Here is a 57,461-nt window from a genome sequence, read left to right as displayed (position 1 = left end):
AGCATGCCCGCGAGCCGACGGGCCTCGGCGATGCGGCCGGCGCGGTCGGCGTCGAACTGCGCCCCCATCCAGCCGAGGTCGCCGCCGGCGCAGAAGGTCCGCCCGGCCCCCGCGAGCACCACCGCGCGCACCGCCGGATCGGCGCCGAGCCGCCGCGCCGCCGCGGCGATCTCGTCGCACATCTCGCCCGACATGGCGTTGTGCTTCTCCGCGCGGTCGAGGCGCAGCGTGGCGACGCCCCGCCCGTCGATCTCGCTCGCCACGAGGCTCATGCCGCGCTCCTCAGGCTGCGCGCGAACGCCGCCGCCTCGGCGAGCCTGTCCGCGTCCACGCCGGTCTCGTGGCCGAGCGCGTGGAGCCGGGCGACCAGCGCCTCGGTCGCGACGTTGCCGGCGGCCCCGGGGGCGTAGGGGCAGCCGCCGAGCCCGCCGGCGGCGGCGTCGAAGACCGCAAGGCCGAAGCCGATCGCCGTCTCGACGTTGTCGAGGGCGCGGCCGCCGGTGTCGTGGAAATGCCCGGCCAGCCGGTCGGCGGGCGCGATGGCGCGCACCGCGTCGAGCATGGCCGCGACGGTCTCCGGCGTGCCCCGGCCGAGCGTCTCGCCGAGCGCGACCTCGCGGCAGCCGAGCGCGAGCAGGCGGGCGGTCACGTCGGCGACGGCGGCGGGGGCGACCGGCCCCTCGTAGGGGCAGTCGGTCACGCAGGAGACGTAGCCGCGGAGCGCGATCCCCGCCGCCGACGCCGCCTCGGCCACCGGGGCGAAGCGCGCGAGGCTCTCGGGAATCGTCGCGTTGATGTTCTTGCGGCTGAACGTCTCGGACGCGGCGGCGAAGACCGCCACCTCGCCGGCCCCCGCCGCCTGCGCCGCCTCGAAGCCCTTCAGGTTCGGCGTCAGCGCGGCGTAGACCACGCCCGGGGCGCGGGCGATCCCGGCCATCACCTCGGCCGCGTCGGCCATCTGCGGCACCCAGCGCGGCGAGACGAAGCTCGTCACCTCGATGCGGCGCAGGCCCGCGGCGGTCAGCAGGTCGACCAGCCGGATCTTGTCCGCCGTGGCGATGCTGCGGGCCTCGTTCTGCAGCCCGTCGCGCGGGCCGACCTCGTAGACGGTGATCTCAGCCACGGGGCGCCTCGTAGAAGTCGCGGAGATAGACCTCGGCCGGGCCGTCCGCCGCCAGCGCGGCGCGATATGCGGGGCGCGCCTCGATCCGCGCCAGCCAGGCCGCGAGCCCCGGCAGCGCGTCGAGCCGCACGAAGCGCCGGCCGTGAAGCGCCCCGTAGCCGACGGCGACATCGACCGCCGAGAAGCCGGACGGCAGCAGCCAGTCGCGGCCCGTCACCACGCGGTCGACGACCTCCAGCGTCTTCTCCAGCCGCCGCGCCTCCAGCTTCATCACCACGGCCGAGCGCATGTGGTCCTCCCTCAGCACGATGTGCTGCTGCGTCAGGTTCGCCACATGCTGCCCGATCGTCTCGGCGAAGTGCAGCCATTCCAGCCAGTCGACGCGCTCCGGGTCGCCGGGGGCGCGGCCGAGCGCCGGGGCGCGGCTCTCGCACAGGTATTCGGTGATCGCGCCGGATTCGAAGATGACGCGCCCGTCGATCTCCAGCGCCGGCACCCGTCCGGCAGGCGACAGCGCGAGGTAGTCGGGGCGGCGCATCGAGCCGTCGAACATCGAGTGCCGCGCCACCTCGGGCGGCGTCCCCATCTCGTGCAGCAGCCACAGGATGCGGAAGGACCGCGCCTGCGCGACGTGGTGGAGCCGGATCGCGGTCACGGCCTCATTCCTCGGGCTCCAGCAGCACCAGCACCGCGCCGGCCTCGACCTGGGCGCCCTCGGGGACGGGGGCTTCCCTCACCGCGCCGTCGCGGGGGGCGAGGAGCGAATGCTCCATCTTCATCGCCTCGAGCACGACCAGCACGTCGCCGCGGGCGACCTTCTGCCCCGGCGCGGCGGCGAGGCGCTTCACGAGCCCCGGCATCGGCGCGCGCAGGTCGTCGCCGCCGGCCTCCTCGGCCCCGACGGCGAGCGGGTCGGGGACGCGCGCCACGAAGGCTTCGGCCCCGTCGAAGATCGTCACCGCGCCCGCCGCGACGACGACGCCGAAGCGGCGGTTCTCGCCGTCGATGCGCAGGTCGAGATCGGCCCCGTCCCAGCGCCGCACCTCCACCTCGCGCCCGTCGAAGACGAAGCGCCCGGCCCCGAGCGCCGCCAGCGTGTGCGCGGCGTCCTCCTCGCCGATGCGGAGCCGCGCCAGCCGCAGCAGCGGCGCCCAGAGCGTGAAGCCGACGAGCGGCCCCGCCGCATCCAGCAGTCCGAGCGCCGCCAGCGTCGCCGCCGCCCGCGCCGCGAGGTCGGGCTCCCGCGGCGTGGTCAGCGCCGCGAGGTCGCGCTCGATCAGCCCGGTGTCCACACGCCCGGCGGCGAAGTCCGCCTGTCGCGCCAGCCGGGCGAGGAAGGCGAGGTTGGTGGTCGAGCCCGCCACCCGGGTCGCCTCCAGCCCGCGCGCCAGCCGCTGCAGCGCCGCCGCCCGGTCCGGCCCGTGGACGATCACCTTGGCGATCATCGGGTCGTACCATGGCGTGATGACGTCGCCCGCCCGCACGCCGGTATCGGCCCGCACCCCCTCGGGGAAGGTAAGGTGCGTCAGCCGTCCGGTCGCCGGCAGGAAGCCCTTGGTCGCGTCCTCGGCATAGAGCCGCGCCTCGAAGGCATGGCCGTGGATGGCGAGCTCGCCTTGCGTCTTCGGCAGCGGCTCGCCGGCGGCGACGCGCAGCTGCCACTCGACCAGATCCTCGCCGGTGATCGCCTCGGTGACGGGGTGCTCGACCTGGAGCCGGGTGTTCATCTCCATGAACCAGAACCCGTCCGGGCGCAGGCCCTCCGAGCCGTCGACGATGAACTCGATCGTCCCCGCGCCCGCATAGCCGATCGCCTTCGCCGCATCGACCGCCGCCTGCCCCATCGCGGCGCGCATCTCCGCCGTCATCCCCGGCGCCGGCGCCTCCTCGATCACCTTCTGGTGCCGCCGCTGCAACGAGCAGTCGCGCTCGAAGAGATGCACCGCGGCGCCGTGCTTGTCGCCGAACACCTGCACCTCGATATGGCGCGGCGCGGTGACGTATTTCTCGATCAGCACCGCGTCGTTGCCGAAGGCCGAGCGCGCCTCGCCCCGCGCCGCGGCGAGCGCCGCGGCGAAGTCCGCCGCCCGCTCGACCTTGCGCATCCCCTTGCCGCCGCCGCCCGCCACCGCCTTGATCAGCGCCGGATAGCCGATCCGTTCCGCCTCGGCCGCGAGCGCCGCGTCGTCCTGGTCGGCCCCGTGGTACCCCGGAACCACCGGAACCCCGGCCCTCTCCATCAGCGCCTTGGCCGCGTCCTTCAGCCCCATCGCCCGGATCGCCGCCGCCGAGGGCCCGATGAACACCAGCCCCGCCGCCTCGACCGCCTCGACGAAGTCCGGGTTCTCCGACAGGAAGCCATACCCCGGATGCACCGCCTGCGCGCCCGTCGCCAGCGCCGCCGCCACGATGGCGTCGCCACGCAGGTAGCTCTCAGCCACCGGCGCCGGCCCGATCCGCACCGCCATGTCGGCCACCGCCACATGCCGCGCGCCCGCGTCGGCGTCGGAATAGACCGCCACGGTCTCGATCCCCATCCGCCGGCAGGTCGCCGCCACCCGGCAGGCGATCTCGCCGCGGTTGGCGATCAGGATGCGATCGAACATCGGTTACCCTCCCTCAGCACCATCCGCCGCGCAGCCCGCCGAGATAGCGTCGTCCATGCCCCTCGGCGGTCATCCACGTCGCCACTCGCTCGCCGCCAACTCGCATGTCGACCAGCGTCCGCCCGTATCTGTCCGTCCCGAGATAGGCGATTTCCAGCAATCCTTCCTGCCCCACCATCACCCCGGCCTCCATCAGCCACTTCGCGAACGCAGCCTGCGCGCTGATGGCCGCGTCCTCCTCAGAAGGGCAATCCGGCGAGAATTTTTCCGGCGTGTCGTATCCGACGATCCGGGCGGAAAACGCGTGCCCATCCGGCCACCGCTCGCCCCTGCAGCCGATTTCGACCGTATCGCCGTCAATCACCCGAGTTACCCGGCAATCCTTCTCCATGTCGCGCAGGCTTGATCTGTAGTCATCCACGATCGGAGCAAGGAGGCCATACCCGGTGATGACGACCGCAAATATGACGACCCATGCAACGACGCCTCGGCTGAAAGTTCGGCCCGCGGGACGACGCGGAGGTCTTCTTCCGTGCGGGGTCTTGCGAGGCCGCGCAAACGGAACAACGACGTCCCGCCGGGCACCTTTGCGTCTCACATCCGGAACACGCCGAAGCGCGTCTCCCCCACGGGCGCGTTCAGCGCCGCCTCCAGCGACAGCGCCAGCACCGCGCGCGTCCGCCTCGGGTCGATCACCCCGTCGTCCCAGAGCCGCGCGCTCGCGTAGAGCGGATGGCTCTGCCGGGCGAACATCTCCAGCGTCGGCCGCTTGAACGCCGCCTCCTCGTCGAGGCTCCACACGCCCCCCCGCCGCTCGATCCCCTCGCGCCGCACCGTGGCCAGCACCCCCGCCGCCTGCTCGCCGCCCATCACCGAGATGCGGCTGTTCGGCCAGGTCCACAGGAACCGCGGCTGGTAAGCCCTTCCCGCCATGCCGTAATTCCCCGCCCCGAACGACCCGCCGACCAGCACCGTCACCTTCGGAACCGAGGTCGTCGCCACCGCGGTCACCAGCTTCGCGCCGTGCCGCGCGATCCCCTCGTTCTCGTAGCGCCGCCCGACCATGAACCCGGTGATGTTCTGCAGGAACACCACCGGGACGCCGCGCTGGCTGCACAGCTCGACGAAATGCGCGCCCTTCACCGCGCTCTCCGAGAACAGCACCCCGTTGTTGGCGATGATCCCGACCGGGATCCCCATCACATGCGCGAACCCGCAGACCAGCGTCGCCCCGAACCGCGCCTTGAACTCGTCGAGCCGCGACCCGTCCACCACCCGCACGATCACCTCGCGGATGTCGTAGGGCGTCGACAGCGACGCCGGCACCACCCCGAGGATCTCCTCCGGATCGTAGCGCGGCTCCTCGATCGCCTGCCGCACCGGCCCCGCCGGCCGGGCGCGGTTCAGCGCCGCCACCGCGTCCCGCGCCAGCGCCAGCGCATGGGCGTCGTCCTCGGCGAGATAATCCGCCACCCCCGACAGCCGCGTATGCACGTCGCCCCCGCCCAGATCCTCGGCGCTCACCTCCTCGCCCGTCGCCGCCTTCACCAGCGGCGGCCCGGCGAGGAAGATCGTCCCCTGGTTCCTCACGATGATCGACACGTCCGCCATCGCCGGCACATAGGCCCCGCCGGCGGTGCAGGAGCCCATCACCACGGCGATCTGCCCCACCCCCTCGGCGCTCATCCGCGCCTGGTTGTAGAAGATGCGCCCGAAATGGTCGCGATCGGGAAAGACCTCGTCCTGGTTCGGCAGGTTCGCGCCCCCGCTGTCCACCAGATAGACGCAGGGCAACCGGCACTCCGCGGCGATCTCCTGCGCCCGCAGGTGCTTCTTGACCGTCATCGGGTAGTAGGTGCCGCCCTTCACGGTGGCGTCGTTGGCGACGACCATGACGTCCTGGCCCCGGACCTTGCCGACGCCGGCGACCAGCCCGGCGCAGGGCGCGTCGCCGTCGTACATGCCATGCGCCGCCGTCGCCCCGATCTCGAGGAACGGCGCGCCGGCGTCGAGCAGGTTCGCCACCCGCGCCCGCGGCGGCATCTTGCCGCGCGCGACATGACGGGCCAGCGCCTCGCGCCCGCCGCCCTCCGCCGCCGCCTGCGCCGCCTCGGCCGCCTCGGCGAGCGCGGCGAGATGCGCGGCCCGGTTGGCGCGAAAGGCCTCCGAGGCCAGAGCCGCCTGCGAGGCGAGGATCATCGGTCGACCTCCCGTTTGCGCGTCGCCCGGTTCCGCCCGGGCGACTTTCTCGTCTCAGGTCCGGCGCACGCCGCCCGACCCTCCTTCCGTCGGGCGCTCCGTCGCCCGCCGCCTCCGCGGGCCGGGGGCTTCCCCGACCCGCCCCCGGTCACGGGCTCTCCATCGCCCGCCGCCGCGCCAGCAGCGCCAGCGCCCGCTCCGCGCTGCGGTCCAGCCGGCATTCCGCCACCACGCCGTCCTGCGCCGCCCCGGGCTCCGCCAGCGCGGCGAGCTGCGCGCAATCGGCGTCGCGGAACTCCGCCCAGGCGCGCTGCGCCCGCGCCACCAGCGCCGCCTGCCCGCCCTGCCCCTCGCCGCCGACGCCGAGCCCCTCCGCCATGGCGACGAGCGCCCCGGCCGTCGAGGCCGCCAGCATCCGCCAGCCCTCGGCCTCCGCCGCCGTGCAGGAAGCCGCGACCTCCGGCGTCGCCTCGGCGGCCGCGTCGAGGCAGGCCGCCGCCCCCTGCCCCACGCAGGCCCGCTCCGCCGCCGGGTCGCGGTTCGCCTCGACCACGCAGGCCTCGGCCGCCGCCGCCATCGCCGCCGGATCGGGCGCGGCCGCCGCGCCTTGCGCCGCCGCCGGCCCGGCCAGCACGGCCATGAGCGCCGCGAGGATCACGGCGCGTCCCCGTCGAGCTCGCGCATCTCCCTGATCTCGCGCCCGAGGAAGAAGCTGATCGCCGAGCGGATCGCCACCAGCGCGGCGAGCACGCCCAGCGCCTCCAGCGTCGGCGAGATCACCGTCCGCACGATGTCCGAGACGATGAACACCTCGAGCCCCGCGAGGATATACCGCGACAGATCCACCCGCCCGCGGTTCAGCCGCGCCGCGCTCGCCTTGGGGTCGCGCGACGCCACCTCCGCCGCGACATAGGAAACCACGAAGCGCAGGAGCCCGTTCAGCAGCACCACGATGGCGAAGAGCTCGATCCCGGTCGCCACCGTCTCCAGCGCCGCCGCGAGCGGCGCGAACTCCCCGGCGATAGACGGAACAGCAGCGGTCGTCGCCCCCTCCATCGCGGCTCACCGGATGATCTCGACGTCGACGCCCAGATCGAGCGTCTTCCACGCCCGGTCCGCGGTCGCCACCGGCAGCGCCTCGCGCAGCGCCAGCGCGAGGCAGGCCCGGTCGCCGAAGGACAGGCCCGCCCCCCGGGTCGCCGCCCGGAGCCGCCCGGCGGCATAGGCTTCCGCCGCGCCGAACCCGGCGAGCTCGAGCGGAAGGGCCTCGAGCGTCCGCTCGACCTCGTCGTCGTCGAGCCCGCGCTCGTTCATCTTCGCCGCCGCCTCGGACAGGTTGACCGTGCTGACCACCCCGCGCTCGATCAGATCGACCACGCGATCCCCGCCCGGCTCGCCGAAGACGATGGCGAGCACGGCGGAGGCGTCGAGCACCACCCGGTCGTCGGGGCGCTCACTCAAGCTCGGCCTCCCGCCGCTTCTCGGCGATGAACTCGTCCACCACCGCCATCCCCTCGGGCGCCACATCCCGCGCCGCCTTGCGCAGCCGCCGCAACGCGACCCGGGGCGACATCAGCCGCAACTCGCCGTCCTCCAGCCGCGCCGTGACCCGGCCGTCCGGCCCGAGCTCCATCCCGACGAGCGCCTCCGCCGGGATCGTCAGCCGCCCGGACGGGTCGACATTCAGCTTCAGCGCCTGGTCCCCCTGCGGCCGCGGCGCGGCCGAGCCGCGCTTGAAGTGGTTCTGGTAGGCCTTCTTCCAGTGGGAGTACTGCGTGAACGCCGTCCCCTCGTTGCCCCCTTCGGCGACATAGAGATCCACGACCTCGCGCCCGCCCGGCAGGCTGCCGCGCCGACGCAACAGGTCGTCGGCGATCTCCCAGACCCGCGCCGTGGCCGAACCCGGCAGCGGCCGCTTTCTCATCGTGACACTCGACATATCCGCTCTCCATATCGCAGCATATCGAACTTTATCACTCAGATGATAAATTGCCAACCGGCATACCACTCATGGTAAACGGCCTATCCCGTCGCCTTCATCAGCTCGCGCCCGATCAGCATCCGGCGGATCTCGCTCGTGCCGGCGCCGATCTCCATCAGCTTGGCGTCGCGCATGATCCGGGCGAGCGGGCTGTCGTTCAGGAAGCCCGCGCCGCCCATCGCCTGCACGCCCTGCACCGCCTGCTCCATCGCCTTCTCGCTCGCGTAGAGCACGCAGGCGGCGGCGTCCTGGCGGGTCACCTCGTCGCGGTCGCAGGCCTGCGCCACCGCGTAGACATAGGCCCGCGCCGTGTTCATCGCGGTGTACATGTCGGCGACCTTGCCCTGCATCAGCTGGAAATCGCCGATGCTCCGGCCGAATTGCCGGCGCTCGTGGAGGTAGGGCATCAGGTGGTCGAGGATCGCGTGCATCAACCCGACGCCGATGCCGGACAGCACCACCCGCTCGAAGTCGAGCCCCGACATCAGCACGTTGACGCCCTTGCCCTCCTGCCCGAGCACGTTCTCGAACGGCACCTCGACGTCGTCGAAGACGAGCTCCGCGGTGTTCGAGCCGCGCATCCCGAGCTTGTCGAAATGCGGGCTGGCGGAGAAGCCCTTCATCGTCCTCTCGACCAGGAACGCGGTGATCCCCTTCGGCCCGGCCTCCGGGTCGGTCTTGGCGTAGACGACCAGCGTGTCGGCGTCGGGCCCGTTGGTGATCCAGTACTTCGTGCCGTTGAGCACGTAGCGGTCGTTCCGCTTCACGGCGCGGAGCTTCATCCCCACCACGTCCGATCCCGCCCCCGCCTCCGACATGGCGAGCGCGCCCACCTTCTCGCCGCTGACCAGCGGCGGCAGGTACTTCGCCTTCTGCTCGACCGTGCCGTTGAGCTTGATCTGGTTGACGCAGAGGTTCGAATGCGCGCCGTAGGAGAGCGACACCGAGGCGGAGGCCCGGGCGATCTCCTCGACCGCGACGCAATGGGCGAGATAGCCCATGCCGGCGCCGCCGTATTCCTCCGGCACGGTGATTCCGAGGATGCCGAGCTCGCCCATCTCGCGCCAGAGCGCGTTCGGGAAGGCGTTGGCGCGGTCGATCTCCGCCGCCATCGGCGCGACCCGCTCCTGCGCCCAGGACTGCACCAGCTCGCGCAGCGCGTCGACGTCCTCCCCGAGGGGAAACTTCAGGCTGGCGGTGAACATCGGCGATTCCCCCCTGGTTTTGCCGGTAACTGAACACACGTTCATTTCAAAAGCAAGCGCGACGCGCCCGCCGGGGCACGCCATCGTCGCCTCCGGCCCAACACGGGGACTCAGTTCGAGCCGAAGAGGCCCTTGACCACGCTGTTGAAGACCGAGCGCACCACATTGTCGACCGCGGCGACCGGGTTGGGCACGCCGGCGCCCTGCCCCCGCCCGTCGCCGCTCGCCACCACGGTCGTCGCGGCGCGCCGCTCCGGCGGACGGATCGGCAGCGGCCTTGGCGGCACGCCCTCGTTGACGCGCACCATCACCTCGCGCCAGATCTCCGCCGGCAGCCCGCCGCCCGTCACCCCGGTCAGCGGCGTGTTGTCGTCGTAGCCCATCCAGACGCCCACGACATAGTCGGCGGTGAAGCCGATGAACCAGGCGTCGCGCGCCGCCGAGGTCGTGCCGGTCTTGCCGGCGGCCTGCCGGTCCGGCAGCCGCGCCCGCCCGCCGGTGCCGGTCTCGATCACCTGGGTCATCATCCAGATCAGGTCGTTGTCGACCCGCTCGTCCAGCACCTGCACCGGCGCGCCGGGACCGCCCTTCATCAGCGTCTGCCCGTCGGCGCGCAGCTTCAGCGCCCGCATCCCGTAGGGCCGCACCCGCTGGCCGGCGTTCAGGATGCCGGCATAGGCCCCCGTCATCTCCACGAGCGTCGCCTCCGACGCGCCGAGCGCGATCGCCGGCCCCTCGGCGATCGGCGCCGTCACGCCCAGATCCTGCGCCACCGCCCGCACCCGCGCCCGCCCGGCGGCCTCGGCCACCCGCACCGCGGAGGTGTTGATCGAATGCGCATAGGCGGTGACGAGGTCGATCTGCCCCTTGTGCTCGCGCGTGTAGTTCTGCGGCGACCACGGCCCCGAGCCCGGCACGTTGATCGTCAGCGGCGCGTCCAGCACCGGATCGAACGGGCTCGCCCCCTGCTCCAGCGCCGCCGCATAGACGAAGGTCTTGAAGAGCGAGCCCGTCTGCCGCAGCGCCTGCGTCGCCCGGTTGAAGCTGCCGTCCGCGCCAGCCACGTCGCGCCCGCCGATCATCGCCCGCACGGCGCCGTCCGGCGCCATCACCACCACCGCGGCCTGGGCGTTCGAGCCCTCCTTGATCTTGGTCTCGAACACCGACCGCAGCCCCGCCTCGGCGGCGCGCTGCACCCGCGGGTCGAAGGTCGTCTCCACCACCACGTCCTCGGTGGTGCTCCGCGTCAGGAAGTCCGGCCCCGACGACATCACCCAGTCGGCGAAGGCCGCCCCCGCCCGCGCCGCCGCCGCGGCCGAGAGCTTCGCCGGATGCGCCCGCGCCTCGTCGGCCTGCGCCACGGTCAGATAGCCCTGCGCCTCCATCAGCCCGACGATCGTCGTCGCCCGCTCCTGCGCCCTCGCGAGGTCGTTGGTCGGCGCGAACCGCGACGGCGCCCGCAACAGCCCCGCCAGCATCGCCGCCTCGGCCGGCGTCACCTCCGCCGCCGACTTGCCGAAATACCGCTGGCTCGCCGCCTCGAAGCCGGTCGCCCCGGCGCCGAGATAGGCGCGGTTGAGATAGATCGACAGGATCTCGGCCTTGGAGAACTTCCACTCCAGCGCCAGCGCCGCCGGGATCTCCTTGATCTTGCGCTCCAGCGTCCGGGTGTTGTCGAACCACAGGAGCTTCGCCACCTGCTGGGTCAGCGACGAGCCGCCCTGCACCGTCGTCCCCGAGCGCAGGTTGACCAGCGCCGCGCGCGCCGTGCCGCGCAGGTCGACGCCGAAATGCCAGTAGAACCGCCGGTCCTCGGTGGCGATGATCGCGTTGATCAGGTGCGGGCTGACCGCGTCGGCCTGCATCACCCCGTGCTGCTCGCCGCGCCAGGCGAAGACCTCGCCGCTCGCGTCGGTCAGCGTCACCGAGCCGCCCTCGCGGCCGTCGAGCAGCTCCTCGAGCGGCGGCAGCTGGCTCTCGTAATAGGCGGTCGCGACGCCCAGCACGATCGCGCCGACGATCGCGACGCGCAGCCCGACCCACCAGATCACGCGAAGCACGCCGCCAAAGGCGCCGCGCAACACCCTTTCGAGGGGGCCCAGCTTCTGCCTGGCCCTCGGTTTCCGCTTGCCTGTCCTGGCCATGCCTCTGGCCGCCTGCTCGTTTGCTTCTTGGCCGCGACCATAGCGGCTTTTGCCCCCCTCCGCCAGTTGCGATCCGCCCGAACGGTTGACGCGCCCGCGCCCGCGCCGCCGCGGCAGGACGCGGAGGCCTCCCCCACGACCTTGGGAACAGCCCCGCCCGGGCTTCCGCGCCGGCGGCGGCGCCCTCGTCCGGCGACATCTTGAGAGGGCGTCGGCACGCCCGACGCCACCGCCTCGGGAGCGCGGCCCGAGGCCCTCAGGCGGCGTTGAGCGCCCCCCAAACCCGGGCCGGCGTCGCCGGCATGTCCACCGGCTCCACCCCCGCCGAGCGCAGCGCGTCCGCCACCGCGTTCATGATCGCCGGCGGCGCCCCCGTCAGCCCCGCCTCGCCGGCGCCCTTCACCCCCAGCGGGTTGGTCGGCGTCGGCACGTCGTGGCGGTCGAGGCCGAAGAACGGCACGTCGTCGGCGCGCGGCAGCCCGTAATCCATCAGCGACCCCGAGACGATCTGGCCCGTCTCGTCGAACGCCACCCCCTCGATCAGCGCCTGCCCCACCGCCTGCGCCAGCCCGCCATGGATCTGGCCGTCGACGATCATCGGGTTGATCGTCCGCCCGACGTCATGGGCGCCGACCAGGCTCTCGACCGACACCCGCCCGGTCTCCCGGTCGATCTCCACCTCGCAGACGAAGGCCCCGTTCGGGAACGTGAAGTTCGGCGGGTCGTAGAACGAGGTCTCCTCCAGCCCCGGCTCCATCTCCGCCAGCGGATAGTTCGCCGGCACATAGGCCGCGAGGCTGACCGAGGCCCACGGAACCGAGCGGTCCGTCCCCGCGACGCTGAACGCCCCGTTCTCCAGCACGATGTCGCTTGCCGCCGCCTCCAGCAGATGCGCGGCGATCCGCTTCCCCTTCTCCACGATCTTGTCCGCGGTCAGCGCCACCGCCCCGCCGCCGACCGCCATCGACCGCGACCCGTAGGTCCCCATCCCGAACGGCACCTGCCCGGTGTCGCCATGGACGATCTCCACCTGCGCCACGTCGAGCCCGAACTTCTCGGCGATCACCTGCGCGAAGCTGGTCTCGTGCCCCTGCCCGTGGCTGTGCGCCCCGGTGAACACCGTCACCGCCCCGGTCGGATGCACCCTTACCGTCGAGGCCTCGTAGAGCCCCGCCCGACAGCCCAGCGCGGTGACGATGGCCGACGGCCCCGCCCCCGAGCTTTCGATCCAGCACGACAGCCCCCGCCCGCGCAGCCGCCCCCGCGCCTCCGACGCGGCCCGGCGCGCCGCGAACCCGCCGGCGTCCGACAGCTCCAGCGCCTTGTCGAGAACCCCGGCGAAGTCCCCGGAATCGTAGACCACCGCAACCGGCGACTGGAACGGGAACCCGTCCTTCGGGATGAAGTTCCGCCGCCGGATCTCCACCGGGTCGAGCCCGGCGACCCGGGCGCATTCGTCGACCAGCCGCTCCAGCACGTAGATGCATTCCGACCGCCCCGCCCCGCGATAGGCGTCGACCGGCGGCGTATGGGTGAAGCCCGCCCGGACGCGCACGTGGATCGCCGGGGTCCGGTACTGGCCGGAGAACATCAGCGCATAGAAATAGGTCGGGATCGACGGCGCGAAGGTCGAGAGATAGGCGCCCATGTTGGCCTGCGTATCGACCCGCATCCCGAGGAACCCGCCCTCGGCGTCCATCGCCATCTCGGCCGTCGTCACATGGTCGCGGGCATGGGCGTCGCAGCCGAAGGCCTCGGTGCGGTCCGCCGTCCACTTCACCGGCCGCCGCACCTGCTTCGCCGCCCAGGTGCAGAGGCATTCCTCCACGTAGAGATAGATCTTCGAGCCGAAGCCGCCGCCCACGTCCGGCGCGATCACCCGGAAGCGGTGCTCGGGGATCTGCAGCACGAAGGCCCCCATCAGCAGGCGGATCACGTGCGGGTTCTGGCTCGTCGTGTAGAGCGTATAGCTGTCCGAGGCGCGGTCCCATTGCGCATTGGCGGCGCGCGTCTCGATCGGGCTCGCGATCACCCGGTTGTTGACCAGCTCGATCCGCGCCACCCGCGCCGCCGCCGCGAAGGCGTCGTCGACGGGGCCGGCGTCGCCGATCGTCCAGTCGTAGCAGAGGTTGTCGGCCAGCCCGTCATGGACGCGCGCCCCGCCCTCGCCGAGCGCCGCCTCGATCGAGGTCACCGCGGGCAGCGCCTCGTAGTCGACCTCGATCGCCTCGGCCGCGTCGCGCGCCTCGTTGCGGCTCTCGGCCACGACGAAGGCGACTGCGTCGCCGACATGCCGCACGAAGCCCTGCGCCAGCAGCGGATGCGCCGGCTCCTTCATCGGCTGGCCGTGCCGGTCGGTCACCCCCCAGCCGCAGGGAATGCCGCCGAGCCCCGCCGCGGCGATGTCCTCCCCGGTGAACACCGCCAGCACCCCGGGCATCGCCCGCGCCGCCGCCGTGTCGATTGCCGTGATGCGGGCATGGGCATGTGGCGAGCGCAGCACGTGGCCCCAGGCCTGGCGCGGCAGCGTCACGTCGTCGGTGAAGCGCCCCTCGCCGAGCAGGAACCGCGGATCCTCCTTCCGCCGCACCGACGCGCCGATTCCCCCTGTTGCGACCATGGCTCGTTCCCCCTGGCTCTGGTTCGTCGCCCCGATCCTCGCCGAAACCGCCCCGCCCCGCTACCCCCTCGCCATCCCGCCCGGCGTCCCGGGTGAAGGAATTCCGGCTCGATCGCTTCGCCGGAGCCTGTCTCCGCGCGCGCCCCCGCGCGCCTGCCCTCTGATGCGGCCAGGTTCTTCGTTCCACATGACTGTCGGGACCCAGGCTGTCCGGCTCGGCTCCGGCGGACTACCGGGGAAGGCCGCAATCCCGGCAATATCGTGCAGGTTCGTGCAATTTCGTGCACTACCTCACGCGATTTCAATAACTTAGGCTGTGTTCACGCGTGGGCGGTCGCTGTCCGCACCCGCCGCGGCGGCCGGCTTGCCGCACCTGCCGGCGCCGCCTCCCGGCGGATCAGGCCCGGCCCAGCTTCGCCAGCCGCGCCGCCCGCAGGCGCTGGAAATCGGCGCCGGCGTGGTAGCTCGACCGGGTGAGCGGGGTGGCGGAGACCATCAGGAACCCCTTCCCCCACGCCGCCTTCTCGTAGGCGGCGAACTCCTCCGGCGTCACGAACTGCCGCACCGCGTGGTGCTTCGGGGTCGGCTGGAGATACTGGCCGATCGTCAGGAAATCGACGTCGGCCGCCCGCAGGTCGTCCATCACCTGCAGCACCGCCTGCCTTTCCTCGCCGAGCCCGACCATGATGCCGGACTTGGTGAACATCGCCGGATCGAGCTCCTTCACCCGCTGCAAAAGCCGCAGCGAATGGAAATACCGCGCCCCCGGCCGCACCTCCGGATAGAGCCCCGGCACCGTCTCGAGGTTGTGGTTGAAGACGTCCGGCTTCGCCTCGACCACCGCGGCGAGCGCCTCGGGCGGGCAGCGCAGGAAGTCCGGCGTCAGCACCTCGATCGTCGTCTCCGGGTTCTTCCGCCGCACCGCCCGGATCGTCTGGGCGATATGCTCCGCCCCCCCGTCCGCGAGGTCGTCCCGGTCGACCGAGGTGATGACCACATGGTTCAGCCCGAGCTTCTCGACCGCGACCGCCACCCGCAGCGGCTCGAACACGTCGAGCGCGTCCGGCCGCCCGGTCGCGACGTTGCAGAAGGTGCAGCCCCGGGTGCAGATCTCGCCCATGATCATCATGGTGGCGTGACCCTGGCTCCAGCACTCGCCGACGTTCGGGCAGCCCGCCTCCTCGCAGACGGTGACCAGCCGGTTCTCCCGCAGGATGTCCCGGGTCCGCTTGTAGCCCTCCGACGTGGGGGCCTTCACCCGGATCCAGTCCGGCTTGCGCAGGAGCGGCGTGTCCGGGCGATGCGCCTTCTCGGGGTGGCGCTGGTTCCGGTCGCTCAGGTCTCGCTCGGCCATGGGGCTCCTCCTGCCTGCGCCCGGTTCTATCCCTCCGCCGCCATGGCGCCAAGGGCCGGAACCGCCGCCGCGGCATGGGAGATCTCGTCCCGCCCCGCCCGCGCCAGCATGTCCGCGAGCTCCGAGAACCAGCCGTCGTCGCGCGACTGCCGCCGCCGCGCCAGCCCGATCGTCCGCCGCGGCTCCGGCCCGGCGAAGCGCGCCAGCGCCAGCCGGGGCGCCGCCGCCGTCTCGATCCGCACCGCGAGCTCGGGGACGAGCGTCAGCCCGAACCCCTCCTCCGCCAGCCGGCACAGCGTCGACAGGCTCGACGCCCGCAAATCGAGCGCCGCCTGCTCCCGCGACAGCGCGCAGGCCGCCAGCGCCTGGTCGGCGAGACAGTGCCCGTCGTCGAGCAACAGCAGCCGCTGCGCCGCCATCGCCTGCGGGTCGACGCCGCCGGCCCCGAGCTCCGCCACCTGCCGCGCCGAGCCGGCGAGCAGGAAGCGGTCCTCGAAGAGCGGCTCCTCCACCAGATCCGCCGCCCCCGCCGGCAGCGCCACCACCGCCGCGTCGAGCTCGCCCCGCCGCAGCTCCTCGACCAGCGCCTGGGTCTGCGCCTCCCGCACCCCGAGGTCGAGCGCAAGGTTGCGGCCGCGCAGCAGCGGCAGCGCCGCCGGCAGCAGGTAGGGCGCGACCGTAGGGATCACCCCGAGCCGCAGCCGCCCGCCGAGCCCGCGCTCCCGCCGCGCCACCTCGGTCAGCTCGGCGACCTCGTCCATCACCCGCCGCGCCCGCCGCAGCACCTCGCGCCCCGCCGGGGTCAGCACCACCTCCCGGGCCCGCCGCTCGACGAGCTGCGTCCCCAGCCCAGCCTCCAGCTCGCGGATCTGCACCGACAGCGCCGGCTGGCTCACGTTCACCGCCGCCGCGGCGCGCCCGAAATGCCCCTCGTCGGCAAGGGAAATCAGGTAGCGGAGCTGGCGAAGGGTGATTTCCATTACCTTAAATTATCGCCTCGGTAAGGAAATGCAATTTCCTCTTATCGTTCCCCTCTGCTACTCCGGTTCCAGTTCGGAATCATTCCAGACTGGCGAGCGGACGCTGCTGCGCCCCGCCAGTCTGCCCGGCAGAGGGAAGGGCGAAGATGGACGCCAAGGTCGAGGAGAAACCGGGGGGCTGCCCGGTCGTGCATGCGAGCGTGGGGTCGAACGCGGCGCTGCGGTCCAACCGGGACTGGTGGCCCAACCAGCTCAACCTGCGGATCCTCCACCAGAACAGCCCGGCGGCGAGCCCGATGGGCCGGGACTTCGACTATGCCGAGGCGTTCCGCGGCCTCGACTACGAGGGGCTGAAGCGCGACCTGACCGCGCTGATGAAGGACAGCCAGCCGTGGTGGCCGGCCGACTTCGGGCATTACGGCGGGCTCTTCATCCGCATGGCCTGGCACGCGGCGGGCACCTACCGCTCCGGCGACGGGCGCGGCGGGGCCGGCGGTGGGCAGCAGCGGTTCGCGCCGCTGAACTCGTGGCCCGACAACGTCAACCTCGACAAGGCGCGCCGGCTGCTCTGGCCGATCAAGCAGAAATACGGCGACGCGATCTCCTGGGCGGACCTGATCGTGCTGACCGGCAACGTCGCGCTCGAATCGATGGGCTTCAGAACCTTCGGCTTCGCCGGCGGGCGCGCCGACACCTGGGAGCCGGAGGAAGGCGTCTACTGGGGCGGCGAGACCGAGTGGCTCGCCACCAGCGAGAAGCCGAACAGCCGCTATTCGGGCGAGCGCGACCTCGAGAACCCGCTCGCGGCGGTGCAGATGGGGCTCATCTACGTCAACCCCGAGGGACCGGACGGCAATCCCGACCCGCTCGCCTCGGCGAAGGACATCCGCGAGACCTTCAAGCGGATGGCGATGGACGACGAGGAGACCGTCGCGCTGATCGCCGGGGGCCATACCTTCGGCAAGACCCACGGCGCCGGCGACGCGGCCCTGGTCGGGCCGGAGCCGGAGGCGGCGCCGCTGGAGGCGATGGGGCTCGGCTGGGCGAGCGGGCACGGCTCGGGCGTGGGGGCGGACGCGATCACCTCGGGGCTCGAGGTGATCTGGACCTCGACGCCGACGCGCTGGAGCAACAACTTCTTCTGGAACCTCTTCGGCTACGACTGGGAGCTGACCAGGAGCCCCGCCGGCGCGCACCAGTGGCGGCCGACGAACGGCGCGGGGGCGAACACCATCCCCGATCCCTTCGACAAGACGAAGCGCCGGGCGCCGACGATGCTGACCTCGGACATCGCGCTGCGGGCCGATCCGGCCTATGAGGCGATCTCGCGGCGGTTCTTCGAGAACCCCGACCAGTTCGCCGACGCCTTCGCGCGGGCCTGGTTCAAGCTCACCCACCGCGACATGGGGCCGAAGTCGCGCTATCTCGGGCCGGAGGTCCCGGCCGAGGACCTGATCTGGCAGGACCCCCTGCCCCCGGTCGATCATCCGCTGGTCGATGCGGCCGACATCGCCGGCCTCAAGGCCGAGATCCTCGCGTCCGGGCTGACGATCGGGCAGCTCGTCTCCACCGCCTGGGCATCGGCCTCGACGTTCCGCGGCTCGGACAAGCGGGGCGGCGCCAACGGGGCGCGGATCCGGCTCGCGCCGCAGAAGGACTGGCCGGTCAACCAGCCGGAGGCGCTGGCGCCGGTGCTGGAGAGGCTCGAGGCGATCAAGCAGCGGTTCGACGAGGGGCGGAGCGACGGCAAGCGGATCTCGCTCGCCGACCTGATCGTGCTCGGCGGCGCGGCGGCGGTCGAGGCGGCGGCGCGGAAGGCGGGGCATGGGGTCGAGGTCCCGTTCACGCCGGGGCGGACGGATGCGACGCAGGAGCAGACCGACGTCGAGTCGTTCGGCGATCTGGAGCCGGTCGCGGACGGGTTCCGCAACTACCTGAAGCAGCAATACGCGATCACCGCGGAGGAGCTCCTGGTCGACAAGGCGCAGCTCCTGACGCTGACGGCGCCGGAGATGACGGTGCTGGTCGGCGGGCTGCGGGCGCTGGGGGCGAACCATGGCGGGTCGCCGCACGGGGTGCTCACCGACCGGCCGGAGACGCTGACCAACGACTTCTTCGTCAACCTGCTCGACATGCGCACCCGCTGGGCGCCGGTCGGCGCGGCGGAGGACGTGTTCGAGGGGCGCGACCGGGCGACGGGCGAGCCGCGGTGGACGGCGACGCGGGTCGATCTGGTGTTCGGCTCGAACTCGCAGCTCCGGGCGCTGGCGGAGGCCTATGGCGGCGCCGACCAGACGCGCTTCGTGCGGGACTTCGTCGCGGCCTGGACCAAGGTGATGAACGCCGACCGCTTCGACCTCGCCTGACCGGGTTTCCCGCGCCGCCCGCTGCCCCCACCAGCGGCAAGGCGCAGGAGCCGGGGCGGCGCGCCCCCCGCGCGCCGCTCCGGCGCCGGCAGGGTGCCGGTCCGGGGGTCTGGGCCGGCGCGCGGGAATCGTCTAAGCCGCGGCGCGAGACCAGCCGCAGGACGCCATGACCCGCATCATCGACAGCCTCGCCGACATCGCCCCGGGCTACCGGGTGCTCTACTGCGACCTCTGGGGGTGCCTGCATGACGGGGTGCGGGCCTTCCCGGCCGCGGTCGCCGCGCTGGAGCGCTTCCGGGAGGGCGGCGGCGCGGTGGTGCTGCTGACCAACTCGCCGCGGCCGGCGGCGAGCGTGGCGCGGCAGCTGGAGGGGCTGGGGGCGCCCGCCTCGTGCTACGACCTGATCGTCTCGTCCGGCGACGCGGCGCAGGAGGCGCTGGCGACGGGGCGGTTCGGGCGGCGGGTGCATCACGTCGGGCCGGAGCGCGACCTCGCCTTCTTCCGCGACGCGGAGGGGCGGCCCTACGACGTCGAGCTGGTCCCGCTGGCGGAGGCGGAGGGCATCGTCTGCACCGGGCTCTTCGACGATGCGACCGAGACGCCCGACGATTATCGGGCGCTGATCCTCGAGGGCAAGACCCGGGGGCTGCGGCTTCTGTGCGCCAACCCGGACGTGGTGGTCGACGTGGGCGAGCGGCGGATCTACTGCGCGGGCGCGATCGCGCAGGCCTATGCGGAGGCGGGGGGCGCGAGCTTCTATTTCGGCAAGCCGCACCCGCCGATCTATGCGCTGGCGCGGCGGCGGGTTTCGCAGCTGCTGGGCGCGGAGGTGACGGCGGAGGAGATCCTCGCCATCGGCGACGGGGTGGCGACGGACGTGCTGGGAGCGATGGGGGAGAATCTCGACGCGCTCTTCGTCACCGGGGGGCTCGCGGCGGAGGAGACCGGGACGACCGAGGCGGCGGGGCCGGACCCGGCGCTGCTCGCCGGGTTCCTGCGCAAGGCGCGGCTGGCGCCGCTGATGACGATCCGCCGGCTGCGCTGAGGGCCGGGAATGTCCCACTGTGTGACGCTAGTCATGTGGTTGGGATTGTTGGATAATAAAGATATCAACAGATTATCCATAGGATTTCACACAGGGTTATCCACAGGACGGAAGATTCGGCTCCAAAGCTGACCGACCGAAGCGGGCTTTGCCCGCGAGGCCGCGGCGCGACAAGCGAAAGCAAGGCTTTCGCCGCGCCGACGACTGGAGCGCGTTGGCACGGGGTCGTCAGGGGCGAAGATTTCTGCGGGAGCGCGCCATCCGTCCGTGAGCGCCCCGGCGAGCGCGGACGGATTTGCCACGGGTCAAATCCATCTGGCTTCGGCGTTGCGGCCCGTTCTGCCCCGATCCGGGGCTTCGGCCGGAAAGTGTGAATGCCGGGCCTCGCTTGCGCGAGGCCCGAGCTTTCCCCGGCTCAGTTGCCGAGCAGCGCCTCCATCGGGACCGGCTCGGCGATCGTCCAGGTGTCGACGACGGCGGGCTTGCCGTCGGTGACCTTGACGATCTTGTATTCCGCCCGGTTCTGGTGGTGCAGCTCGGAGGTGAAGGTGCGGGCGCCGAAGATGGTCGGCTCGTCCTTCATCTTCTCGAGCTCGGCCACGACGGCGTTCGCCTCGGTGGTCCCGGCGCGCTCCACCGCCTTGGCCCAGACGTCGATCATCACGTAGCCCGGATAGGCGTATTGCGACGAGGGGCCGGCGCCGAACTTCGCCTCGAAGGCCTTGTTGAACTCCTGCACCTTCGGGTTCGGGTCGTCGCCGTAGATCGAGCCCTGCACCGGGATGTAGAACTCGGAGAGGCCGGGCACCGCGTCCATCCAGTAGCTGCCGTCTGCGCCGGAGCCGTTCAGGATCGGGATGGCGATGCCGGCGTCGCGGATCTGCTTCACCGCCGAGACGACGCCCGGCATCATCGAGCAGAGCATGATCGCGTCCGGCGGCTCGGGAAGCTGGCTGATCCGGGTGATCTGCGCGGCGATCGAGGCGTCGTCGTTGACGAAGGTGTCGCGGCCGACGATCTCGACGCCCTCGATCTGCGGGGCGCGCCAGTCGAAGCCGTCGCAGATGCCCTTGTTGTACTCGGTCCAGGTGTCCTCGAGCACGTAGAACCGGTTCGCCCCGAGCTTGGCGTGCGCCCATTCCGCCATCGTGGCGCCCTGCACGGCGGCGAGGACCGACGACGAGAAGGAATGCGGGCCGACGCCCTGGATGCCGGCGCGCACGCTCTCGGCGCAGAGGAAGAACGAGACGATGCCGTTACTCTCCGCCATCAGCGCCGCCGGGGCGCCGAAGTCGTAGTCGCAGGAGACGACGACGAGGTCGGCGCCGCCCTCGATCACCTCGAGCCCGGCCTTGGCGCCCTCGGCGCGGTCGGACTTGGTGTCGGCGGCGACCGTCTCGATCTGGTGGCCGAGCAGGCCGCCGGCGGCGTTGATCTCGTCGATGCGGATCTGCGCGGCCTGGGTCGCCGGCTCGTCGTAGGCCTGCATGAAGCCCGACTGCGCGGTGGCGAAGCCGACGACGATGCGGTCGTCCTGGGCGAGCGCGGGGGCGGCGAGGCCGGCCACGCCGAGCAGCAGCAGCGCTGTTGATGTCAGTTTCATGTTTCTTCTCCCTGTCGTTCGTTGGCGGTTCATCGAGCTCCCCGCGGCAGCACGATCTCGCGGTTGCCCATGAGGCCGGTGGGGCGGAAGATCAGGATGACGATCATCACGACGCCGATGGCGATCTCCTGGCTGCCGGAGGGGATGGCGACGGTGACGTCGCCGACGGCGAAGCCCTTCTCCAGCGACCGCAAGGCCTGGATGATCGTCGAGATGAGCACGACCCCGAGCACCGCGCCGGAGAGGCTGTTCATGCCGCCGACGACCAGCATGGAGAGGGCGACGAAGGTTGCGGTCAGGAAGAAGGCGTCGGGCGTGACGATGCCGAGGAAGTGGGCGTAGAGGACGCCCGCCGCGCCGCAGACGAAGGCGGAGAGCACGAAGGCGATGGTGCGCTCGCGCTCGATGTGGACGCCGGAGGCCTGCGCGGCGATCGCCTCGTCGCGGGCGGCGCGCAGCGCGAGGCCGGAGCGCGAGATGGCGTAGGCCCAGGCGATCAGGATGGCGGCCGCGGCGGCGGCGAGCGCCAGCCAGAGGTTGGTCCTGAGCGGGATGCCGATGATCGAGCTGGTGCCGCCGGTGACGGTCGACCAGTTGGAGTAGACGGTGTTGATGACCGCGAGCATGGCGAAGGTGGCGATCGAGGCGGCGATGCCGGCGAGCCGCATCAGGATCGGGCCGATGATCGCGGCGAAGACCGCCGGCAGGAGCGACGCGGCGATCGCCGAGGCCCAGAACGGGAACTGGCTGGAGCGCACGAAGGTGGGGAGCCCGGAGAGCGAGATCTCCTTCAGCATCGGCGGGATGGTGAACCAGGCGGCGGCGTAGGCGCCGAGGCACATGAAGCCGATATGGCCGAAGCTCATGATCCCGGAATTGCCGACGAAGATCCACATGCCGACGACGAGGACGACGCGAATCAGCATCTCGACGACCGTGCGTTGCAGGGTGCCGGAGCCGAAGGCCCAGGTCGCCACGGTGATGGCGCAGAGCAGCGCGATCAGCACCGCGGGGGCGATCGCGGTGCGGGCGAGGACCGAGGGGGCGTGGGTGGTCATCTCACACCCTCTGCTTCGAGGAGCGCGGCGCGAAGAGGCCCTGCGGGCGCCAGAGCAGCACGACGATGACGAGGCCGTAGACGAAGGCGTCGCGGAAGGGCCGGGCGTCGAGGGGCAGGATCACCTGCATCAGCACGCTCGCGCCGCCGATCAGGAAGCCCGCCGCCACCGCGCCGGAGAGGCTGCCGAGCCCGCCGACCACGGTGGCGATGAAGGCGACGAGCATGACCGAGAGGCCCATGTTGATGTCGGCGGTGCCGGTCTGCACGACGAGGACGAGGCCGATGGCGCCGGCGAGCCCGCCGGAGATGGCGAAGGCGAGGAGGATGACGCGGTTCGCCTTGACGCCGAGCATCCGCGCCATGGCGAAGTCCTCGGCGGCGGCGCGCATCTCCAGCCCGAAGCGGGTGCGCTTGAGGAAGAGGGTGAGCGCGACGAGGATGACGATGGTCGCGACGATGGTCGCGGCCTGCAGGAGCGGCACGCGGGCGCCGAGGATCTCGGTCTGGCGGGCGAGCGCCGGCAGGAGCGAGATCGACTTCGGGCGGGAGGAGAACAGCATCAGGAGCAGGTTCTTCAGCACGAAGCCGAGGGCGAAGGAGGCGATCATCATCGTCGCGGGGTTGGCGTTGCGCAGCCGGCGGAAGACGACGATCTCGGAGAGGACGGAGACGGCCGCGCCGATCAGGATGACGAGCGGGATCAGGAGCGCGGTGGGGAGCTGGCCGAGGAAGAGGATTGTGGCGGCCTGGGTGGTCGGCCACAGCAGCGCGAAGATGCAGAAGGCGATGTAGTCGCCATGGGCGAAGTTGACGAGCCGCATCACCCCGAAGATCAGCGCGATGCCGAGCGCCCCGAGCGCGTAGAGGCTGCCGAGGGAGAGCGCGTCGAAGAGGGTCTGCAGGATCGCGGTCATGCGGCGGGCGTCCCGTCCTCGTAGCCGAAATAGGCGCGCTCGAGCGCGTCGCTCTCGCCGAGCGTGCGGGCGTCGCCCTCGAGCACGATGCGCCCGGAGCGCATCAGCACCATGCGGCCGCCGGTCATCATCGCGCGGGTGGAGGATTGCTCGACGATGAGGAGGGTCAGGCCGCGCTCGGCGCGGAGGCGGAGCAGGAGCTCGTAGACCTGGTCGATCACCACGGGCGCGAGGCCGAGCGAGGGCTCGTCGATGGCGACGAGGCGCGGGTCGGTCATCAGCGCGCGGGCGATGACCAGCATCTGCTGCTGGCCGCCGGAGAGCAGGCCGGCGGGGCCGCCCTTGCGCTCGGCGAGCATGGGGAAGGTCTCGTAGACACGGGCGAGGTCGCGGGCGACGGCGGCGCGGTCGGGACGCATCCCGGCGCCGAGGCGGAGGTTCTCCTCGACGGTCAGGCCGCCGAAGACCTGGCGGCCCTCGGGGACCATGGAGAAGCCGCGGCGGGCGATCGTCTCGGGGGCCTCGCCGAGGATCGGCTGGCCGGCGAGCGCGATGGCCCCGGAGGCGGCGCGGACGACGCCGGCGATCGCCTTCATCAGCGTGGACTTGCCGGCGCCGTTCGGGCCGGTGACGAAGAAGATCTCGCCCTCCTCCACCCGGATCGAGGCGCCGCGGAGCGCGGTGAGGGCGCCGTAGCGGACGACCAGATCCTCGACGGCGAGCAGGGTCAATGTCCGGCCTCCACCGAAGCGGGCGCCACGTCGGCGGCGGTGCCCATGTAGGCGTGGCGCACCCGCTCGCTGGCGCGGATGGCGGCGGGGTCGCCGGCCTCGATGACGCGGCCCGAATCGAGCACGGTGATCGCCTCGCAGATGTCGAGGACGAGGCCGATGTTGTGCTCGATCAGCAGGATGCCGCAGCCGATCTCGGCGGCGACGCGGCGGATCAGCCGGGCGAGCTCGGCGGCCTCGGGCTCGGACATGCCGGCGGCGGGCTCGTCGAGGAGCAGGTAGGCGGGCTCCATCATCAGGGCGCGGCCGATGGCGACGCGGCGCTCGTCGGTGTAGGGCAGGCCCGCGGCCATGCGGCCGGCGAGGCGGCCGATGCCGATCCAGTCGAGCATCTCGGCGGCGCGGCGGGCGGCCTCGCGGCGGGTATGGCCGAGGCCGACGCCGGTGACCTCGAGGTTGTCGATCACCGAGAGGTCGCCGAAGAGCCGGCCGCCCTGGAAGGTGCGGGCGAGCCCGAGCCGGCGCAGCTCGTGCGGGCGGCGGCCGGTGACGTCGGCGCCGTCCATGACGACGCGGCCCGTGGTCGGCTTCTGGAAGCCGGAGAGCACGTTGACGGCGGTGGTCTTGCCGGCGCCGTTCGGGCCGATCAGCCCGGTGACGCGGCCGCGGGGGATGGCGAGGGTGACGTCGGAGAGCGCCTTGAGGCCGTCGAAGGCGACCCCGACCGCCTCGGCGCGCAGGGCGCCCTCGCCGCTCACGGCGCGCTCCCGATCGCGGCGCGCGCGCCCGGCCGGACGGGATCGCCCACGTCCGCGTCGTACCCAGGAAAGGCCGCCCAGTCGCCCCGCATCGCCGCCACTATGGCGCAGCCCGTCGCACGCGTCGAGACCGATCCCGTGGGGCGTGGCGAGGCGCGTGGCCGCGAACGCCCTGCCGGCGGTCAGTCCAGATCCTGCTGCGCCATGGTCAGGGGCAGCAACGGGCCTATGGCGCGCACGAACTCCGGGGATCCCGCGAGGGACAGGTGGCCCTCGTCGCGGAACAAGAGGACGTCGCCGTCGAAGAAGCGGCACTTGCCGTCCGGGCAGGTCGCGTTGGCGGCCAGCACGTAGTCGTCGCCGAGGAGCTTCTTCATCCCGGCGTCGTACGCCATCTCCTCGCGGACGATCTCGGGATCGGCCTGGCAGCGCTCGGCAAGGGTCGCGTCGGAGATGAGCGCCCGGGGAACGCTGCGGCACTGGTTGAGATCGCGGCCGGGGCGGATCACGTCGCCGAGGACGATCGCCGGCTGGCCAAGGGCGTGCAGGCGCGCCAGCACCTCCTCGGAGGCCGCGGCGAGCGTCTCGGGGTTGGCCAGCTTGATGCTGGAGATCACCACGAGCGCGCTCGGGTTCTTCTCGAGCCAGGCGAGGGCGTCGCGGTTGCGGGCCAGGCAGGCTTCCGTCTCGCTCGAGCGGTAGTTGCGCACGTAACCGGCGAAGCCGCTCTGCGCCGGGCAGCCCGGCTGCGTCATGATCTGGATGTTGTAGTCGGGGAACATCTCGGAGAAGCCGGCGACGAGATGCAGGGCGTGGCTGTCGCCCCAGATGACGATGTCCTTGTCCTTGCCGCGGTCGTTCTGGCAGGTGAAGAGTCCGGCCGGCTTGTCGGGATCGCGCTGGCGGCAGTAGAGGCGCTGCTGCTCGTGGCGCTGGTCGCGGCTCGAGGCGGTGTAACGGTCGGCGGGGATGCGCGACGTCCAGCCGTTGGTCGCCACTACCCCGGCCGAGGCGATGCAGACCACGGCCGCGTAGGCGGCGGCGCTGCCGAGGAAGCGGGGGTTGGAGAGGCTGCGCGGGGTCACATGGCGGAAACGCTGCTCGACGAGATAGTATTGCAGCGCTGCGAGCGCGATGGAGACCACGATGATGGCGTAGCGGTCGGCCGCCGTCAGGCCCGTGAAGCGCCAGATGCTCCAGAACACCACGACCGGCCAATGCACGAGGTAGAGCGAGTAGCTGATCTTGCCGGTCCAGACGACCGGGGCGGCGCGCAGCGGCGCGCCCGCCCAGCGCGCCGTGCATCCGAGGATCGCGAGCGCCGTGCCGACGCAGGGGATCATGGCGTTCAGGCCGGGAAACGGCGTCCTGTCGGTGAACGTGGCGGCCGCCCAGACGATCATGGCGAGGCCGACGACCAGCATGGCCTCGCGCGCCGCCGCGCCCTTCGGGGCGAGGCGCTGCGCCCAGACGAGCAGCGCGCCGAGGCCGAGCTCGCAGAGCCGGGTCGGCAGCAGGAAGAACGCGGCGGCGGGGTCGCGCGGGATCCAGTATTCCGCGAGCGCGAGGCTGACGAGGCAGAGGATGGCGAGCGCCGTCGGCGCCGCCCAGCGCGGGGCCTTGATGAGCAGGATCAGCAGGAGCGCCGGCCACAACAGGTAGAACTGCTCCTCGACGCCGAGCGACCAGGTGTGCAGGAGCGGCTTCGTGTCCGCGCCGGGATCGAAGTAGCCGGATTCGAACCAGAAGAGGAAGTTTGACACGCTGAACACCGCCGTCGCCGCCGAGAGGGCGAAGCGGAGCATCTCCTCCGGGGACAGCATGAGCGTGGAGAACAGGTAGCTGACGGCCACCGTCGCGAGCATCGCGGGGAAGAGCCGCCGCAGTCGGCGGACATAGAAGCGCAGGAAGTCGAAGCGGCCGCTGCCGCCGATCTCGGTGGAGATGAGACGGGTGATGAGGTAGCCGGAGATCACGAAGAAGACGTCGACGCCGACGAAGCCGCCGGGAACCGCCCCGAAGCCGACATGGTAGAAAAGAACGCTCAGGACGGCGACGGTGCGGAGCCCGTCGATTTCCGGAACGTAGCGATTGGCAGATCCTGCGCCCGTCAAGAGATACTCCGACAATCACAACCACTACTAGCCAAGACTACCGGCCCCAAGCCGCATACTTGCGGCAACTGAGGCTTGGTGGCGACCCGGCACGGACGGCCGGAACATCGCCCAAAAGCGCCGTCCTGTCCACATCCATTCGATCGCATGGTTTTTACCCGGCGCGGCGCTGCCCCTGCCCCGCCAGCGTCAGTTCTTCAGCACCATGCAGTCGGCGCCGGCGGTGCGGAGGCGGGCGCAGAGTGCGTCGGCCTCGGGGCGGGTGTCGCGGCCGATCTGGGCGACGTGCATCCGCGGCATGCCGGGGCGGCGGTTGCGGGAGAAGCTGAAGTCCTCGTCGGCGAGGAGCGCGGCGTAGCGGTTCCTGAGCCGGTCGGCCTGGCGCTCGGCGCCCTCGCGGACGCGGTTCGAGGCGAGGACGACGCCCCAGGGACGGAGGGGGGCGCCGGCGGCCGGGAACTCGCGGATCGTGCGGCTGGCGGCGAGCGCGAGGCAGGCGCCCTGGAAGCCGCCCTCGCCGGCGAGGGTCAGGTCGAGCTTCTCCGGCGCGGCGTCGCGCCAGCTCTCGGCCGGGTAGCCGGTGATCGCGTGGACGTAGGCGCGCGTCTCGAGCGGCAGCCCGCCGTCCCTGGCGATGAAGCGCTCCGCCCGTGCCTCGCCGCCGTTGTAGGCGACCGCGGCGAGGCCGACGTTGCCGTAGGCGCGCGAGAGGTCGGCGAGGTAGGCGGCGGAGGCGGCCAGCGCCTCGGCGGGGTTGAAGCTGTCGGCGAGGCCGCGGAGCCGGGCGGTCTCCGGCATGAACTGGGCGATGCCCTCCGCCCCGGCGGGGCTGACCGCGCCGGCGTCGAAGAGGCTCTCGCGCCAGATCAGCCGGGCGAAGAAATGCGGGTCGAGGGCGTTCCGCGTCGCCGCGGCCTCCATCGCCCGGCAGACGTCGGCGTCGTAGCTCGCGGCGGCGATGCAGAGGGACCCGTCGGCGCTGCAGGCGGGCGCCGGGCGCGGCCGCGGCGCGACCCGGGCGAGCGCCCCGGGGTCGACGGAGGCCACGACGATGTCGCCGCCGGGGGGCTGCGCGGGGGCAGGTCCGGCGAGGAGGACGCAGAGCACGGGGGCGAGGAGGCGGCGCATCGGCGCGCACCATAGCCGCGGCCGCGGGCCGGCGCTACGGCAGCGCGGGGGTGAGGCTAACGGCGCGCCGCGGCGGTCCCGGCGGCGGGACGATGCGCCGCCACGGGATCGCGGGCGGGGGCTGAGCGGGCAGACGCGCCGGGGCAGAAGGGGGCTCGCGCTGGCGGGAGCGCTGGCGGAGGTTGACGCCGCGCGGGGGCGATCCGGCGGCGGGACGAGGCGCCGCCACGGGATCGCGGGCGGGAGGGGTGAGGGGGCAGACGCTCCCGGGCAGAAGGGGGCCCGCGCTGGCGGGAGCGCTGGCGGGAGGTTGACGCCGCGCGGGGGCGATCCGGCGGCGGGACGAGGCGGCGCCACGGGACCGCGAGAGGGAGGGGGGTGAGGGGGCAGACCCTCCCGGGCAGAAGGGGACCCGCGCTGGCGGGAGGGCGGGCGGGAGCCTGATGCCGCGCGGGGGGCGATCCGGCGGCGGGACGAGGCGCCGCCACGGGACCGCGAGAGGGTGGGGGTGAGCGGCAGACCCTCCCCGCGGAGGGCTCGCGGTGCGGGAGCGCGTGGATAGAAGGCTGGCGTCGCGCCGGGGCGGTCCCGGCGCGGGCGAAGGGACGGGGCGGGCAGCTCGCCGCAGGGGCCGCGCCGCGGGAGCGCGGGCGGGCGGCTAGCGCGGGCGGGCGGGGCGGCCGGCGGCGTAGGTCTCGACCACGGCGCGGTCGTCGCCCATGGTCTGGAGGATGAAGAGCTCCTCCTCGAGGGTGCGGATCGTCTCGGCGCGGAGGCGCATCGCCGGGGTGGCGCGGACGTCGAGGACCACCATGTCGGCGTCGCGGCCCGCATCGAGCGCGCCGATATGGGCCTCGAGGCCGAGGGCGCGGGCGTTGCCGAGCGTCATCATGTAGTAGGAGAGCAGCGGCTGGAGCTTCTGGCCCTGGAGCTGGAGGATCTTGTAGGCGGCGTCCAGCGTGTTGAGCATCGAGTAGCTGGTGCCGGCGCCGACGTCGGTCGCCACCGCGACCCGGGCGCCGAGCCGCTCCATGCGGGCGAGGTCGAAGAGGCCGCTGCCGAGGAAGAGGTTCGAGGTCGGGTTGAACACCGCGACCGAGCCGCTCGCCGCCAGCGCGCCGATCTCGCGGTCGGAGAGGTGGACGCAGTGGCCCATCAGCGTCTTCGGGCCGGTGAAGCCGTAGTGCTCGTAGACCTCGGTGTAGTCCTTAGCGAAGGGGAAGAGCGAGAGGGTATACGCGATCTCGGCGAGGTTCTCGGAGAGATGGGTCTGCACGTGCAGGTCGGGGCGCTCGGCGATCAGCGCCTGCGACGCCTCCATCTGGCCCTCGGTCGAGGTGATGGCGAAGCGGGGCGAGACGGCGTAGTGGAGCCGGCCGCGGCCGTGCCAGGCCTCGATCAGCCGGCGGCTCTCGTCGTAGCCCTGCTGCGCCGTGTCGCGCAGGGCCTCCGGGGCGTTGCGGTCCATCATCACCTTGCCGCCGACCATGCGGAGGTTGCGGGCCAGCGCCTCGGAGAAATAGGCGTCGACGCTCTCGGGGTGGACGGAGCAGAAGGCGGCCGCGGTGGTGGTGCCGTGGCGGAGGAGCTCGTCGAAGAAGGCGCCGGCCATGCGGCCCGCGAAGGCGGGGTCGCGGAACTTCTGCTCCTCGACGAAGACGTAGCCGTTCAGCCAGTCGAGGAGCTGCGAGCCCCAGGAGCCGATCACCTGCACCTGCGGGAAGTGGATGTGGGTGTCGATGAAGCCCGGCAGGATCAGGTGCGGGCGGTGGTCGATCAGCGTGGCGCCGGAGGCGGCCTGCGGGGCGACGGCGGCGTGCTCGCCGGCGGCGAGGATCACGCCGTCGCGGACGAGGACGGCGCCGTCCTCGACGTAGGAGGTGGAGTCCGCGCCGGCGCGGGGATCGTCGCGGAAGCTGAGCAGGCGGCCCCGGATCAGCGTGTCGGTCATCGCGGGCGTCTCCTGATATGGCGGCACTATGGCGGCCCTGGGGCGTCGCGGCGGAGAGTGCCAGCGGCGGGGCGGCGGGGGAACCGGGCGCGGGGCGCATTCTCTTTTCCGGAATCCGGAAGAATGCTAGCGTCCCCGCCCATGTCCTATCTCGAGAACCTGCGGCTCTTCGTGCGCATCTACGAGCTGCGGAACCTCTCCACCGCCGGGCACGACCTGCGGCTGACGCCGGCGGTGGCGTCGAGCCGGCTGAAGGCGCTGGAGGCGCATTTCGGGGTGCGGCTCTTCAACCGCTCGACCCGCAAGCTCAGCCCGACCGAGCAGGGGGACGCGCTCTACGACGGGGCGAAGAAGGTGCTGGAGGCGCTGACCGAGGCGGAGGGCTCGGTCGCGGCGATCGGGCGGGCGCCGCGGGGGGCGATCCGCATCACCGCGCCGCTGGCGGTGGGGCGGCGGGTGGTCGCGCCGGCGGTCCCGGGCTTCCATGCCCGCTATCCCGAGATCCAGGTGCGGCTGCGGCTCTCGGACCACGTGGTCGACCTCTTGGAGGAGGGCATCGACGCGGCGCTGGTGCTCGGGCGGCTCAAGGACAGCAACCTGCGGGTGCTGCGGCTGATGTCCTGCCCGCGGGTGCTGGCCGCCGCGCCGGAATATCTGGCGCGCAAGGGCACGCCGGCGTCGCTGAAGGCGCTGCAGCAGGGGCACGACTGCCTGATCCTGCGCTACACCGGCAGCCCGGAATATACGTGGACCTTCGAGACGGCGGAGGGATTGCAGCGGCTGGAGTTCTCCGGGCCCTTCGACACCGACGACGGCGAGGTGCTGATGGACTGGGCGCTGGCCGGGCACGGGGTGGTGAACCTGTCGCGGTTCCTGCTGGCCCGGCACCTCGCCTCCGGGGCGCTGGTCGAGGTGCTGCCCGAGACGCCGCCGGCCCCGGCGGAGCTCGCCATCGTCTACCCGCACAAGCGGCTGATGGACCCGAAGCTGCGGGTGTTCATCGACTTCATGGCGGAGGAGTGCCGCCGCCGGATCGCCGCGCTCGACGCGGAGCTTGCGCCGGGGCGGGAGGAGGCCGGAACGGCCGGGACTCGGGCAGTGTTCACGCGTGAAAATTAGGCAAGTGTCTGATTTATCTATATATGTTATATTATAACTCGCGGCGCCCACACTGCACGACAGTGGAGAGGAAGCCCGGCCCGAGGCTGGCCGCGACACTGACGCCCGACGGATTTGACCCGTGGCAAATCCGTCCGCGATCGCCCCTGCGGGGGGCGAGCGCGTCCGCGCTCGCCGGGGCGCTCACGGACGGATGGCGCGCTTCCGCAGAAATCTGCGCCCCTGACGGCTTCCGCGCGCAACCGCGCTCCAGCCGTCGGCGCGGCGAAAGCCGTGCTTTCGCTTGTCGCGCCGGGCCTCGCGGGCAAGCCCGCTTCGGTCGGTCGGTCGGCGCGCGCGCCCCGTGGATCCAGCAGAGCAGACAGGTGTCGTGCAGTGTGCGCGGCGCCCACGCTGCATGACGTAGGCGGCAGGAGGGCGACGAGCGGCGCCGTCTCCTGCTCGATGCGGAGCGTCGTTTGGACAGGGAGGGCGCAAGCTTCAAGTGCGTCGAACGGCGCCGCGAAATGCGGCGCTGATGACTGTGCAATGATTTTCACCGTTTATATTCAAAATATTTGCAAATATATTTCGAATTATATTTGCGCGCAAATAAGAATGATCGAGATGTCGCCCGTTCGCATCTGCCCGGGCTCGTCCGGCGGCATCGCGGGCGATTGGCCATGACGGGAGCCGCGCACGCATTCGTATCCGCCGCAAAGGCGAAGGGGCGGGCCTTGCGGCCCGCCCCTTGCGTTCGGTCGGCCCCGAGGGGCGTGCCGTCACTCCTGGAAGAACATGAAGCGGATCAGGAAGAGCGCCGCGACGAGCCAGGTGGCGGCGTGGACCTGGGAGCCCTTGCCGGTCAGGAGCTTCAGCGCCGCGTAGGAGATGAAGCCGAAGGCGAGGCCGTTGGCGATCGAGTAGGTGAAGGGCATCATCATCGCGGTGAGCGCGGCCGGCGCGGCCTCGGTGATGTCGTCCCAGTCGACGTCGGTCAGCTCGCGCGCCATGAGACAGGCGACGAAGAGCAGCGCCGGGGCCGTCGCGAAGGCGGGCACCGAGCCGGCGAGCGGCGAGAAGAACAGCGCCAGCAGGAAGAGGACGGCGACGGTCAGCGCGGTCAGCCCGGTGCGGCCGCCCGCCTGCACGCCCGAGGCGCTCTCGACATAGGCCGTGGTCGAGGAGGTGCCGAGGAAGGAGCCGGCGACGATCGCGGAGCTGTCGGCGAGGAGCGCCTTGCCGAGCTGCGGGTTGGTGTGGCCCGGGCCCTCGGTCAGCAGGCCGGCGCGCTTGGCGACGCCGATCAGCGTGCCGGTGGCGTCGAAGACCTCGACGAGGACGAAGACCAGCACGACCTGCACGATGCCGACGCCGAGCGCGCCGAAGACGTCGAGCTGGAGGAAGGTCGGCGCGATCGAGGGCGGCGTCGACATCAGCCCGCCGAACTCGGAGAAGCCGAAGATGATCGAGATCACCGTCACCACGAGGATGCCGATCAGGATCGAGCCCGTCACCTTCAGCGCGTCGAGCGCGGCGATGATGAAGAAGCCGAGCATGGCGAGGAGCGGCGCCGGGGCCATCATGTGGCCGAGCGTCACCGAGGTCGCCTCGGAGGTCACGACGATGCCGGCGTTCTTCAGCGCGATGATGCCGAGGAAGAGGCCGATACCGGCGGCGATGGCCGAGCGCATCGAGTGCGGGATGCCGGCGACCAGCCAGCGCCGCACGCCCGTCACCGTCAGGATCAGGAAGATGCAGCCGGAGATGAAGACCGCGCCGAGCGCCTGCTGCCAGGTGAAGCCGAGATGGGCGACGACGGTGAAGGCGAAGAAGGCGTTGAGCCCCATGCCCGGCGCCATGGCGATCGGCCAGTTGGCGTAGAGCGCCATGATCGCCGAGCCGATGGCGGCGGCGAGGCAGGTGGCGACGAAGACCGCGGACTGGTCCATGCCGGTGGTGGCGAGGATCTGCGGGTTGACGAAGATGATGTAGGCCATCGTCAGGAACGTGGTCAGGCCGGCGATCAGCTCGGTCCGGACCGTGGTCCCATGTTCCTTGAGTTTGAAGTAGCTATCCAGCATGGCGTCCTTCTTGCACTCCCTGTCGCCGCCCGGGCCGTCTCGGCGGACCCTGGGACCGGCAGTCCCCGTTCAATCGCTCGTGGTCGTCTCGCTCGTCTCGCGCGCGGCCGACGCGCCTTGCGGCGCGCCGAGCCGGCCGATGATCTCCGCCGCGACCAGCGCCGCGATCACCGCGGGGCGCTTGTCGCCGGAGGGGCCGCCGATCGGGCAGGTGAGCCCGAGGGCGGGGTCGCCCCTTGCGCCCGTCCGCTTGCGCCAGGAGCGGAAGCGGGCGAGCTTGGTCTCCGATCCGATCATGCCGACATAGGCCGCGTCGCCGCGGTCGAGCGCCGCCGCGGTGACGAGGAAGTCGAGGGCGTGGTCGTGGGTCAGGATCACGAAGGCCGAGCCGGGCCGCGCCGCGGCGACCTCGGCCTCGGGGAGCGGCGACAGCGTCGTCGGCACGCCCGGCGCGGCGAGCGCCAGCTCGGCGACGCGCTGGTCGATGAGCCGGACGCGGACCGGCAGGAGCGTCAGCGCCGCGGCGAGCGCGCGGCCGACATGGCCGGCGCCGAAGACCAGCACCTCGGGCTGCGCGGCCTCCTCGGCCTCGATGCGGGCGTCGAGCATGTGGCGCGTCCACTTGTCGACCGGGGCGAGCGTCAGGCGCACGTGGCCGCCGCAGCACTGGCCGATCGAGGGGCCGAGCGGCACCTCCATGGTCTCGGCGCCGAGGCCGCGGCGCAGCAGCACCCGGGCGCGGTCGATCGCCATGTATTCGAGCTGCCCGCCGCCGATGGTGCCGGCGACGGCCTCGGCCGCGACCAGCATCCAGGCGCCCGCGTCGCGCGGGGCCGAGCCGCGCGTCGCCCCGACCTCGGCGAGGACGAGCGGCGCGCCGGCGGCGAGGAGGTCGCGCGGCTCCATCAGGCGGAAGTCGCCTTCGCGGCGGCGCGCAGCCGCTCGATGGTCATCAGCACCCGCTCCGGCGTCGCCGGGGCGTCCATGCGGGGCGGGACCTTGTAGTCGGCGACGGAGGCGGCGGCCATCGAGAGCGCCTCCAGCACCGAGACGGCGAGCATGAAGGGCGGCTCGCCGACGGCCTTGGAGCGCTTGATCGTCGGCTCCTTGTTCTCGGACCACGCGGCGAGCTTCACGTTGAAGACGCGCGGCCGGTCGGAGGCGAGGGGGATCTTGTAGGTCGAGGGCGCGTGGGTGCGCAGCCGCCCCTTGGCGTCCCACCAGAGCTCCTCGGTGGTGAGCCAGCCCATGCCCTGCACGAAGCCGCCCTCGATCTGGCCGATGTCGAGGATCGGGTTCAGCGACTTGCCGACGTCGTGGAGGATGTCGGTGCGGTCGACCTGGTACTCGCCGGTCAGGGTGTCGACGGAGACCTCGGAGCAGGAGGCGCCGTAGGCGTAGTAGTAGAACGGCCGGCCGCGGCCGGTGGCGCGGTCCCAGTGGATCTTCGGCGTCTTGTAGAAGCCGGCCGCCGAGAGCTGGATGCGGGCCTGGTAGGCCATCTGGATCAGCTCGGCGAAGGGGACGTGCTCCTCGCCGACGATGACGTGGTTGGCGTGGAAGCGGATCGCCTCGGGCCTGGTCTGCCAGCGCTCCGCGGCGAACTCGACCAGCCGCTCGCGGATCTGGCGGGCGGCGTCGGCCGCGGCCATGCCGTTGAGGTCGGCGCCCGAGGAGGCCGCGGTGGCCGAGGTGTTCGGGACCTTGCCGGTCGAGGTGGCGGTGACGCGGATGCGGTCGAGGTCGATCTGGAGCTCGTCCGCCACCACCTGGGCGACCTTGGTGTAGAGCCCCTGCCCCATCTCGGTGCCGCCGTGGTTCAGCTGGACCGAGCCGTCGGTGTAGACGTGCAGCAGCGCGCCGGCCTGGTTGTACCAGGTCGCGGTGAAGCTGATGCCGAACTTGACCGGCGTCAGCGCGATGCCCTTGCGGATCGTCGGGTTGGTCGCGTTGTGGGCGATGATGGCGGCGCGGCGGGACTGGTAGTCGGCCGAGGCCTCGAGCTCGTCGACGATGCGGCCGATGACGTTGTCCTCGACCTCCTGCCAGTAGGGCGTGAGGTTGCGGCCCTCGCCGCCGTAGAAGTTGGCGCGGCGCACCTCCAGCGGGTCCTTGCCCAGCGTGTAGGCGATGTCCTCGATGAAGCGCTCGGCCGCGACGAGGCCCTGCGGGCCGCCGAAGCCGCGATAGGCCGTGTTGGAGACGGTGTTGGTTTTCAGCGGCTTGGAGATGATCCTTACCGCGGGGTAGAAATAGGCGTTGTCGGCGTGGAAGAGGGCGCGGTCGGTGACCGGGCCGGAGAGGTCGGCGGAGAAGCCACAGCGCGCGGCCCAGGCGCCCTCGACGGCGTGGATGCGGCCCTCGTCGTCGAAGCCGAGCGCGTAGTCGATCAGGAAGTCGTGGCGCTTGCCGGTGGCGACCATGTCGTCGTCGCGGTCGGGGCGGAACTTGACCGCGCGGCGCCATTTCTTCGCGGCGATGGCGGCGATGACGGCGAAGAGGTTGGCCTGGGTCTCCTTGCCGCCGAAGGCGCCGCCCATGCGGCGGACGTTGACGGTGACGTTGTGGCTGGCGACGCCGAGGACGTGCGCGACCATGTGCTGCACCTCGGAGGGGTGCTGCGTGGAGGAGAACACGGTGACGTCGTCGTCCTCGCCGGGGATCGCCATGGCGATGTGGCCCTCGAGGTAGAAGTGCTCCTGCCCGCCGATGCGGTACTGGCCCTCCAGCCGGCGCGGGCTGGCCGCCATCGCCTTCGCCACGTCGCCGCGTTCGAGCTTCAGCGGGTCGACGACGAAGGGGTAGTCCGCCGCCATGGCGTCGGCGACGTCGATGGCGTGGGGCAGCTCCTCGTAGGTCACCTTCGCCTTGGTGGCCGCCCGCCGGGCCGCCTCGCGGGTCTCGGCGATGACGGCGAAGATCGGCTGGCCGTGGAACTCGACGAGGCCCTCGGCGAAGACCGGATCGTCGTGGCGGCCGACCGGCGAGATGTCGTTGTGGCCGGGCACGTCGGCCGCGGTCAGCACGTCGACGACGCCGGGGAAGGCGGCGACCTCGGAGAGGTCCATCGCCGTGATCCGGGCATGGGCGCGGTCGGCGAGGCCGAGCGCCGCGTGCAGCGTGCCGGCGGGCTCGGGGATGTCGTCGATGTACTCGGCCCGGCCGGTGACGTGGTTGGCCGCGCTCTCGTGGGCGAGCGAGGTGTGGACGCCGCCGCGGATCGCGTGCTCGGTCTTGTCGAGGGTGGCTGCCGTCTCGGGGTTGCGCATGTTCATCTTCGTTGCCCTCACACCGCCTCGGCCAGCGGCCGGTCGAGCCGCGCCGTGTCCCCGGACGTCTCCAGCCAGAAGCGCCGGATCAGGTTCCGCGCCACCAGCTGGCGATATTCCGCCGTGGCGCGCCAGTCGCTCAGCGGCGCGAAGTCGCCCGCCACCGCCGCCATCGCCGCCTCGGCCGCCGCCTCGTCCCAGGCGCGGCCGACCAGCGCCGCCTCGGCCGCGGCCGCCCGCTGGGGCGTCCCGGCCATGCCGCCGTAGCAGAGGCGGGCCTCGGCGATGCGGCCGCCCTCGAAGGTCAGGCGGAAGGCGCCGAGGACGGCGGTGATGTCCTCGTCGAGCCGCTTCGTCACCTTGTAGCAGGCGAAGGCCGCGCCCTGCGGCGGGGCGGGGACGAACACGCTCTCGACGATCTCGTCGGGGCGGCGGTCCTGCTTGCCGTAGGCGATGAAGAAGTCCTCGAGCGGCAGGTCGCGCGGGCCGGCGGCGCTGAGGAGCCGCAGCGTGGCGCCGAGCGCGATGAAGGGGGGCGGGCTGTCGCCGATCGGCGAGCCGTTGGCGATGTTGCCGCCCACCGTCCCCATGTTGCGCACCTGCTCGCCGCCGATGCGGTCCCAGAGCTCGACGAGCCCCGGCCAGCGCCGGGAGATGGCGGCGCGCGCCTCGGCGTAGCTGACGCCGGCGCCGAAGCGGACGCCCTCGGGCGTCTCCTCGATGCGGCGCAGGCCGTCGAGATGCGAGATGAAGATCAGCGGCCCGATCGGGCGCATCTGCTTGGTGACCCACAGCCCGACGTCGGTCGAGCCGGCGACCACGGTCGCGCCGGGCAGCTCGGCCCGCAGCGCGGCGAGGTCGGCCACGTCGGCGGGCAGGATCAGCCGCTCGGTCCCCTCGCCCATGTCGAGGCGGGAGCCGTCCTTCATGGCGCGGAGCGCCTCGGTGACGCGGGCGCGCTCGGCGACCAGCGGGTCGCCGTCGGGCGAGGCGGCCGCCGCGGCCTGGGCGGCGCGGATGATCGGGGCGTAGCCGGTGCAGCGGCAGAGGTTGCCCTGCAGCGCCTTCTCGATCTGGGCGACGGAGGCGTCGGGCTTCTTCATCCACAGGCCGTAGAGCGACATCACGATCCCGGGCGTGCAGAAGCCGCACTGCGAGCCGTGCTGCTCGACCATCGCCTTCTGCACCGGGTGCAGCGAGCCGCCGGCGGACAGGGCCTCGACGGTGACCACGTGGGCGCCGTCGAGCGAGCCCATGAAGCGGATGCAGGCGTTGACGCTCTCGTAGACGAGGCCGGCCTCGGTCAGCTTGCCGACCAGCACGGTGCAGGCCCCGCAATCGCCCTCGGCGCAGCCTTCCTTGGTGCCGGTCAGCCGGCGCTCGATGCGCAGCCAGTCGAGGAGCGTGCGCGTCGGCGGGCAATCCGCGAGCCGCACCTCGCGGCCGTTGAGGAGGAAGCGCAGCTCCCTCCGCGTCGCTGTGCTGGCCGTCATGCTCGCCTCCCGCCGTTTCAGGTCCGGAAGCGATCCTGCGCCAGGAAGGGCGGCCATGGAAGCGGGACCGGCCGGAACTCACTTTCAACGCCGGGAGAGGTAATCGCGGCGGATCCTGCGGCGCGGGAGGCGGTCCGATGCGCGCTCTCCGCCCGGAGAGCCCATGCCCGCCCGGGCTTGCGGCGCAGCCCGTTGCCGACGCAAGCGCCGAGGGCGCGCATCGCCTGCCCGCTGAGGCGACGCGGATCGGGCCTGTCGCCTAAAATAGAGGCAATCCCGTGCCCGCCGGGCGGCGATCCGCGGGGCGCCGGCAACCGGGACGCCGGCAACCCGCTGCTTTTTCGGGCATCTTCCCGGGGCCGCCAAAGCTGGCACGGGACTTGCTTCGCTCCCTGTGTGTCCAGGCGCGCCGCGGACGGGTATCTGTGAGGACGTCTATGAAAATGATCGTTGCGGTCATCAAGCCCTTCAAGCTCGAGGAGGTGCGCGAGGCGCTGACCTCCATCGGCGTGCAGGGCCTGATGGTCTCCGAGGTCAAGGGGTACGGCCGCCAGTCCGGCCATACCGAGATCTACCGCGGCGCGGAGTACGTGGTGAACTTCGTGCCCAAGCTCAAGCTCGAGCTGGTCGTCGCCGAGCGCGTGGTGCCCCAGGTGGTCGACGCGCTGGCCGCCGCGGCGCGCACCGGCAAGATCGGCGACGGCAAGATCTTCGTCCTCGACGTCGAGCAGGCCCTCCGCGTCCGCACGGGCGAGACGGGGGAGGAGGCGCTGTGAGCGCGGGCAAGAAACTCGAATCGATGAGGCATAGCTACATGCGGGACCTGTTGAAATCCTTCGGCCTCGGGGCCGTGCTCGCCGCCGCGCTGCCGGCGACGCTCGCGTTCGCCCAGGAGGCGACGGAGACGACGCCGGCGCTCGACCCGGTGGTCGAGGAGACCGTCTCCGCGCTCAACAGCGGCGACACGGCCTGGATGCTGACGTCGACGCTGCTCGTGCTGTTCATGATCCTGCCGGGGCTGGCGCTGTTCTACGGCGGGCTCGTGCGGGCGAAGAACATGCTCTCCGTGCTGATGCAGTGCACGCTGATCACCGCGGTCGTCATGGTGATCTACGTCCTCTACGGCTACTCGTTCTCGTTCGGCGGCTCGGAAAGCGCGTTCTTCGGCGGCTTCGGCAAGGTCTTCCTCTCCGGAGTCACGCCCGACTCGGAATCGGGCACCATCCCCGAGCTCGTGTTCATCGCCTTCCAGATGACCTTCGCCTGCATCACGCCGGCGCTGATCGTCGGCGGCTTCGCCGAGCGGATGAGGTTCTCGGCGGTCGTGCTCTTCATGATCCTGTGGGTGACGATCGTCTACTTCCCGGTCGCCCACATGGCCTGGGACGCGAACGGCCTCTACTTCGGCTGGGGCGCGATGGACTTCGCGGGCGGCACGGTCGTCCACATCAACGCCGGCGTCGCCGCGCTGGTGGGCGCGCTCGTGATCGGGCCGCGCATCGGCTACAAGAAGGAGATCATGGCGCCCCACTCGATGACGCTGACCATGGTCGGCTCCGCCATCCTGTGGGTCGGCTGGTTCGGCTTCAACGCCGGCTCGGCGCTCTCGGCCGGCGGCGGCGCGGCGCTCGCGATGCTCAACACCTTCACCGCGACGGCCGGCGCGATCATCGGCTGGTCGGCGATCGAGGCGATGACCCGGGGCAAGGCCTCGATGCTCGGCGCCGCGTCGGGCATGGTCGCCGGGCTCGTCGCCGTCACCCCGGCCGCGGGCTTCGTCGGCCCGGTGGGCGCGATCTTCCTCGGGCTGATCGCCTCGGCCTGCTGCTACTTCTTCGTGCAGGTGGTGAAGGAGAAGGCCGGCTACGACGACAGCCTCGACGTCTTCGGCGTCCACGGCATCGGCGGGATCGTCGGCGCGGTGCTGACCGGGGTCTTCGCCTCCGGCGGCCTCGGCGGCGTCGGCTACGCCGAGGGGCAGACCATGTCCGGCCAGGTGATGGTGCAGATCCAGGCCGTGCTGGTCACCATCGTCTGGTGCGGCGTGGTGTCCTTCATCCTCTACAAGGTGGTCGACATGATCGTCGGGCTGCGCGTCGCGGCCGAGACCGAGCGCGAGGGTCTCGACCTCGCCGAGCACGGCGAGCGCGCCTACGTGATGTGACGGACGTTTCCCCCGGGCCGGGCCGTTCCGGCGGCCCCGACCCCACCTCGCCCGGCGGCCTTCCGCCGGGCTTTTCTTTTGCGGCGCGGGGGGCGAGGATCGCCGCATGACCGCCCGCCCCTACCCCGAGATCGCCGCCCGGATCGACGCGCTCGTCGCGGGCGAGGACGACCCCGTGGCGCTGATGGCGACGGTGGCCTGCGAGCTGTTCCACGGGGTCGAGGGGTTCGACTGGGTGGGCTTCTACCGGGTCGTCGCGCCGGAAGTCCTGAAGATCGGGCCCTACCAGGGCGGGCATGGCTGCCTCGTCATCCCCTTCGCGCGCGGCGTCTGCGGCGCGGCGGCGCGCGAGGGGCGGACGCAGGTGGTGCGCGACGTCGACGCCTTCCCCGGCCACATCGCCTGCGCCGCCTCGACCCGCTCGGAGATCGTCGTCCCGGTCCACGACGCGGCCGGCCGGCTGATCGCCGTCCTCGACGTCGACAGCGACACGCCGGCGGCCTTCGACGAAGCGGACGCCGTCGCGCTCGAGGCCATCGTCCGCGCGGTCTTCGCCCGCGCCGGCCTCGGGTGACGCCAGAGGCTCGCCGGTTCGCTCCCGGGCGCTCCAGCGCCGGGGCGAGCGCGTTCCCCGCGGATTGCCTCGCCCCAACGCTCCGGCGCGACGCCCGGCGCGATGCATCGCCGTCGCAGGGCGAAGAGAACGTTGCCGGCAGGCGGGGTGCGAGGCGGAGCGGCCTCCGCGCTGCCCTCCGGGATCGCCGCCGTCTGTGGGGATGAGGCCCGCCCGGCTCTCGTTGTCGCCGGCGCGCGCGCCGGGCGGGTGGCCCCGCCCGGCGCGGCTGCGTCAGTTGTTCGCCGGGGCCTGGCCGGCCGGAGCGGGGGCGGCCGGCGCCGTCTCGGCGGGGGCGGCCGGCGCGGCGGGCTCGGCCGGAGCAGGAGCGGCCGGGGCGGTCTCGGCCGGAGCCGCGGGAGCCGGAGCGGGCGCCGCAGGCGCCTCGGTCGTCGCAGGCGCGGCCGGGGCCGGCGCCGGCTCCTCGCCGCCGCGCATGCTGTAGAAGAGAATGACCAACACCACGACGATGACCGCCGCGATGATCATGTTTCGCTGACTCATGTGCCTGCGTCCCCCTGGGAATCACTGGCGGGCCGTCCTGCCCGCCCCGCGACCATTTGGCTCCGCGGCGCCCCGTGGCAACCCCCGACACGCGCCATGCGCGAAGGCGCGCCGCCTGGCGCGCGAAAAAGCCCGCCGATCGGGGGATCGGCGGGCTCTCGCGACGGGCGTGGCGCCCGCCCCGGTCGTCAGGCCGCCCGGGCCTCGACGACGCCGGCCTCGGCCTTGCCGATGGCGATCTTGCGCGGCTTCAGCGCCTCGGGGACCTCGCGGACGAGCTCGATGTGCAGGAGGCCGTTCTCGACGCTGGCGCTGTCGGCGCGGACGTGGTCGGCGAGCTGGAAGCGACGCTCGAAGGCGCGGGTGGCGATGCCGCGGTGCAGGAAGGACCGGCCCTCCTTCTCCTCGGCCTCGGCCTTGCGGCCGGCCACGACGAGCACGCCCTCGCGGCTCTCGATCGCGATCTCGTCCTCGGCGAAGCCGGCGACGGCGACGGTGATGCGCCAGGCGTTATCGCCGGTCTTCTCGATGTTGTAGGGCGGATAGGTGGACTGCGCGGCGTCCGCGGCGGTCACCTGGTCGAGGATCGACGCGAGGCGGTCGAAGCCGACGGTGGAGCGATAGAGCGGCGTGAGATCGAAACGCATGGTGGGTGCATCCTCCAAGAAGCGACACATGGCTCGGGCCATCCATGGCGGACTGGCCCTCCTGTCTTGCGTCCGGTCCGCTCCGCGGCCCCGGACGACCGGGACATGGGCGCCCCGCCGGACGGCTTCAAGGCCCCGCTGGCACGGAGCTTGCTTCACAGGGCCGTAAGCGCGAGCGCGCCCCCCGCCCCCGTCTCCGCGGCCCCGGGAACCGGGCTGGACGACCCCGGGCCGGCGAGCCTGTCGGCAACCGGTTAGGTAACGACTTTGTGGATATATATCATCCACTTGATCAGCGTCGAGCTGCGGGACATTTGCGACGGAAGGGCGACTGCCTGGGGATCGACGGGCACCTTGCGCTCCGGAGTCGGCGCAAGCGCGGCCGGGAGCCGCCCCTTCCCCAAAAGCCCTCAGGGCAGTTCTGCGCCCCCGCCGGCAAGCGCCGGCAGTCAGTCGCGAGAGAGCTCCGCCAGGATCTCCTGGACCTGTCGCCGGAGCTCCGGCAGGTTCGTCTGAACCGTCCTCCAAACGACGCCCAGATCGACGCCGAAATAGCCATGCGAGAGGACGTTCCGCATCTCGACAGCGGCCTTCAGCGGGAAGTCCGGATGCTGCGCGGAAAAGCCCGGAACGTGTCGCTCGATGTTGCGGCACGCCTCGCCGATGATCTCGAGGTTTCGGATCACCGCGTCCTGCGTCCTGTCATCCTCGACGAAGGTCTCGCTGGCTAGGTCCGCGGTATAGCGCTCGACGCGCCCGATGGCCTCGAGGATGTGCTCCAGATAGTCCACGAGGCGGAGGGTCCCCCGCTTCACACCGGCACCGCTTCCGCCACGACGGCGCCTCTGATCCGGGCCGGAAGCGCATCGGGGGTCAGGACATCGACGCTCACGCCGAGCAGCTGGCCCAGCTCGCTCCGGATCGCGCCGATGTCGAAGAGCGTCGTCTCCGGCGTAGGATCGACGAGGATGTCGAGATCGCTGCCTTCGGAATCCTCGCCGGCCGCGACCGAGCCGAAAACCCGGGCGTTTCTCGCGCGGTTGGCCTCGACGATCTGCCGGATGGCGGGCCGGTGGCTCCTGAGGGCGACCGATGGTTTCATGGACGTCCTCCCGGCTCGGCTCGACGCGTTCGCGTGGATATCAGCAAGACGCCGAACGTGATGGACCCTATCGCCGAGGTTCGCAACACCTCCCTCTGCGGGGTATCTTGGTCGTTCCCCCGGAAGCGCGGTCTTCGACATTTCCGCGACGGCGAGGCCGCCGGAGCCGCCGCTTGCCGGAGGAGCCGGCCCGCCCTACCCTCGCTCCCGTGGCGGACAGGCTCGACACCTACCGGGGCAAGCGCGATTTCGGCCGCACCGCCGAGCCGAAGGGCGCCGCCGCGCCGCCGCCCGGCTCGCGCTTCGTCGTCCACAAGCACCACGCCACCGCCGACCACTACGACCTGCGGCTCGAGCTCGACGGCGTGCTGAAGAGCTGGGCCGTCCCCAAGGGCCCCTCGCTCGATCCCGCCGACAAGCGCCTCGCCGTCGAGACCGAGGACCACCCGGTCGAGTATATCGACTTCGAGGGCGTCATCCCCGAGGGCGCGTACGGCGGCGGGCCGATGATCGTCTGGGACGCCGGCGTCTGGGCCCCGATGGAGCCCGACCCCGCCGCCGCGCTGGCCCGGGGGGCCTTCAAGTTCCGCCTCGCCGGAGAGAAGCTCCACGGCGGCTGGATGCTCGCCCGCCTGAAGCCGAAGGCGGGCGAGAAGAAGCGCAACTGGCTCCTCTTCAAGGAGCGCGACCCCTCCGCCGAGCCGGGCGTCGACATCCTGGCCGCCCGCCCGGAATCGGTGAAGTCCGGCCGGCGCATCGAGGAGCTGCGCCCGGATCCGCCGCGCCCGGCCGCGAAGCCGGCGAAGCCCGCCCGCCTCCGCCCCGGCGCGCTGCCCGGCGCCGTCAAGGCCCCGCCGCCCGCGACCCTCGCGCCGCAGCTCGCCGAGGCCGTCGAGGCGCCGCCGTCCGGGCCGGACTGGCTCCACGAGATCAAGCTCGACGGCTACCGGACGCTCGCCCGCGTCGAGGGCGGCGCGGTCCGCATGATCACCCGCGGCGGCCTCGACTGGACCAGGCGCTACGGCGCCCTCGCCGAGGCCTTCGCCCCGCTGCCGGACGCGCTGATCGACGGCGAGGTGCTCGTCCTCGACGCGAAGGGGGTGAGCCGCTTCGAGATGCTGCAGGACGCGCTCTCGCGCCACGACAGCCATGCGCTCACCTTCTTCGCCTTCGACCTGCCGTGGCTCGCCGGCTGGGACCTGACCGGCGCGCCCCTCGCCCGCCGCAAGGCGCTGCTCGCCGAGCTGATCCGCCCGCTCGGCCCCCGCTCGGCGTTGCAGCTCTCCGACCATCTCGAGGGCGACGGGGCCGCCTTCTTCGACCGCGCCGCCGAGATGGGCCTCGAGGGCGTCGTCTCCAAGCGCGCCGACGCGCCCTACCACCCCGGCCGGTCGCGGACCTGGGTCAAGGCCAAGGCGCGGGCCGTCGACGATTTCCCCGTCGCCGGCTTCAGCCGCTCCGCCGTCAACGGCGGGCTCGGCGCGCTGGCGCTCGGCGAGTGGGAGGAGGGCGAGCTCCGCTATCGCGGCAAGGTCGGGACCGGCTTCGACGCCGCGACGATCGCCGACCTCCTCGCCCGCCTCGAGCCCCTCGCCGCCGGCGCCGCCCCCCTCGACGGCGCGCCGCGCGACGTCGTCCCTGTCCGGCCGCTGCTGACGGCCCATATCCACTACTCGAACCGCACCGGCGAGGGCCTGCTCCGCCACGCCGTCTTCAAGGGACTGCGCGAGATGAAGCTCGCCGACCTGCCCGCGGGCCTGCCGCGCCCGCGCCTGATCTCCGAGGCCGACCTCGCCTCGGTGACGATCACCAACCCGAAGCGGCGCCTCTTCGGCCGCGCGGGGCCGACCAAGCTCGACGTCGCCGTCTACTACGCCGCCGTCGGCGACGCGATGCTGCCGCACCTGCTCGGCCGGCCCGTCAGCCTCTTCCGCTGCCCGACGGGCAAGCCCGGCGACTGCTTCTTCCAGCGCCACGCCTTCACCGGGATGCCGCCGACGATCGCCCGCTTCGAGGTCGAGACCTCGGACGGCCCCAAGACCTACATCAGCGTCGAGGACGCCCGCGGCTACCTCGCGCTGCCGCAGTTCGGGGTGATCGAGCTGCACGCCTGGGGCTGCCATCGCGAGGCGATCGAGACCCCCGACCGCGTGACCTTCGACCTCGACCCCGGCGAGGGCGTCGACTGGCGCGTGGTCACCGAGGCCGCGCAGCAGGTCCGCGACGTGCTGACGGAGGCGGGGCTCGCGCCCTTCGTCAAGACCACCGGCGGCAAGGGCGTCCACGTCGTCGTGCCGCTCGTGCCGCGCGCCGACTGGAAGGCGATCCACGAGGCGACCGGCGCGCTGGCGAGGCGCATCGCCGCGACCGCGCCGGACCTCTTCACCACGACGCAGGGTCCGGAGAACCGCAAGGGCCGGATCTTCATCGACTTCCACCGCAACGCCCGCAGCGCCACCGCGGTGGCCCCCTATTCGTTGCGGGCGCGCAACAACCTGCCCGCCTCGACGCCGATCTCGTGGGAAAACCTCGGAAACGTCGACGCGCCGGCGGATCTGAACTATGTTTCCGTCCCGGAGTTGATCGCGGCGAGCGGCGATCCCTGGGCCGACATCGACGCTTCCGCCCGGGAGCTGCCCGCCGCGCTATGACGGGAGAGACGACATGGCCCCGAGGGCGAGCTGGACCGGCTACCTGAAGCTGAGCCTCGTGAGCTGCCCGGTGCGGCTCTACCCGGCGACCAGCTCCTCCGAGCGGGTGCGCTTCAACCAGCTCCACAGGAAGACCCACAATCGCATCAACATGAAGCCGGTCGACCCCGAGCTCGGCCTCGTCGACCGCGCCGACCTGGTGCGCGGCTACGAGTACGAGGACAAGAAGTACATCATCGTCGACGACGAGGACCTCGAGGCGGTCAAGATCGAGACCAACCACACGATGGCGATCGAGGCCTTCGTCGACCAGGGCTCGGTCGACGTCGTCTGGCAGGACAGCCCCTACTACCTCGCCCCCGACGGCGCGATGGCGGAGGAGACGTTCATCGTGCTGCGCGAGGCGATGCGCAAGTCCGGCAAGCTCGCCATCGCCCGGCTGGTGCTCTCCTCGCGCGAGCGGGTGGTGACGATCGGTCCGCGCGGGAAGGGGATGTTCGTCTCCGTCCTGAGGAACCCGGGCGAGGTGCGCGGGACGGCGGCCTATTTCGACTCGATCCCCGACGAGAAGCCCGACCCGGAGATGCTGGCGCTGGCCGAGAAGCTGATCGAGCAGAAGGAGACGAGGTTCGACCCCGCGGCCTACGAGGACCGCTACGAGAAGGCCCTGATGACGATGATCAAGGAGAAGCTGAAGGGCCACAAGCCGATCATCGCCGCGGCCCCGGAGCGCGGCAACGTGGTCAACCTGATGGACGCGCTGAAGCAGTCGCTCGGCCAGTCCAAGCCGCCGGCGAAGAGCCGCAGCAAGGCGGAGGAGAAGCCCGCCGCCGAGGCGGAGGCGAAGCCCGCCCCCCGCGCCCGCCGGGCGCCGGCCAAGGCGAAGGCCTGATCGCAGCTGGCCCCGCTCCGGACGGTGGGCGCGGCCACGGCGTCCCGCCGGCCCGGACCAGACCGCCGGCCGTTCATCCTCGGGGCGAACGGGGCTGGCGAGGGGGGCGGGCGATCCTGTAGGCAGGGGGCATGACGCAGGGCGCTCCGGTCTATGGCCTTCTCGGGCCGCTCGCCGCCTTTCCCCGGCGCCTCGCCGCCCGGGCCGCCGCCGCTGCGGGCGCGCGGCTGCGGCGCGGGGCGGACCGGGGCGTGACCCATCTGGTCCTCGGCCGCGGCCTTCTCGACCGGCGGGACGACGCCGCCCTCGCCGCGCGGGTCGCCACGGAGGCGGAGGCGGGGCGGGCGCTCCTTTCCGAGACGGGGTTCCTCGCCGCGCTCGGCCTCGCGCCGGCGCCCGCCGCCGCCGGGATGACGGAGGCCGAGCTTGCCGCGAAGTCGCGGCTGCCGGCGGCCGACCTGCGGCTGCTGCGCCTCTTCGACGCCTTCGAGGCGCCGTTCGCGCCCTTCGGGCTGCGCGACCTCATCCTCGCGCGCAAATATGCGGGACTGCTCGCCGAGGGCGCGGGCTGGGGCGAGATCGCGCGGTCGCTGCGCGGCGCCTGCCGCGCGTCGCTGCCCGCCCGGGCGCTGGAGCGGCAGGGGCGCGCCATCCTCGCCCGCGACGGCGCGGACCGGCTCTCCGAGCTCGACGGCCAGCTCCTGCTCGACCTCGGCGGCCCGGGCGCCACGCCCGACGCGCTCTTCGCCGAGGCCGAGGAAGCGGAGGACGACGGGCGGCTCGCCGAGGCGGAGGCGGCCTACGCCCGCTGCCTCGCGCTCGACCCGGCGGACGCTGCCGCCGCCTTCAACCGCGCCAACTGCCTGCGCCTGCTCGGCGAGACCGCCGAGGCCGAGCGCGGCTACGTGCGCGCCGTGAAGCTCGACCCGGGCTTCGTCGAGGCCTGGTTCAACCTCGCCGGCCTCACCCGCGCCCGCGGCCGCGTCGCCGCCGCGCGATCGCAGCTCGCCCGCGCCATCGCGGCGGACCCGGACTACGCCGACGCGGTCTACAACCTCGCCACGCTGGAGCTCGAGGCCGGCGACCTCGCCGCGGCGGAGCGCTGGTGGCGGCGCTACCTCGAGCTCGACGCCACCTCGGAATGGGCGCGCGCCGCCGAGCGCGGGCTCACCTTCGTCGCCCTCGCCCGGGGCGGGAGATGACCGAATTCCTGCGCGACGGCCCGGCGGACGCCGCAGCGACGCTGCTCCTCGCCCACGGGGCCGGCGCGGCGATGGACAGCCCGTGGATGAACGCGCTGACCGCGGCGCTGGTCGCCGAGGGCCTCGCCGTCGCCCGCTTCGAGTTCGCCTACATGGCCGCCCGCCGCCGCGGCGAGCGCCGGCCGCCGCCGCGCGGGGAGACGCTGATTCCGGAGTTCGAGGCGGCCGTCGCCGCGCTCGCCTTCCCGGGGCGGCTGATCATCGGCGGCAAGTCGCTGGGCGGGCGGGTCGCCTCGATGGCGGCCGACGCGATCGGACCGGCGGGGCTCGTCTGCCTCGGCTATCCGTTCCACCCGCCGGGCAAGCCGGCGCAGACCCGCACCGGCCACCTCGCCGGGCTCGCCACGCCGACGCTGATCTGCCAGGGGACCCGCGACCCGTTCGGCGGCAGGGAAGAGGTCGCGACCTACGCGCTCTCCCCCGCGATCGAGGTCCTGTGGTTCGAGGACGGCGACCACGACCTCGCGCCGCGCAAGTCGGTCACCGGCGTCTCCGCCGCCGGGCGCCGCCGCCAGCTCGCCGCCGCCATCGCGGGCTGGGTCGCGCGGCTGGCGTGAGGCCCGATGCGGATCGCGACCTTCAACGTCAACAACGTCGTCCGGCGGCTGCCGAACCTGCTCGCCTGGCTGGCGGCGACGCGGCCGGACGTGGTCTGCCTGCAGGAGCTGAAGGTCGCCGAGCCGGATTTTCCCGCCGACGCGCTGGCCGAGGCCGGCTATGCCGCGGTCTGGCGCGGGCAGCGGAGCTGGAACGGCGTGGCGATCCTCGCCCGCGGGGCCGAGCCGGTGCCGACCCGAGCCGAACTGCCCGGCGATCCCGACGACCGCCAGCCCCGCTATGTCGAGGCCGCGGTGCGCGGGGTGCTGGTCGCCTCGCTCTACGCCCCGAACGGCAACCCGCAGCCGGGGCCGAAATTCGACTACAAGCTCGCCTGGATGGACCGACTGCGCGCCCATGCGGCCGGCCTCCTCGCCGCCGGCGTGCCGGTGGTGCTGGCCGGCGACTGGAACGTCGCGCCGGAGCCGCGCGACGTCTATCCGACCCGCTCCTACGACGACAACGCGCTGGTCCAGCCCGGCCCCCGCGCCGCCTTCGCCGGCTTCCTCGCCGACGGCTGGACCGACGCGCTGCGGCGGCTCGAGCCGGAGGCGGTGTTCTACACCTTCTGGGACTACCGCCGGAACCGCTGGGAGCGCGACGCCGGGATGCGGCTCGACCACCTGCTCCTCAGCCCGGAGGCCGCGCGGCGGCTGCGCCGCGGCGGCGTCGACCGCGCCGCCCGGGGGGAGCCGGACGCCAGCGACCACGCCCCCGCCTGGATCGAGCTCGCCCCGCGATGACTCCCGCTCGCCCGCGCCCGCTGCGCCGCCCGCGGCGGGCCTGTCGCGCCGCCGCCGCCCCGACGGAACGAACCAGATGAACCGCCTGAAACTCGCCTTCCTCGCCGTCGCCCTGCTCGGGCTCGCCGCCTGCGCGGCGCCGCCGACTGCGGACCCGCACGTGACCTTGCGGTCCTGGCCGGCGCGGGGGGAGACGCGGGCGGCGATCCTTGCGCTGCACGGGTTCGGGGATACGGGGGCGACCGCCTGGGAAGGCGCCGCGCGCGACTGGGCCGCCCGCGGCATCGCCGTCTATGCCCCGGACCAGCGCGGCTTCGGGGCGAACCCGAGCTGGCGGCGCTGGCCGGGGCCCGAGGCGCTGGTCTCCGACGCGGTCCAGCTCTCGCGCATCGTCCGGGCCCGTAACCCGGGCGTGCCGCTCGTGGTGGTCGGGCACTCGATGGGGGGCGGCGTGGCGCTGGCCGCGGCGGCGCAGGGCCTCGACGCCGACGCGATCGTGCTGGCCGGGCCCGCCATCGCCGGGGGCGACGCGCTGAACCCGGTGCTGCGGGCCGGGGCCTGGGCCATCGCGACGGTCGCGCCGGAGAAGCGCTGGACCGGCGACGGCGTGGTCGAGATCAGCCCGACCGACAACCTCGACGCGATCCGCCGGGCGCTCGCCGATCCGCGGTTCTTCGGCGACCCGTCGAGCCGGGAGCTCTGGGGCCTCGTGCGGATCATGGACATGGCCGCCGCCGCCGCGCCGGAGGTGGAGACCCCGACGCTGACGCTGATGGGCGCCCATGACGAGATCCTCCGCCCCGACCGGGTCGAGAGCGTCCACGACCGCATCCCCGCCGCCGCCGGCTGGCGGCTCTACCCCGAGGGCTGGCACTGGCTGTTCCGCGACCTGCACGGCAAGGTGGTCCGCGACGACGTCGCCGACTTCGTCCTCGGCCTGCCGGCGGCGCGGCTTCGCGCGCCACACTGCACGACGCCTGCCTGTCCTGCTGGCTCCACGGGGCCTTGAGCGACCGAAGCGGGCTTGCCCGCGAGGCCCGGCGCGACAAGCGAAAGCACGGCTTTCGCCGCGCCGACGGCTGGAGCGCGGTTGCGCGCGGAAGCCGTGAGGGGTGAAGATTTCTCCGGAAGCGCGCCATCCGTCCGTGGTCGCCCCGGCGAGCGCGGAATCGCGCTCGCCCCCCGCAGGGGCGATCGCGGACGGATTTGCCACGGGTCAAATCCGTCTGGCTGCGGCGTCGCGGCCTGCTCCCGGCCGGGCTTCCGTTCCACTGTCGTGCAGTGTGCTCGCACACGGGTGAAGGGGCCATCTGGCCGATATTAAACGATATTCACTATAGTGTGACCTGGTGGAGCCGCACCTTGAGCGGCCCGTGGGGGACCGGCGGCCCCGGGGGCTCGAAGGGGAGCCCGGTCGCGCGCACGAGGCCGGGGTCGGCGGCGATCAGGCCCACCCGCCAGCCCGCGAAGCGCGCCGCCAGCGTCGCGCCGAGCGCCGCGTAGAGCGGCCGCAGTTGGCCCGGCTGGCCGAGCCGCGCGCCGTAGGGCGGGTTGACCATGACGAGGCCGGGCGGGCCGTCGGGCGGCCTTGCGTCGCTGATCGCCGCCTGGCGGAACGCCGTGACCGCCGCCACCCCGGCGCGCTCGGCGTTGGCGCGGCTCATCGCCACCGCGCCGGCGTCGCGGTCGGAGCCGTGGAAGGCGAGCGGCGTCTCGCGCCGCGCCTCTGCCGCCGCGGCGCGCATCGCCGCCCAGGCCCCGGGATCGAAGCTCGCGAGCCGCTCGAAGGCGAAGCTCCGCGAGCGGCCGGGCGCGAGGCCGAGCGCGATCTCGGCCGCCTCGATCGGGAACGTCCCCGACCCGCACATCGGGTCATAGACCGGCGCGTCTCCCCGGTAGCCGCAGGCGGCGAGGAAGAGCGCCGCCATGGTTTCGCGCATCGGCGCGGCGTTGACCTGCTGCTTGTGGCCGCGCCGGTGCAGGGGCTCGCCGGAGGTGTCGACGGAGATCGTGCAGAGGTCGTCCTCGATCCGCGCGCGGATCGTGACCGCCGCGCCCGGATCCTCCTCGGAGCCGCCCTCGACCACCGGCGCGCCCAGCGTCTCGCGGATCGCCGTGGCGATGCGCTCCCGCGCCGCGCCGGCATGGTAGACGCGCGACTTGCGCGTCGTGACGTCGATGCGCAGGGGAACGTCGGGACGCAGCGTCGCGCCCCAGTCGACCTTGCGGGCGCGCTTGTCGAGCTGGGCCAGGTGGAGGACGCGGAACTCCGCGATCACCGCCAGAACCCGGGTCGCCCCGCGCAGCCAGAGGTTGGCGCGCCAGACCTCCGGCCATTCCCCCTGCGCCGCGACGCCCCCGGGCGCCGCCCGCGCCCCCGCGAGCCCGAGCGCCGCGGCCTCGGCCTGCAGGACGGGCTCGAGGCCGGGCGGGACGGGGAGGAAGAGCGCGAGCGGCATGGCGCCAGGGCATAGCGGGAAAGGAGCGGACGCGCGAGCATCTGATGCCGTTGCAGGCTTGCGCTCCGCGCCGCCCGATCAGTACACCGCCTCCACCCAGCGCTGGCTGTCCTTGGCGGGGCGGACGTAGCCGTCGTCCTTCTGGCGGGGGGCCAGCCGCACCTTGGCCGGGGCGATCTCCCTGTAGGGGATCTGGCGCAGCAGGTGGGCGATGCAGTTGAGGCGGGCGCGCTTCTTGTTGTCGGCGTCGACGACGTGCCAGGGCGACAGGTCGGTGTCGGTGGCGGCGAACATCTCGTCCTTGGCCCGCGAGTAATCGACCCAGCGGGCGCGCGACTTCACGTCCATCGGCGACAGCTTCCAGCGCTTGATCGGGTTGCGGATGCGGTCCTGGAAGCGCCGCTCCTGCTCCGCGTCGGAGACCGAGAACCAGTACTTTATCAGGATCACGCCGGAGCGGATCAGCATCTCCTCGAAGAGCGGCGCGGCGCGCAGGAACTCGGCGTGCTCGGCCGTGGTGCAGAAGCCCATGACCTTCTCCACCCCGGCGCGGTTGTACCAGGAGCGGTCGAAGAGCACGATCTCGCCCGCCGCCGGCAGGTGGGCGACGTAGCGCTGGAAGTACCACTGGCCGCGCTCGCGCTCGGTGGGGGACGCCAGCGCCACGATGCGGCAGTGGCGCGGGTTGAGGCTCTCGGAGATGCGCTTGATCACCCCGCCCTTGCCGGCGGCGTCGCGGCCCTCGAAGACCACGACGACGCGCAGCCTCTCGCGCTTGACCCAGTCCTGGAGCTTCAGCAGCTCGAACTGGAGCCTGACCAGCTCGCGGATGTAGCCCTGCGACCCGCCCTTCGGCTTGCGCCCGCCGGGGGCCGGAAGCCGCCACGCCGCCTCGGCCGCGACGTTCTCGATGACATTCTCGCGGACCTCGCCTGCCGCCGGCGCATCGCCGCGACGCTTCTTCGCCATACCTCGTCATCTCCTTGCCTGGTCCGGGCTGCGCCGTGATCCTATGACGATCAGGCCGGCGGCGCGAGGGCTCCGGGCCGCGGAACGGAGGCGGCCCGGGCTCCCGATCTTGACCGCCTCCCGGGACCGCGGGAAGATCGGGAGCCGACCGGGGAGGGGCTGCCTCTTGTTTCCGAGATCGATCACCGCAGTGACCCTGGGCGTCGCCGACCTCGCCCGCTCCCGGGCCTTCTACGCGCGGCTGGGCTGGGAGGCCGACAAGGCGCAGGAGGGTGTGGCGTTCATCCGCCTCGCCGGGCAGCGGCTCTGCCTCTTCGGGATCGACGACCTCGCGCGGGACCAGGGCCGGGACCGCGCCGGGCTCGGGACCGGGGCGGCGACGCTCGCCCGCAACTTCGCGACCGAGGCGGAGGTGGACGCGGCCTTCGCGCTGGCGCTGGAGGCCGGCGCGACGGCGCTGAAGCGGCCGGAGAAGGTGTTCTGGGGCGGCTATTCCGGCTACTTCGCCGACCCCGACGGCCATGTCTGGGAGCTGGCGATGAACCCGTTCTGGGGGATCGCCGCGGACGGCACTGTCGGGGACGGCTGACCCGGCCCGCGGTCGCCGCCCCGAGGATCGCGGCGGCGGCCGCAGGCTTAACCCTTTGAAGATTTGGGACCGCGCACCGGCGGGGCGCGGCGGCGCGTGACATCCCCGGCCTGCCCCGCTAGACTGCCTCACCACTGACGAGGATCCCCGACAGCATGGCCGACCCCGCCCGCGCCCCCGAGGAATACGGCGCTGATTCCATCAAGGTCCTCAAGGGCCTGGAGGCCGTTCGCAAGCGGCCCGGGATGTATATCGGCGACACCGACGACGGCTCGGGCCTGCACCACATGGTCTACGAGGTCGTCGACAACGGCATCGACGAGGCCTTGGCCGGCCATGCCGACCGGGTGAGCGTCACGCTGCACGCCGACGGCTCGGTCAGCGTCTTCGACAACGGCCGCGGCATCCCGGTCGGCATCCACGAGGGCGAGGGCGTCAGCGCGGCCGAGGTCATCATGACCCAGCTGCACGCCGGCGGTAAGTTCGACCAGAACAGCTACAAGGTCTCGGGCGGCCTGCACGGCGTCGGCGTCTCCGTGGTGAACGCGCTCTCCGACTGGCTGGAGCTCCGGATCTGGCGCGACGGCAGCGAGCATTTCGTCCGCTTCGAGCGCGGCGAGACCGTGGCGCCCCTGAAGGTCGTCGGCCCGGCCGAGGGCAAGCGCGGGACGCAGGTGCGCTTCCTCGCCTCGACCGACACGTTCTCGAACCTCGACTACGTCTTCAAGACGCTGGAGCACCGGCTGCGCGAGCTCGCCTTCCTCAACTCCGGCGTGCGCATCACCCTGACCGACCGCCGCCACGCCGAGCCGGTCGAGATCGAGCTGCACTACGACGGCGGGGTGCGCGAGTTCGTGCGCTGGCTCGACCGGTCGAAGACGCCGCTGATCAAGGCCCCGGTCTGGATCGAGGGGACGCGCGACGGGATCGGCATCGAGGTCGCGCTCTGGTGGAACGACAGCTACCACGAGACGGTGCTGCCCTTCACCAACAACATCCCCCAGCGCGACGGCGGCACGCATCTCGCCGGCTTCCGCGGCGCGCTGACGCGCACGATCAACGCCTATGCAGGCGAGAGCGGGCTCGCGAAGAAGGAGAAGGTGGTCCTCTCCGGCGACGACGCCCGCGAGGGGCTGACCTGCGTCCTGTCGGTCAAGGTGCCGGATCCGAAGTTCTCGTCGCAGACCAAGGACAAGCTGGTGTCGTCGGAGGTGCGCCCCTCGGTGGAGAGCCTCGTCGGCGAGAAGCTCGCCGAGTGGTTCGAGGAGAACCCGGCCGAGGCGCGCGTGGTCGTCGGCAAGATCGTCGAGGCGGCGCTGGCGCGCGAGGCGGCGCGCAAGGCGCGCGAGCTCACGCGGCGCAAGACGGCGATGGACGTGGCGAACCTGCCGGGCAAGCTCGCCGATTGCCAGGAGAAGGATCCGGCCAAGGCGGAGATCTTCCTCGTCGAGGGCGACAGCGCCGGCGGCTCGGCGAAGCAGGGACGGTCGCGGCAGAACCAGGCGGTGCTGCCGCTGCGGGGCAAGATCCTCAACGTCGAGCGGGCGCGGTTCGACCGGATGCTGTCGAGCGCAGAGATCGGGACGCTGATCACGGCGCTCGGGACCGGGATCGGGCGGGACGAGTTCAACCTCGGGAAGCTCCGCTACCACAAGGTCGTCATCATGACCGACGCCGACGTGGACGGCGCGCATATCCGCACGCTGCTGCTCACGTTCTTCTTCCGCCAGATGCCGCAACTCATCGAGGCGGGGCATCTCTACATCGCGCAGCCGCCGCTCTACAAGGTGAGCCGGGGCCGCTCGGAGGTCTACCTGAAGGACCAGCCGGCGCTCGAGGCCTACCTGATCGAGCAGGGAATCGACGGCGCGACGCTGCGACTCGGCGACGGCTCGGCGATCGCCGGGCCCGACCTCGCCCGCGTCGTCGAGGAGGCGCGCGCCGTGCGCGCCACGCTGGCGGCGTTCCCGACGCATTACTCGCGGCCGATCCTCGAGCAGGCGACGATCGCCGGCGCGCTGGTGCAGGGCGTGCTCGACGCCGACCCGCAGGGGACGGCGGACCGGGTGGCGACGCGGCTCGACCGGATCGCGGCGGAATACGAGCGCGGCTGGCAGGGGCGGCCGACGCAGGACCGCGGCCTGCGCCTGTGGCGGGTGCTGCGCGGGGTCGAGGAGGCGCGCGAGATCGACGGCTTCGCGCTGCGCTCGGCCGAGGCGCGGCGGCTCGCGGCGATGACGGCGGCGCTTCAGGAGGTCTACGGCGAGCCGGCGACGCTGGTCCGCAAGGACCGCGAGCAGCCGATCCACGGGCCGACGGAGCTCCTCGAGGCGGTGATGCGCGAGGGCGAGAAGGGCCTGTCGCTGCAGCGCTACAAGGGCCTCGGCGAGATGAACCCCGAGCAGCTCTGGGAGACGACGCTCGACCCGGAGGCGCGGACGCTGCTGCAGGTGCGGGTCGAGGACGTCTCCGACGCCGACGACATCTTCGCCAAGCTGATGGGCGACGAGGTCGAGCCCCGCCGCGAGTTCATCCAGGCCAACGCGCTGGCGGTGGAGAACCTCGACGCCTGAGGTGGTGGTGTAGGTTCGCGCATAAGGTTGCACTTCGCGCATAGTTCTGCGTTTTTCGAAAAAGTTGCTTCTTCTTTTAGGATATACTTTGGATAAGGTCCGTGGCGCTGATTTTCATGGCTGTTTATTGTAGGATTGCTGAAAACACGCCTATGCCAAGCATCACAGGCAGTGGCTGCAGATGGAGGCGATCGGGAACGAACCAATCCCATCAATCTCGGCACGGTCAGGCGGCATGCGAGCGATGGTTTGCCTGTTGAAACGGGTGGAGAGCGGCCGTTCGCAAGTGCACTCGTTCGTTGGGTTTTTGGTCGATCCCTGTGGCAAGGATGTCCGATGGGCGCGACCGCCGAAAGAGACGCACCATGCGCGGTTGTGTCCAAGATCCTCCATCCTGGCCACCCGACCGGAGCAATCGAACGTATACCAGCCCGCGCCGATCGAAACCCACGTCTGCTTCATGAGAGCGGTTCGAGCATCTCTCCGCCTTCACGACCGATACCTACACAATCGTCACAGAGCCGCAGCGACGGAACCCCGGGCATGGTCTCGGCGCCGTTGACCAGCCGATAGTCGCTGGCGGGGTCACCACATGACGAGCACACTTCGGAGGAGCCCTCACGAGACATGGACATCCGGGCGATCGCGCCGAGATTAGGCTCCACGCGATCGACGATGGAGAACCAAAGCTCGGAATGCGGGACGATCCGCTGCAGATGGCGCTCGACATCTTCCGGGAAGTGCAGCCTAAGCCACGCAAGAGCAGTATCACGACGCAGCTGATCACTTCGCACCAGCTGCTCGTAAAGAGCGATCAGCAGAGCGGTGGTCTCGCGCCTCGAGGCCCAGTGAACAGCGCGGTAGTGCCTCAGGTTAACCGCGAAACGAACACCGCCGGAGGAGAACTCCCGGATTGTCGAGACGCAGTGCGCCCGCAGGTCGGCCGCGGTCGCATCACTGCCAAATTCATCCATTGCCTCAATGTCGTAGTGACAGGGATTGATCTCGAAATCGGCCCTCCAGATATCGAGATAGCCTGAGTCCCGATAGGCCTGCGCAATCTGCGCGTCCCACTCCGGATGACTCTGAACGAGCCGATCGAGGTCGCCGAGATGCTCGACAGAAGGGTCAAGCCGGCGGGCGGCCGCCAGGACAGCATTCTGGCTGGCTCGCATCAGATCAAGCGGGTTTGGATGCTTGCGCCACGCGGCAAGCTCCTCCTCCGAGACGGTCTCGGTGATGTCGCTGAGTTCGTGAAGCAAGGAGCTGACGCGCAACTCCTCGGGCGTGCAGTAATCCGGGTCGCCGACCAGCTTTATCCCGACGCTCGCATACGACCGGGCGACCAGCCGCGAACTAAACTGGCGCCTTGTGCGAGGCTTTGACCCGCGGAGGACGGACCGTGCCGCTTCCATGTTGGAGTACCGGGCGCCGATTTCCGATCTCGCGAAGTCGATGACCTGCGCCACTTGCGCCTCATCGAGCGGCTCGCGGAGACGGAACGCGAACACCTCTTCGCCCGCGCCGAAAAGCTCGCGTTGAATGTTGCGCGCCTGGACGCCCTCCGACGTGGAGTCGATGACCGAACCATGTTGCACGCAGATCATGGCATGCGAGACCAGCCCTCCCGTCGACAACTGAGAATGCCCTTGCCTACCGGGCTTCGCCTGGCGGTAAGCACGATGTCCCCAGGCTGCAGAAGATCGATCTTAACTCTTTTCATTCGTGCGCCGGGCCTATCCGCTAGGAGCTGTGGACACTTACCGCACCCATAGGACGATTGCGGCGATGGTGACGACGGCGAGGAAGTTTCTGGCGGTCTTCTCGTATCGGGTGGCGACGCGGCGGAACTGCTTGAGCTTGGAGAAGC

The 57,461-nt window shown here is 72.0% G+C and carries 48 protein-coding genes and 1 pseudogene (1 of these 49 running past the window's edge); 14 read left to right on the top strand and 35 right to left on the bottom strand.

Going from position 1 to position 57,461, the window contains the following annotated elements:
* The 15 genes from KBB57_RS05645 to KBB57_RS05575 form a co-directional block, all read right to left on the bottom strand.
* Positions 1-272, bottom strand: the beginning of a protein-coding gene (locus KBB57_RS05645) for a crotonase/enoyl-CoA hydratase family protein (protein ID WP_290747562.1). Its footprint begins 505 nt before the window's first position; 272 of the gene's 777 nt are visible here — the first part of the coding sequence; it begins with the start codon at positions 270-272; the stop codon falls past the left edge of the window.
* On the bottom strand, positions 269-1,123 hold the full coding sequence (locus KBB57_RS05640; protein WP_290747561.1) for a hydroxymethylglutaryl-CoA lyase: 855 nt from the start codon (positions 1,121-1,123) through the stop codon (positions 269-271). Before KBB57_RS05640 ends, KBB57_RS05645 begins: the two co-directional genes overlap by 4 nt.
* On the bottom strand, positions 1,116-1,778 hold the full coding sequence (locus tag KBB57_RS05635) for a glutathione S-transferase family protein (RefSeq protein WP_290747560.1): 663 nt from the start codon (positions 1,776-1,778) through the stop codon (positions 1,116-1,118). Before KBB57_RS05635 ends, KBB57_RS05640 begins: the two co-directional genes overlap by 8 nt.
* A 4-nt stretch (positions 1,779-1,782) precedes the next feature.
* Entirely contained in the window at positions 1,783-3,729 is a 1,947-nt protein-coding gene (locus KBB57_RS05630) for a biotin carboxylase N-terminal domain-containing protein (RefSeq protein WP_290747559.1), read from the bottom strand.
* A 13-nt stretch (positions 3,730-3,742) separates the two neighbouring features.
* Complete coding sequence (locus KBB57_RS05625) at positions 3,743-4,150, bottom strand: hypothetical protein (RefSeq protein ID WP_290747558.1); 408 nt, start codon at positions 4,148-4,150, stop codon at positions 3,743-3,745.
* 173 nt (positions 4,151-4,323) lie between these two features.
* The gene (locus KBB57_RS05620; protein WP_290747557.1) at positions 4,324-5,928 is read right to left on the bottom strand and encodes a carboxyl transferase domain-containing protein; all 1,605 of its coding nucleotides are present in this window, start codon (positions 5,926-5,928) and stop codon (positions 4,324-4,326) included.
* A gap of 148 nt (positions 5,929-6,076) precedes the next feature.
* On the bottom strand, positions 6,077-6,586 hold the full coding sequence (locus tag KBB57_RS05615; RefSeq protein WP_290747556.1) for a lysozyme inhibitor LprI family protein: 510 nt from the start codon (positions 6,584-6,586) through the stop codon (positions 6,077-6,079).
* The gene (locus KBB57_RS05610) at positions 6,583-6,984 is read right to left on the bottom strand and encodes a DUF1622 domain-containing protein (RefSeq protein ID WP_290747555.1); all 402 of its coding nucleotides are present in this window, start codon (positions 6,982-6,984) and stop codon (positions 6,583-6,585) included. Before KBB57_RS05610 ends, KBB57_RS05615 begins: the two co-directional genes overlap by 4 nt.
* Positions 6,985-6,990: 6 nt before the next feature.
* Complete coding sequence (locus KBB57_RS05605) at positions 6,991-7,389, bottom strand: type II toxin-antitoxin system VapC family toxin (RefSeq protein ID WP_290747554.1); 399 nt, start codon at positions 7,387-7,389, stop codon at positions 6,991-6,993.
* Positions 7,382-7,852 (bottom strand): hypothetical protein, encoded by a 471-nt coding sequence (locus KBB57_RS05600; protein WP_290747553.1) that lies wholly within the window; start codon positions 7,850-7,852, stop codon positions 7,382-7,384. Before KBB57_RS05600 ends, KBB57_RS05605 begins: the two co-directional genes overlap by 8 nt.
* A gap of 98 nt (positions 7,853-7,950) precedes the next feature.
* Positions 7,951-9,114, bottom strand: a complete 1,164-nt coding sequence (locus KBB57_RS05595) for an isovaleryl-CoA dehydrogenase (protein WP_290747552.1) — start codon at positions 9,112-9,114, stop codon at positions 7,951-7,953.
* 110 nt (positions 9,115-9,224) lie between these two features.
* Entirely contained in the window at positions 9,225-11,324 is a 2,100-nt protein-coding gene (locus tag KBB57_RS05590; RefSeq protein WP_290747612.1) for a transglycosylase domain-containing protein, read from the bottom strand.
* Positions 11,325-11,514: 190 nt separating this feature from the next.
* Positions 11,515-13,878, bottom strand: coding sequence for a xanthine dehydrogenase family protein molybdopterin-binding subunit (locus KBB57_RS05585; RefSeq protein ID WP_290747551.1), 2,364 nt, complete (start codon positions 13,876-13,878; stop codon positions 11,515-11,517).
* A 397-nt stretch (positions 13,879-14,275) separates the two neighbouring features.
* A complete protein-coding gene (gene lipA, locus KBB57_RS05580) occupies positions 14,276-15,232 on the bottom strand; it encodes a lipoyl synthase (RefSeq protein ID WP_290747550.1) in 957 nt (318 codons plus the stop codon).
* Positions 15,233-15,258: 26 nt separating this feature from the next.
* Positions 15,259-16,212: a LysR substrate-binding domain-containing protein gene (locus KBB57_RS05575; RefSeq protein ID WP_290747549.1), complete on the bottom strand. Its 954-nt coding sequence runs from the start codon at positions 16,210-16,212 to the stop codon at positions 15,259-15,261.
* 146 nt (positions 16,213-16,358) lie between these two features.
* Between KBB57_RS05575 and katG the strand changes: the two genes are divergently transcribed.
* Both katG and KBB57_RS05565 read left to right on the top strand, forming a co-directional pair.
* Entirely contained in the window at positions 16,359-18,578 is a 2,220-nt protein-coding gene (gene katG, locus KBB57_RS05570) for a catalase/peroxidase HPI (RefSeq protein WP_290747548.1), read from the top strand.
* A gap of 166 nt (positions 18,579-18,744) precedes the next feature.
* A complete protein-coding gene (locus KBB57_RS05565) occupies positions 18,745-19,623 on the top strand; it encodes a TIGR01459 family HAD-type hydrolase (RefSeq protein WP_290747547.1) in 879 nt (292 codons plus the stop codon).
* 415 nt (positions 19,624-20,038) lie between these two features.
* Here the strand turns inward: KBB57_RS05565 and KBB57_RS05560 are convergent, their stop codons facing one another.
* The 8 genes from KBB57_RS05560 to guaD form a co-directional block, all read right to left on the bottom strand.
* On the bottom strand, positions 20,039-21,226 hold the full coding sequence (locus KBB57_RS05560; protein WP_290747546.1) for an ABC transporter substrate-binding protein: 1,188 nt from the start codon (positions 21,224-21,226) through the stop codon (positions 20,039-20,041).
* 29 nt (positions 21,227-21,255) lie between these two features.
* Positions 21,256-22,284, bottom strand: coding sequence for a branched-chain amino acid ABC transporter permease (locus KBB57_RS05555; protein ID WP_290747545.1), 1,029 nt, complete (start codon positions 22,282-22,284; stop codon positions 21,256-21,258).
* Position 22,285: 1 nt separating this feature from the next.
* Positions 22,286-23,200: a branched-chain amino acid ABC transporter permease gene (locus tag KBB57_RS05550; RefSeq protein WP_290747544.1), complete on the bottom strand. Its 915-nt coding sequence runs from the start codon at positions 23,198-23,200 to the stop codon at positions 22,286-22,288.
* Positions 23,197-23,931: an ABC transporter ATP-binding protein gene (locus tag KBB57_RS05545; protein WP_290747543.1), complete on the bottom strand. Its 735-nt coding sequence runs from the start codon at positions 23,929-23,931 to the stop codon at positions 23,197-23,199. Before KBB57_RS05545 ends, KBB57_RS05550 begins: the two co-directional genes overlap by 4 nt.
* Complete coding sequence (locus KBB57_RS05540; protein ID WP_290747542.1) at positions 23,928-24,689, bottom strand: ABC transporter ATP-binding protein; 762 nt, start codon at positions 24,687-24,689, stop codon at positions 23,928-23,930. Before KBB57_RS05540 ends, KBB57_RS05545 begins: the two co-directional genes overlap by 4 nt.
* 182 nt (positions 24,690-24,871) lie before the next feature.
* Positions 24,872-26,803: an acyltransferase family protein gene (locus KBB57_RS05535; RefSeq protein ID WP_290747541.1), complete on the bottom strand. Its 1,932-nt coding sequence runs from the start codon at positions 26,801-26,803 to the stop codon at positions 24,872-24,874.
* 189 nt (positions 26,804-26,992) lie between these two features.
* A complete protein-coding gene (locus tag KBB57_RS05530; protein WP_290747540.1) occupies positions 26,993-27,931 on the bottom strand; it encodes a lytic transglycosylase domain-containing protein in 939 nt (312 codons plus the stop codon).
* A gap of 658 nt (positions 27,932-28,589) precedes the next feature.
* A complete protein-coding gene (gene guaD, locus KBB57_RS05525; protein WP_290747539.1) occupies positions 28,590-29,882 on the bottom strand; it encodes a guanine deaminase in 1,293 nt (430 codons plus the stop codon).
* A 123-nt stretch (positions 29,883-30,005) separates the two neighbouring features.
* Between guaD and KBB57_RS05520 the strand changes: the two genes are divergently transcribed.
* Entirely contained in the window at positions 30,006-31,001 is a 996-nt protein-coding gene (locus KBB57_RS05520) for a LysR family transcriptional regulator (RefSeq protein WP_290747538.1), read from the top strand.
* A 761-nt stretch (positions 31,002-31,762) separates the two neighbouring features.
* Here the strand turns inward: KBB57_RS05520 and KBB57_RS05515 are convergent.
* The 4 genes from KBB57_RS05515 to xdhA all read right to left on the bottom strand — a co-directional run bounded on the left by KBB57_RS05515 (position 31,763) and on the right by xdhA (position 37,826).
* Complete coding sequence (locus tag KBB57_RS05515; RefSeq protein WP_290747537.1) at positions 31,763-33,064, bottom strand: NCS2 family permease; 1,302 nt, start codon at positions 33,062-33,064, stop codon at positions 31,763-31,765.
* A gap of 69 nt (positions 33,065-33,133) precedes the next feature.
* Complete coding sequence (gene xdhC / locus KBB57_RS05510; protein WP_290747536.1) at positions 33,134-33,970, bottom strand: xanthine dehydrogenase accessory protein XdhC; 837 nt, start codon at positions 33,968-33,970, stop codon at positions 33,134-33,136.
* A complete protein-coding gene (gene xdhB, locus KBB57_RS05505; protein ID WP_290747535.1) occupies positions 33,970-36,339 on the bottom strand; it encodes a xanthine dehydrogenase molybdopterin binding subunit in 2,370 nt (789 codons plus the stop codon). The genes xdhC and xdhB overlap by 1 nt, the downstream gene beginning before the upstream one ends.
* A gap of 11 nt (positions 36,340-36,350) precedes the next feature.
* The gene (gene xdhA / locus KBB57_RS05500) at positions 36,351-37,826 is read right to left on the bottom strand and encodes a xanthine dehydrogenase small subunit (RefSeq protein WP_290747534.1); all 1,476 of its coding nucleotides are present in this window, start codon (positions 37,824-37,826) and stop codon (positions 36,351-36,353) included.
* A 437-nt stretch (positions 37,827-38,263) separates the two neighbouring features.
* On the opposite strand from xdhA, the gene KBB57_RS05495 reads away from it, so the two are divergent.
* The 3 genes from KBB57_RS05495 (at position 38,264) to KBB57_RS05485 (ending at position 40,564) form a co-directional block, all read left to right on the top strand.
* Positions 38,264-38,602, top strand: a complete 339-nt coding sequence (locus KBB57_RS05495) for a P-II family nitrogen regulator (protein ID WP_290747533.1) — start codon at positions 38,264-38,266, stop codon at positions 38,600-38,602.
* A gap of 38 nt (positions 38,603-38,640) precedes the next feature.
* Entirely contained in the window at positions 38,641-39,990 is a 1,350-nt protein-coding gene (locus KBB57_RS05490; protein WP_290747611.1) for an ammonium transporter, read from the top strand.
* Between the two features lie 106 nt (positions 39,991-40,096).
* Entirely contained in the window at positions 40,097-40,564 is a 468-nt protein-coding gene (locus tag KBB57_RS05485) for a GAF domain-containing protein (RefSeq protein WP_290747532.1), read from the top strand.
* 273 nt (positions 40,565-40,837) lie between these two features.
* On the opposite strand, the gene KBB57_RS05480 is transcribed toward KBB57_RS05485, so the two are convergent.
* The 4 genes from KBB57_RS05480 to KBB57_RS05465 form a co-directional block, all read right to left on the bottom strand.
* Positions 40,838-41,107 carry a hypothetical protein gene (locus KBB57_RS05480; protein ID WP_290747531.1) on the bottom strand — a complete coding sequence of 90 codons (270 nt, stop codon included), beginning with the start codon at positions 41,105-41,107 and terminating at the stop codon, positions 40,838-40,840.
* A 188-nt stretch (positions 41,108-41,295) separates the two neighbouring features.
* Positions 41,296-41,754, bottom strand: coding sequence for an Hsp20 family protein (locus tag KBB57_RS05475; protein WP_290747530.1), 459 nt, complete (start codon positions 41,752-41,754; stop codon positions 41,296-41,298).
* A gap of 449 nt (positions 41,755-42,203) precedes the next feature.
* The gene (locus tag KBB57_RS05470) at positions 42,204-42,545 is read right to left on the bottom strand and encodes a DUF86 domain-containing protein (protein WP_290747529.1); all 342 of its coding nucleotides are present in this window, start codon (positions 42,543-42,545) and stop codon (positions 42,204-42,206) included.
* 20 nt (positions 42,546-42,565) lie between these two features.
* Complete coding sequence (locus KBB57_RS05465; protein WP_290747528.1) at positions 42,566-42,856, bottom strand: nucleotidyltransferase family protein; 291 nt, start codon at positions 42,854-42,856, stop codon at positions 42,566-42,568.
* Positions 42,857-43,029: 173 nt separating this feature from the next.
* Here KBB57_RS05465 and ligD point away from each other — a divergent pair, with 173 nt between their 5' ends.
* The 6 genes from ligD to KBB57_RS05435 all read left to right on the top strand — a co-directional run bounded on the left by ligD (position 43,030) and on the right by KBB57_RS05435 (position 50,010).
* Positions 43,030-45,507 (top strand): DNA ligase D, encoded by a 2,478-nt coding sequence (gene ligD, locus KBB57_RS05460; RefSeq protein ID WP_290747527.1) that lies wholly within the window; start codon positions 43,030-43,032, stop codon positions 45,505-45,507.
* A 13-nt stretch (positions 45,508-45,520) separates the two neighbouring features.
* Entirely contained in the window at positions 45,521-46,399 is an 879-nt protein-coding gene (locus KBB57_RS05455) for a Ku protein (protein WP_290747526.1), read from the top strand.
* 131 nt (positions 46,400-46,530) lie between these two features.
* Complete coding sequence (locus tag KBB57_RS05450) at positions 46,531-47,601, top strand: tetratricopeptide repeat protein (protein ID WP_290747525.1); 1,071 nt, start codon at positions 46,531-46,533, stop codon at positions 47,599-47,601.
* Positions 47,598-48,218, top strand: a complete 621-nt coding sequence (locus tag KBB57_RS05445) for an alpha/beta family hydrolase (RefSeq protein WP_290747524.1) — start codon at positions 47,598-47,600, stop codon at positions 48,216-48,218. Before KBB57_RS05450 ends, KBB57_RS05445 begins: the two co-directional genes overlap by 4 nt.
* A 6-nt stretch (positions 48,219-48,224) precedes the next feature.
* Positions 48,225-49,001 carry an exodeoxyribonuclease III gene (locus KBB57_RS05440; RefSeq protein ID WP_290747523.1) on the top strand — a complete coding sequence of 259 codons (777 nt, stop codon included), beginning with the start codon at positions 48,225-48,227 and terminating at the stop codon, positions 48,999-49,001.
* A 76-nt stretch (positions 49,002-49,077) separates the two neighbouring features.
* Positions 49,078-50,010 (top strand): alpha/beta fold hydrolase, encoded by a 933-nt coding sequence (locus KBB57_RS05435; protein ID WP_290747522.1) that lies wholly within the window; start codon positions 49,078-49,080, stop codon positions 50,008-50,010.
* Between the two features lie 325 nt (positions 50,011-50,335).
* Here the strand turns inward: KBB57_RS05435 and KBB57_RS05430 are convergent, their stop codons facing one another.
* Together KBB57_RS05430 and ppk2 are read right to left on the bottom strand one after the other, a co-directional pair.
* Positions 50,336-51,460, bottom strand: coding sequence for a class I SAM-dependent RNA methyltransferase (locus KBB57_RS05430; protein ID WP_290747521.1), 1,125 nt, complete (start codon positions 51,458-51,460; stop codon positions 50,336-50,338).
* Positions 51,461-51,538: 78 nt separating this feature from the next.
* Positions 51,539-52,429, bottom strand: a complete 891-nt coding sequence (gene ppk2 / locus KBB57_RS05425; RefSeq protein ID WP_290747520.1) for a polyphosphate kinase 2 — start codon at positions 52,427-52,429, stop codon at positions 51,539-51,541.
* A gap of 166 nt (positions 52,430-52,595) precedes the next feature.
* Between ppk2 and KBB57_RS05420 the strand changes: the two genes are divergently transcribed.
* Complete coding sequence (locus KBB57_RS05420; protein ID WP_290747519.1) at positions 52,596-53,018, top strand: VOC family protein; 423 nt, start codon at positions 52,596-52,598, stop codon at positions 53,016-53,018.
* A 155-nt stretch (positions 53,019-53,173) separates the two neighbouring features.
* Positions 53,174-55,591, top strand: a complete 2,418-nt coding sequence (gene gyrB / locus KBB57_RS05415) for a DNA topoisomerase (ATP-hydrolyzing) subunit B (protein ID WP_290747518.1) — start codon at positions 53,174-53,176, stop codon at positions 55,589-55,591.
* A 458-nt stretch (positions 55,592-56,049) separates the two neighbouring features.
* Here gyrB and KBB57_RS05410 read toward each other — a convergent pair whose 3' ends face one another.
* Together KBB57_RS05410 and KBB57_RS05405 are read right to left on the bottom strand one after the other, a co-directional pair.
* Positions 56,050-57,198, bottom strand: a complete 1,149-nt coding sequence (locus KBB57_RS05410; protein WP_290747517.1) for a hypothetical protein — start codon at positions 57,196-57,198, stop codon at positions 56,050-56,052.
* A 153-nt stretch (positions 57,199-57,351) separates the two neighbouring features.
* Positions 57,352-57,461, bottom strand: a pseudogene (locus KBB57_RS05405) (IS5/IS1182 family transposase); the annotation flags it as partial.

The sequence above is a fragment of the Amaricoccus sp. genome (assembly GCF_017993425.1).
GTDB lineage: Bacteria > Pseudomonadota > Alphaproteobacteria > Rhodobacterales > Rhodobacteraceae > Amaricoccus.
The sequence above is the reverse complement of the archived record's forward strand: the minus strand, read 5'-3'. Positions and strand labels throughout refer to the sequence as shown.

Excerpts from the sequence above, each read along its gene's own strand:
- lipA (WP_290747550.1), bottom strand. The coding sequence starts at position 15,232 with ATGGCCGAGCGAGACCTGAGCGACCGGAACCAGCGCCACCCCGAGAAG.
- KBB57_RS05585 (WP_290747551.1), bottom strand. The coding sequence starts at position 13,878 with ATGGTCGCAACAGGGGGAATCGGCGCGTCGGTGCGGCGGAAGGAGGAT.
- KBB57_RS05565 (WP_290747547.1), top strand. The coding sequence starts at position 18,745 with ATGACCCGCATCATCGACAGCCTCGCCGACATCGCCCCGGGCTACCGG.
- KBB57_RS05475 (WP_290747530.1), bottom strand. The coding sequence starts at position 41,754 with ATGCGTTTCGATCTCACGCCGCTCTATCGCTCCACCGTCGGCTTCGAC.
- xdhC (WP_290747536.1), bottom strand. The coding sequence starts at position 33,970 with ATGGAGCCGCGCGACCTCCTCGCCGCCGGCGCGCCGCTCGTCCTCGCC.
- KBB57_RS05485 (WP_290747532.1), top strand. The coding sequence starts at position 40,097 with ATGACCGCCCGCCCCTACCCCGAGATCGCCGCCCGGATCGACGCGCTC.
- KBB57_RS05550 (WP_290747544.1), bottom strand. The coding sequence starts at position 23,200 with ATGACCGCGATCCTGCAGACCCTCTTCGACGCGCTCTCCCTCGGCAGC.
- KBB57_RS05620 (WP_290747557.1), bottom strand. The coding sequence starts at position 5,928 with ATGATCCTCGCCTCGCAGGCGGCTCTGGCCTCGGAGGCCTTTCGCGCC.
- KBB57_RS05515 (WP_290747537.1), bottom strand. The coding sequence starts at position 33,064 with ATGCTGGATAGCTACTTCAAACTCAAGGAACATGGGACCACGGTCCGG.
- KBB57_RS05600 (WP_290747553.1), bottom strand. The coding sequence starts at position 7,852 with ATGAGAAAGCGGCCGCTGCCGGGTTCGGCCACGGCGCGGGTCTGGGAG.
- KBB57_RS05520 (WP_290747538.1), top strand. The coding sequence starts at position 30,006 with ATGCTAGCGTCCCCGCCCATGTCCTATCTCGAGAACCTGCGGCTCTTC.
- guaD (WP_290747539.1), bottom strand. The coding sequence starts at position 29,882 with ATGACCGACACGCTGATCCGGGGCCGCCTGCTCAGCTTCCGCGACGAT.
- KBB57_RS05445 (WP_290747524.1), top strand. The coding sequence starts at position 47,598 with ATGACCGAATTCCTGCGCGACGGCCCGGCGGACGCCGCAGCGACGCTG.
- ppk2 (WP_290747520.1), bottom strand. The coding sequence starts at position 52,429 with ATGGCGAAGAAGCGTCGCGGCGATGCGCCGGCGGCAGGCGAGGTCCGC.
- KBB57_RS05435 (WP_290747522.1), top strand. The coding sequence starts at position 49,078 with ATGAACCGCCTGAAACTCGCCTTCCTCGCCGTCGCCCTGCTCGGGCTC.
- KBB57_RS05455 (WP_290747526.1), top strand. The coding sequence starts at position 45,521 with ATGGCCCCGAGGGCGAGCTGGACCGGCTACCTGAAGCTGAGCCTCGTG.
- KBB57_RS05490 (WP_290747611.1), top strand. The coding sequence starts at position 38,641 with ATGCGGGACCTGTTGAAATCCTTCGGCCTCGGGGCCGTGCTCGCCGCC.
- KBB57_RS05575 (WP_290747549.1), bottom strand. The coding sequence starts at position 16,212 with ATGGAAATCACCCTTCGCCAGCTCCGCTACCTGATTTCCCTTGCCGAC.
- xdhB (WP_290747535.1), bottom strand. The coding sequence starts at position 36,339 with ATGAACATGCGCAACCCCGAGACGGCAGCCACCCTCGACAAGACCGAG.
- KBB57_RS05430 (WP_290747521.1), bottom strand. The coding sequence starts at position 51,460 with ATGCCGCTCGCGCTCTTCCTCCCCGTCCCGCCCGGCCTCGAGCCCGTC.
- katG (WP_290747548.1), top strand. The coding sequence starts at position 16,359 with ATGGACGCCAAGGTCGAGGAGAAACCGGGGGGCTGCCCGGTCGTGCAT.
- KBB57_RS05530 (WP_290747540.1), bottom strand. The coding sequence starts at position 27,931 with ATGCGCCGCCTCCTCGCCCCCGTGCTCTGCGTCCTCCTCGCCGGACCT.
- gyrB (WP_290747518.1), top strand. The coding sequence starts at position 53,174 with ATGGCCGACCCCGCCCGCGCCCCCGAGGAATACGGCGCTGATTCCATC.
- KBB57_RS05480 (WP_290747531.1), bottom strand. The coding sequence starts at position 41,107 with ATGAGTCAGCGAAACATGATCATCGCGGCGGTCATCGTCGTGGTGTTG.
- KBB57_RS05555 (WP_290747545.1), bottom strand. The coding sequence starts at position 22,284 with ATGACCACCCACGCCCCCTCGGTCCTCGCCCGCACCGCGATCGCCCCC.
- KBB57_RS05630 (WP_290747559.1), bottom strand. The coding sequence starts at position 3,729 with ATGTTCGATCGCATCCTGATCGCCAACCGCGGCGAGATCGCCTGCCGG.
- KBB57_RS05610 (WP_290747555.1), bottom strand. The coding sequence starts at position 6,984 with ATGGAGGGGGCGACGACCGCTGCTGTTCCGTCTATCGCCGGGGAGTTC.
- KBB57_RS05440 (WP_290747523.1), top strand. The coding sequence starts at position 48,225 with ATGCGGATCGCGACCTTCAACGTCAACAACGTCGTCCGGCGGCTGCCG.
- KBB57_RS05410 (WP_290747517.1), bottom strand. The coding sequence starts at position 57,198 with ATGATCTGCGTGCAACATGGTTCGGTCATCGACTCCACGTCGGAGGGC.
- xdhA (WP_290747534.1), bottom strand. The coding sequence starts at position 37,826 with ATGACGGCCAGCACAGCGACGCGGAGGGAGCTGCGCTTCCTCCTCAAC.
- KBB57_RS05465 (WP_290747528.1), bottom strand. The coding sequence starts at position 42,856 with ATGAAACCATCGGTCGCCCTCAGGAGCCACCGGCCCGCCATCCGGCAG.
- KBB57_RS05495 (WP_290747533.1), top strand. The coding sequence starts at position 38,264 with ATGAAAATGATCGTTGCGGTCATCAAGCCCTTCAAGCTCGAGGAGGTG.
- KBB57_RS05595 (WP_290747552.1), bottom strand. The coding sequence starts at position 9,114 with ATGTTCACCGCCAGCCTGAAGTTTCCCCTCGGGGAGGACGTCGACGCG.
- KBB57_RS05560 (WP_290747546.1), bottom strand. The coding sequence starts at position 21,226 with ATGAAACTGACATCAACAGCGCTGCTGCTGCTCGGCGTGGCCGGCCTC.
- KBB57_RS05450 (WP_290747525.1), top strand. The coding sequence starts at position 46,531 with ATGACGCAGGGCGCTCCGGTCTATGGCCTTCTCGGGCCGCTCGCCGCC.